The organism is Riemerella anatipestifer (assembly GCF_009663465.1).
Lineage (GTDB): Bacteria > Bacteroidota > Bacteroidia > Flavobacteriales > Weeksellaceae > Riemerella > Riemerella anatipestifer_C.
Window position 1 is genome coordinate 292830 of the sequence record NZ_QXHU01000003.1, and the last position, 54986, is coordinate 347815.

Genomic DNA, 54986 nt, shown 5'->3' on the forward strand with positions numbered 1-54986 from the left:
AGTGTATGTTTTTGAAATACGCCCTTTAAAACTTTCTCCCAAGTTCAAGTATTTCCAACATCTCAAATACATTCTACTTCCGTCTTGAAATAAAAACGATGGTTCAAAACCTATTCTAACTCCAGAAGTTATATCCGAAACTTCTATATCTATTGAAATAGTGATTGTCTGCCCTTGTATTTTAGAAAAATCGTCTTCAAACTCATAGCTAAAATTATAATCTGAATGGGTAATCGTTTTCTTAGAATCTAATACTAAATTCCGACCCCCGATAATGATACTATTGATGGCATTATTTAATTCTGCCGAAGTCGCTCCTCCGCCATTACTCACTATTGCCGAAGCGTTTAATAGCTCTGTTTTGATATAGCCACCCTGTACTATGGTATCGCCCAACATCGCTTTTTCTACCGAGTTCTGCCACGCCATTGTGCCAAGATTATCTATTTGATTAACTTTTGACTTTACCGCTATTATTTCCTGCTCCACATCTTCTGGTGCAGGTGTCCAGTCGGTAGCTTTATTACCCTTTTCTAATTTTATACCTCCTTTAAAATCAATCTTGTAATAATCTGCCGAATAAATCCAAACCTTTTGACCTTGAGAGGATTTGGCTATAAAAGTAGATTTATACTCTTGGTATTCGTTTGAAGTTACAGTAACACGAGTATTTAAAACTTCATCTCTCCAATCGTGGGGAGGTTGCACAGATACCCAACCTGTTGCTCCGACTCTTTTCGCAATAAACGATAGTGTGTATTCTTTCCCTATAACCAACGGTTCTGTGATTTCGAGTTCAGTGAATCCATCGACTACCCCTTTTATATTTGAGTTTCTAATCAAGTTTCTACCTCCTACACTCACCACATCTACCGCTTGTTGTATAGCACTCCCAACTTCCACATAACCATTACCGCTTTTAAACTTAATCGTTCCTGCTATTTCCCCACTATCCAAATCAAAATAGGTTTGTCCGTTGAGCGATTTAATTCTCCCTGCCGTTATTTGCCCTCCGTGCATAAATACATTGCCGTACATTGCTTCTGCTTCTCGCTTACCGTCTTTTGGTGTGTAGAGTAAGTAACACAAGAAATAATAATAATCTGACCGACTATCAAACCTTATCTGCTCGGTGGTGATATGCCACATCGCATTACTACTTCCTCTTGAACATTTTGCATAAACGTAATAAACCTGATTCAATAAATCATTACGGCTGTATGGCAATATGTTCCATTCTCTAATATCGTCTTCTAAGGAAAAATGAACCAATTTCCCACCACTAATAAATGTTCTTGCAGGATTGCCCTCTATGTTAGGATTCAGACTTATATTTTCTAATGCAAATTGTTGGCTTCTTGCTCCCGTTGAAAGCATATAAGCTTCAATACTTTGATGTCTAATTTTGGTTGGGTCAAAATTGCCGTCTGCATCAAAAACATTTTCTTCAAACTCCTTTTGATTACGGTAGCCGCTCAAATAGTTTCGTCGGTTAATTTGTTCCTGCGTTTTTATAACCGTTTTAGTGTCTTTAATATCGGTAAGCAGACTTGCTACAAAGCTGATTTCGTAAGTGTCCGCAATGCCTATTTTGTAATTATATTCATCTAATAAGTCCCTCGTAATATCTACTATGCGTGTCGTTTTATCTATTTTAAGCGGTTCATCTATCACACGGATATAATCCCCAATTTTAAAGAAAATAGACGTATTAGCCCCTATCTGTTGCAGATACAGAGGGTCTAACTCTAAATTATATTTAAGGTTGTTTACCGATTGTTTTTCGTATTCCTTTTGTCCCTCTTCAAGGAGTTTGTTTTCGGCATTTGTAATGTACTGTTCGGGCATTGCAATATCTAACAATGTGAACTCATCGCCGACAGCAAATGAAAACACAGAACCTGCTTCTGGAAACTTTTGTCCTCTTTCGTCTGTAAATTGCTTTACTCTAAAAGTCTTAGTAGCGTGGTTGTATCCTCCGTTTTTAAGCAACTCAAATTCATATCCTGCCAAATTTCCTTTGTTTATATGGAGCTTCGCGGGAGTATCGTTTAATAAATACTTTGTTCCGTTGCTGTCAGTTTCGTTCAGGTCAAAGTCCATATTAGAAACCTCTATCTCTTGCGAGCCGTTTTCCAAATTGGTAACGCCTGATACTATCCCCTTAAAAGTAGGTTTGATGTCGTCAAAATTTTTAACGCCCTCTTTTAAGCCGAACAATTTTACCTTAGCATCGTCCTGAATATAATCCTTTCCGTGAGAAATAGGCAACCGCAAACGCTGTGAATAATCCCGGTATCCACTTTTGATATTATTCGTTGAACCGAAAACATAAAGCCGAGTAACCACATTATCATTCGCATTTTCTCTACTTAAAGAATAAAGCCCATTTCCTTTTCCATATTCAAAGGTTTGGTTTAAAGTTTCGCCTATCTTCTTAATGTTGAGCGTGTAAGATTTTCTCTCTAAATCTTGCTTGATTTCAAACTCGGTATCGTATTCCTGACATATTTTTTGTAAAACCGCTAAACAGTTTTCATTATTAAAAGTCAGCGTTTTAGTTTCCGTGTTTTGTGGATATTCACCCAAAACCCAAGTAAAATCTGAAATGGAATTGATATTTGTGATTAGCGTCGTAAGGAAAATGTTTATTTCTCCCGTTAAAGGAAAATCCGCCGTATTTTGGAAACCTTGAGCGTCCAAGTTGAAATACACCTTATCTCTCAATAGATACTGTACGCCCTCAAAAACTAAATCATAGGTATAATACCCCTGCTCCTTTTTTACCTTTGGTGCAGAGTTGAGTGTATATCTTCGGTTCTCATATTCTATATAGTTGCCCACTTGCAAAGCAAGAGGAGTTTTACTTTCTACAGTAATATTTATTACATCTTCTGATAGCAAAGACTGTCTATGCTCAGCTTTGGTAACTGAACGCAAAGGCTTTCTATTGTTAAGGTTAAGGGTCTTATTCCCTTGTACTACTATAAACTCCATAATTCTTCTGCATTGGTTTGTAGGTTAGTAATTTCATCTGTATTCCCTGATATTGTGATGTAATGAGTGTCTTCTGGTGCAGGTGTGTAGTCAGTTGCTTTATTCCCTTTTTCTAATTTAACCTTCCTAACATCAGTTACATCATAGATATGAGGATATATTTCTTTTCCTTGATAGTCGTTCTTAATGAATGTGAATACTTTTGAAACTCTAAACCACTCGTTTGGACTAGGATTGATAGGTATATTTACTTTGATTGAGTTGTTTAAAAACAAACCACCATCATTCTGTCCCTTAATGTCAAAGGAAATAACATATTCCTGCCCCTCAATCAACGGAGTTGAAGTGCTTGCTTCCACTGCATAACCATTATATATTCGAGGTGTCAGCATTAAATTCCGACCATAAAAACCATAGCCACTTAGCTCTCTACTTGGAACCGTCTTATTGATTGTTATATTCCCCTTTCTTGTTTCGTTTATTCCGTCTATGTTTATATCCACCCAAGATTGAGCATTAAAGGATAATTGCAAATCGCTACCGACAAGTTTAAATACCCTTTTGATAGGGTTAGGGTCTTTCATTTTCAAAGTGAATACCCCCACCATTTTACCCTCTTTGAAGGATTTTTCAAGTTCTACTCCGTCAGAAAGGTAAACATCAAATACTAAAGCGTTTCCTAAGTATTCTATAACCAAACGAGCTAGCCCCTCTTTGTCAAATTCTGACAAAAGGGTATCAAAATTGGTTTTCATTTGCGACCAAGTTTCACCCTCAACCCAGCCTTTCAATTCAATTTCTCGCTCGTCGTATTTCGGTTTGGCTAAATCCACCGCCTTGCCGTGATACTCCGCCCAGTCGTAAGACCGTCTAGATTTTAGCTTGGGTTTGTCCAAAAGCCCTTTGGATTCTGAAATGAATACTCCAAAATCTTTAAAATATTTACCGTTCAAAGTATATAGCACCTCCTTTGTCATCTTCTAAATATTTTCACTTTAGCGTGGTCTTGTTCTTCTACAACAACCTCCGCATTATCCAACATCGTTACAAATATGATAGTGTTATCTTTTGCTGTGATTTTCGCCTTAGAGTTCCCCCTCAAAATGAGAGAAGAAACACTAAACTCGCTATAATTCAACTCAACATTAGAATAGCCGAAAAACGCCATTTTGGGCATTGTTTCAACTTTTCCCAAAGCATCTAAGAATAATCCGTATTGCTCTGTTTCTCCTCTGAAATAATGGAGCATTTTCTCGCTTGGAAAATTGTTTTTTAATGTCCAATCATCACCCTTGAAAAACATTCTACATAATGTCTCCAAAGTAGGAGAGGATAGCATTTCATTATACCATTCTTCGCATAGCCCTTGCTTTTTAGCTTGTTGTATGATGTCTTGTAGTTTCATATTTCGTTTTTTTAAATAAAATTTCATTTTATGAAATAATTTCGTACATTTGTCTTATGGTTATTATTTCAAAAGCCCCACTAAAGAGGTATCTAAATGACCGACCTGACCATAGCATAGAGGTTTGGCGTTGGTATCTCATTGTAAAAGATGCTGATTGGTCTAATTTCGCAGAAATGAAGCAGTCTTTTAATAGTGTAGACAGTGTAGGCAATGGTCTATTTGTCTTTAATATAAAGGGCAACCATTGTCGTATTGTTGCTAGGGTTATTTTTGGAGCAAGAACCGTATTTGTAAAATTTGTGGGTACACACGCTGAATATGACAAACTAAACTTTAAAAAGTTATGAAAATAAACACTAAAAAAGACTATCAACGCTACTTGCAAGAGGTAGACGAATTGATGAAAAAAGGAGAGGAACTTCTGACTTCTACAGAACTTAACCGTATTAGTGTTTTGTCTTCTGCTTTGGAGGAGTACGAAGATGCTTTTTATCCCATTGCACAACCTAAAACTCTTCCCGAAATGGTAGAGCTTAGATTGTTTGAGAAAAAGATGTCTCAAACCGATTTTGCAAAAGTTTCTGGAATAAGCCTTTCCAAAGTGAACCAAATTATAAAGGGAAATCGTAAGGTAGATATTCCTTTTGCTAAAGCGGTTTACCAAGTATTGGATATTCCTGCTGATTTTGTACTGTCTCATTCTTAATATCATAATCCTAGTCCTCTAGTGTCGTTAGATTTTATTTTAGAGTTCATTTCCGAAAGGTCTTTTCTCATTTGATAAAGGTTTCGGGTGTTTTCCTCTATTTTCGTTAAGTTCATTAGCGAAGACTTCGCAATGTCTAACCCAAAGCCTTGATTTTTCTGTATTTCTGCAACGTGAATACGGATTGCATTAAATTGCCCTGCGAGTATCCCTGCGGTTTCCTCACTCATTCCTTTAATACCTCCTTTCAAACTATCGGCGTTTTCTTCTGCTGCACCAAATAAATCTTGGTACTGTTTCAAAGCTTCCATATAGTTATTCATTGCTACTTTACCTTGATTTTTTATCTCCTCTCTTTCTTCTGGAGTTAAACCATCAAAACTGCCATTGGGGTTTATATTTTTGCTATCCTCATATTGTTTTTTGAGTTTTTCAATTTGAGCCTTAAGAGCCATTGCTTTAACAGCAGAAATAGTTTTTTGAACAATATTTCCGTTTTTAATTTCATTTTGGATTTCTTCTAATCTGCTTTCCTTCTTTTTGATTTCTGCTTCTATTGATGCATCGCCACCTCCAAACCCCATTTTTTTAACTAAGTTATCTATCATCTCTTGCATTGGCCCTTCTAGTAGCTTCTGCTTTAAGGCTGCTTTGGCTGCATTCCTCATTACATCATCAACCGTCTTTTCATAAGCCTTTGCACCGTCTTCCCCTCGTTGCCACGCTTCAAACAACGCATCTCCCATTTTGTCGGCTAATGACTTAGCATCAGTTTGGGCGATGTCGTTCTTCATTTTGTCAATGATGTCGGTAATTTGGCGGTCTATTTCGTTCGCTTGGTTACGATACTCCGCTATTTTACCTGAATCTGACTTCTTTTTACCAGCTTCTTCATTCGCCATTCTTTGCAACATCTGTTGTTGCTGACGAAGATTAGCTATGATTTTACCTTGTTCCTTATAAACATTCTCGCCTAGCGTTTTACTAATTTGATGTTCTAAAGCTCGGTATTGTTCTTTTACCTCCTCCAATGCTTGCGCCCATCTCTTAATGTTGCGTTCTCTCTTCTTGTCGCCATTTAAAGCCTTTATGATAGAACCTATTAGCTTAACTCCTGCCGTTATCATTCCAGCGATGTTTCCAGACGAAATACTTTTTGCTAAATCAAAAGCCGCATTACCGACCGCTGTAATATCCTCGATAGCATCTTTTGTAGCATCGTCCATTCCGCCAAAAGCATCTGCTAATTCTGTTACTCCTTGTATGGTAGCGTTGAATATATCCTGTCCTTTTTGCAACTGTGCATTAAGCAGTTGCTTAGCCTTTATTGCCTCTTGCTCGGCATCGGTCATCTTCCTGTGAGCCTCTTGGGCTTGGGGACTATTTTTACCAAACTTTTCAACGGTGGCATTATATTCATCTTGGGCGTTTTTTGCATTTTTATTGGCTTCTACATAACCTTTAACTCCAGATATAATACCTGTAAATGGATTATTACCCGCTCTTGCTCTTAGTTTATTCAGAGTGTCGTTAAGCTCCCTTAACTCCGTAGGCTCTAGGTTATGCTCTTTGGCTCTTTTAAAGTCTTCAAAGTTCTTGATAACCCTTTCAATGGTACTTTGACTCATATACTCCAAATCAGAGAAAGCCAACGCCCAATTGCCAGATTCTTTAAAAGCATCCATATCTAGCTTGGATTGCTCTTTCTTATAATGCTTGTTTATCTTTTTCTGCTCTTCTTCACTTGCATTTTTGTATCTTTCTGTGTCTTTGAGGTCTGCATATTCTTTTTGCAGCTCAAGGCTTTTTTCTTCGTATGTTTTTTGTTGCTCCAAAAGGTCTCTGTAAAACTTGTCGTAGTCCTTTTGGGCTTCCTTTAAAGCCGAAGCATAGGCTTTATTTTTCTCTAAATTTTCTTCCTCTGTTTCGCCTGTTTGTAACCTTTTAGCCTTTTTCAGTTCGTCTATAAGCTCCGCTCCTTTATATCTTTCTTTAAGCTCTGAAATTCTATCATTAACTCTCTGTATAAAGGTTTCTTCACCCTTAGCGTTTTTCAATTCATTTTCAATGAAGATTAAATCTTTAGTAGTTTGTTCTGTCGCTTTTTGAGCTTCTATTAGCCCTAGATAAGCCTTTCTTTTTTCTTCTAAGACTTGGACATAAGATTTGTCCTTTAAGTCAGGAAATAGATTATTTACCGTATCCTCATTGATGAGTTCGGGTCTATTCATTCCTAGTTGTAGATACTTATCCCTAAGATTGATTCTTCTTTTGAGTTCTGCTAGTTCTTCTTCTGTGGATTTTATTCTGAACTCTTCCTCAATTTTAGCTTTAGCTTCATTAAGGGCTTTGAGTTCCTCTAATGCTTTATCCTTAGAAACTACCTGACCTGTTTCATACTCTTTTCCATACTTGTCTTTTGCTCTTACCTTAACTTGATAATTTCCGTTTTTGTCTTTAGTGGCTCTTTCTAAGGCATTATTCCAAAGGGAAATACGCTCTTCTAAACCCTTTATTGAGTTCTTAGAATAAATCTCAGCTAAGGCTTTTTGGTGTGCTTTGGCTTTTTTCTTGGTTTCGTTTGCCGTATTGGATAAACTCGTTTGTTGTTTTTTAGCTTCTTCTTCCTCTCTTTTTTGCCTATCAGCATTGTATTTGGCAGAAATTCTTTCTTGTTCTTCCGCCATATCTGCAAATACTTGAGTTTGTTTTTCTGTTTCTTTTTGATACTCCTTTAGGCGTTTATTTACATCAACGAATTGACTAGCCAAAGCCTTTTTATTATCCTCTCCTCTGAATGTTACAATGTTACTTTTTCCAAACTCATCTCTGCCATAGTTTACAGTTTCATCTTTCCAACCTTCTTTTTTACCCTTTCTGTATTTTTTTAGAATTTCTTCTTTCTTGTTAATGAGTTCAGCTTCCCCTTCTAATCTCTCTTTTTCTATTTCTTCTATTTTAGAACGAATAGCTCTTGCTTTGGCAGATGCTATGATAGCCTCACGAAGAGAATTGTATGCATTAGCAGCTTTACCTGCCATAATGATTTCAGCAGATAAGTTTCCAAAATAAGAAGGATATTCATTTTGAAGTCTTTTTGTGGCAACTAATCTTTCCTCCCTTGATTTTTTATCATCTGTGGCAACTTTATATAATTTCCCAAGTGTAGAAATTTCTTCAGTACCCTTTTGGTCTATCTCGGATAAAGTCTTGCTTAACTCTTTATTTATCTCATCGTATTCATTAGTTATGCCGATTAGTTTTTTTATTTCATCTCCATAGGTTACATAAGTAGTAGCTAAAAGACCTATTAGAGCTATAATAGCACCTATTGGGTTAGCTGATGTAGTAAGATTAAACAAGGCTTGTGCATCTTTTGCCGTTCTGATTGATTTGGCTAACGATAGCCAATTTGATATAGCCTGTTGGGCAATTTGTGCTTTTTGTAATACAGAGGTTACAATTAACGCCGCACGATATGAGCCATAAGTCGCCACTAAAATGGTTAAAACATCTATAACATCTTCGTAATGCTCTACCAAATAGGTTGCTCCTTCAATACCGCTATTCAAAAGTCCCTCACTACCTTCCCCAATCTTATTGAGCATTTGGTCAAAAGCATTACCTAAGTTTGAAATCTTACCAGACAAGGTTTTGGATTGTTCCTCCATTAAATTAAAGAACAACCCACCTTCATTGGTAAGACTAAATAAAACCTCTTTAACATCATTAAACCCAATCCGTCCCTCTGATACCATTGTTGAGATTTCTGCCGTAGTTTTTCCAAACTTTTTAGCTAATTCTCCAACCATAGGAATACCAGCTTCGGTAAACTGACGCAAATCATCTCCCATTAGTTTACCTTTAGCCATTACCTGTCCATATACTAAATTGATACGAGACATAGGAACACCTAGACCCGCTGCGATATTCCCCATTCTCGTAAGGGTGTCCACAACCTCATTGGCAGGAACTTGAAATGCTAACAACTGTTTTGCTCCTGCGGATACCTCTTGTAAAGAAAACGGCGTTTTGGCGGCTAAATCCACCATTTGCCCCATTAACTGATTAGCCTTTTCCTTGCTTTTGAGCATTGTAGCAAAGGCAATTTCTGTCTTTTGGAACTCGCCCCTAACATTGATAAGTTCACGAGTAAAGCCCATTAACGCTTGTCCAGAAAAATAACCCGCAATACCAATAGATAGATTTTTAAACGCTGAATCCATTTTAGAGGTTTCTTGCACAGCAAGTCCTGACGCTCTACGAATATCATTTCGTATGCGTTCCATTCCTCTCTCAAAATCTTTGGTCGTGAGTAGTGCCTCAAAATGTAAAGCTCCCTGATTCATCGTTTAATTTTACTATTCAAATGTTTAATATGTTCGGCAAAGTCTTTTGCTGTTTGTTCGGTTAATGTTTGGTTTTTAGTTTTGTTTGGTTTCTCTTTTACCTGCCTTGGCATATCTGCCAATATTCGCAGGATTATCCCCCACGGAACCTCCCACATCAACTCTTGATAGGAAAATCCTACCTCCTTCATTATCATTCCTATATTTCCATATAGGGTTTGGAGACCTTTTGTTACCCATCTATCAGCGTCTCCGTCGTCAAGGACTTCTTCGGTGCTGTTATCGTCATCGTCCCGATCAATCTGATAGAGGATATAAAATTTGACAAATCATACATTTGTATAATTGCCAGGCAAATACCCATTGCGTCTTTGGGTTTCAAACTCCATTTGAGCTCCTCTGCTAAAACCTCTGTTTTCTCTTCAATATCTTTTTTGTTTCCCAACACGCATACTGCTATAAATTTCATTAGAGGGTCAATATTAGCCTCAAGCTCTCTAAGTAATGAGTTGTTATCTTCGCTAAGCAGGTTGAGCTTCAAGTCTACCGCATATTTGTTTGCGTGTAGAATGGTCCCATAGGTTACTGGCTTTATATGATGTTCTTTTTCTCCAGCATTAAACACAAAGCCTTGTTCAACTAAAAGCTCCGCTTCTTTTCTCTCTTGTAAAACTTGTTCTTTCTTCATTTTCTTAAAGAAAAAAGCCACCACATAAGCATATTAGAGGTGGCTTTTGTTTATTGAGTTTTCAATGGTTAGTTTATTTCTCCATAAATGTAATAGCATCTACTCCTGCTTTTGTAGGAAGTTGCACAGATACTGATACTTGCATAGTCATAACATTATCAGTTCCTATTTGACCTCCCAGAGGCTTAGCCGTTACTTTTCCATTAGGAATTTGAATGTTGTACCCCTCTTTGGTTTCAACCAAAAAAGAGCGTTCAATGGTAGGTTTGTTTACTGGAGGAGAATAAGTCTTTTTAGAGTTTACGGTCTTCACTGTACCTCCTAAATAATACGCTTGCGTTTCCAATGACGGATTAGCCACCTCAAATTTAAAAGTGGTTTCTGAATCATTTTTTGAAATCGGTAAGCGTTTACCTTTTTCTTCTGTTTCTATCCACTGAATAGTTTCGTCAGTAGTTTCTAAGGTAGCGGTACCTTTTAGAGTTTCATCGTGTTCAGATAATGCGGTTCCCATTCCGCCATCTGCTGCTTTTTCTCCAGAAAGGAGTCTGTTTATTCCAAATGTCCAAGCCATTTTTATTATTTTTATTGGTTAATAGTTCTTGTTTTTAGTCTTATGACTGACACCCATTCTTGGGCGTTTTGCACTTTATAATTTCGTTGATATTCTATATCAATGTAGGTTTTCTTTTCGGCTATGTAATAATCCTTAAACAAAGGCATTAGCAACTTTGTAGCCTCGTTTAGAAGTTTTAAATCTGGGAGATGACTTCGTCCGTCAAAAAGGTCTTTCGCATAGATATTGACTAACACAACCGACTCTTGAAGTATGGTATTTGGCACGGATAAAGCCCCAATAACCACATCGTTTTTGTCGCTATCAAAAGGTCTTTCCCCCAAATAAACATCGCCGTTAATTAGACTTTTAATGTTACTATTAGATACACTTTTATAGACAATACTTGCCAAATCTAACGATGTAATCATAACCCTTCTTTTTTTCTCATAGAGGCTACTATCCCCTCTACAACTTTATTTATTTCATTTTTAGCCAATGTTTCGGCTGGTTTCAAAACATCTAAATGATGAACATCTTCCACATAACTCGCATAATTCATTCCCGCCACTACAATCAAAGCATAGCCTTCTGTAAATTCTTCTGCTAATTTCTTAGCAAGAGCTTCTCCCACTTCTTCGCCTTTTGGGTCGGTAGATTTAAACTTACTTCCTCTCTTCTCTACTCCAAAGAAACTATCTGTAATTTTCCCGTTGATAACGACCACATAGCCTATGGAATTTCTAAGATTAGCGGTCTGGTCTTCGTAAGTGTTTAGCGTTCTCGCAAGAACCACACATTTCATTCCCAGATAGTTCAAATTCTTGCGAATAAGATTTTCCAACTGCCTTTTCTTCTGTTGCAGATAATCTTCTAAACTCGCCATATTGAATTTGGCTTCTATACCCATAATCTACAATGTAATTGAGTGGTTGAAAAGCGTAAAACAAACCCTACAAGCCTTGTTTTACCTTTATCTAACACCTTTATTTTTGCATTAGTTGAAATTTCAGGTGTTCCCACTGGCATAACTACTTTAGATGCATATTTTGATACTTCCCCAGATTCCGTAGCGACAATATTTCCTGCCCTTGCGGGTATATCTCTACATTTTGAATGAAATACCCACTGTTCCGTTGAGGGAATAGGGAAACCATTTTCATCTCTACCACCAGAGGTTACTTGCATCATATATAAGTCGTAAGGGTATTGTTCCATCACGCCAAAAAACTCATATCTCTAACTTCGTTTTTTCCACTCTCCAAAAGATTTGGAACACCTAACCGCTTACACTCCATAGCATACCAATTCATAATAGCACTTCTATCGTACTTTATAGAATAATCATCTTCCGATACATCGGGTTTTATCAGCAGGGTAAGGATTATTTCTAAAAAGTTTTTATCCAAGTTTTTAGAATCGTCTGGCGAAACTAAAGCCTCTCCATCCATCTCGTTTGAAAGGATAAAAACATCTAAACTTTCATCAGGAATAGTAATTCCCAATATTTTCATCTTCGCTAAGAAATAACCCTTTACCGTTACTGACATCCTAAAATTATAAAAGTGTTGCTACATCTTTCTCCGTAGTCAATAAGTGAATACTATTGATAGATTCAATTACTGGCCACGCATTACATTCCGCTTTTGTAAACTCTCTAAATGGTTCGTTTTGCTTCCATTTAGATACTAATACACGCCCTGCATTTGCATATTTAATGTTTTCCACAGGGTTCATTTCTTCAACCGCCAAAGCATTTTTAATTACCCCTAGTTTACCGTCTGGGATAAATGAAAGATTTTTAGATTCAAAAGGACTTGTGATGGTTGGAGCTCCATTTTTCTCTATTGACACTTTTTTGTCTACGATTTCAAATACTGGTAGTTCTGATTCTTCCATATATTTGTTCAATCTATTAAAAGTAAGAGGAGCGGTTTCTGCTGATGAAGCTGCTTTCGTCAAACCATAAAACGCCGCAAGAGTGTCCTTTACCTCTTTAGATTTTATCATTTCATTCATCTTGTTTTTACTAATTAGAATTTTAGCAAAATCACAATTTGCCTTATTCACCACACTTTGAATGTCCTGAATAGGTGTTGCATTAGATGCATCACTCCAAGAGGTGCTCACTGTTGTTTTATTTTCATCAGGCATTAACAAGTCAATATCGGGAACAATAATACCGTCTGGGTTGTTGTCCACATTGATATCTATTTTTCCTGTTGATATGGCTTGAAGCGCCAAAAAGTCAATTCTATTATGGATAGAATCCACTACTTTTTTTACATCGTCCCAAATCAATTTTAGGGCTTGCATCTTTTTTTGTTGGTCCTTTACACCTGGCATATTCAACAACGACATATAATGTCGGTATTGATTTTCATTTAGCGGTATCATTCGCTTAATAGCAGGAATTTCTCCTGTTAGTTTAGCCAAAGCCTCACGAGTAGCTAAAGGAGTTTCTGAATCCCTTGCTACAACTGTAGCTACCGCATTGATTACCGCACTTCCTAAAACAGAAGTATAATCTAGAGAAATTTGAGGCGTATCCCACTCAAAATATTTCGTATACCAAGGTTGATTGAACTTTTCTAATCTCGTGTCTATGAGGATTTGCATATTCTCTGCATATCCCCCAAATACTGATAATTCTGCCATTTTTTCTTACTTCTTTTTAGGTTAATATGATTGGGAGAATATGATATTTCCCTCTAACTTTTCTTTGATTTGCGGAGTAATACCCGTTACTCTGCTTTCATAAACAGTCCCTCTAATCACAACAGAAAGCGGTGCTTTATCTCCAATAACAATATCGTCGTAAAGCAAACCTTTTGCATCTGTACCGTCCGTTTTTGCCTTTTTGGCAATTCGGGTTTTCTCGTCAAACGCTATCGGCGTTCCTGCTGACAGGATTTCGCCCTCCTTAAGCCCTGTTTTATCTAAAGCAAAACCACCTTTTGCTGTTTCCAAAACTTTTGCCCATACAGGAATACTTCTGTTTTCCGATACTTTTTTAGGCTCTAAATATTTTCCCATAATTGTTCGTTAAAATTGTTTGTTAAACTCTTCAATATCATTTTTGATAGCAGTATTTTCCACACCATTACCACTTGAAGACATTGGAGAAAATCCATTTCCTGCACTATTAGAGACCCTTTCCTTTACGATTTCCTCATAAATTTCTGTTTGCTTTGTTACAAAAGCATTTAGTGATTCTTCGTTTTCAAAGTTTCTCTCAAACATAGCAGCCTCAATTTCTTTGTCTGTCATTTTTAGCTCCTTCAATCTTGCAACAGCTTTCTCGTTTAACGACTTTACCACTTGCCCTTTCTCAATATTGTCAAGTCTTTCTGAAATCTGTTTTAGATATTCGCCTATTGTTGGTTCAGCTTCTTTGTCTGCCCCAGACTTCTTATCAGGCACTTGTTCTTTCTTCACTTTTTCTACCGCAGAGTTTACTCTTGTGTCTATTTCAGACTGTAACACCTTTGCCAGCGATTCATAACTTTTACATTGTTCGATGATTTCTTCTGCTGTGGAGTTTTCTGTATAAGAACCCTCAATCAGTTTAGTAATTTCGCCCAATGTGCTTTCAGAAAGCCCAAACTTTGTGAAATGCTTTTTAATGATTTGTAAAAATTCTGCTTTTGTCATTGAAAATGATATTTTGATAGTCAAAAATATGATTTGTATCCAATAGATACAAAAATATAAATCTGATTTATAGTTATTTATGAATTTATATATTGAACTATTTAACATTTAAGGTTGAAATAACAAATATATTAACTATTTTTGCATATAAATAACTCGTAAAAGAAAAGCAATGAGTAAAGCGGAAAAGCTAATTAAAAACATTAGTCAGCGAATATCTGACTTAAAGAGTAAAGAATCAGAGTTAAAAGCCAAACTTTTATCTAATTTTTATGGTTATTTTGATGTTTATTCAGAAGACCTTTTAAAAACACAGGTCTTAATTGGTGAGTATGAAAGGACTTTAAACTATATATCTGTTGCGGATAGTTCTATCATAGAAAAATATTTACTTGAAAGAAGACAAGTTATTTTAAATTCGTTAATGGAGGACAAACTATCAGGCATATCCTCTAATCAATATTATAATCTAAAGTACATCAGTACAATAGAAGTAAACAGAAAAATAGCTTACGAATTATACAACTGGCTATCTATTTTGAAATAGTTTTGTAAATAGTTCTTACCTTTGCGGTATGAATGAAACAAAGATATACCATATCAGCTTTTTTGAATCTGTAAACGGTAAGAAAGATTATTATTTCGGTAGTATATCTGCTATATTTAGCTGTTTTACTACAGAACAAGTTGGAGTTGCAGCATCTACATTATACAACCTTAAGTTGAATATTGGAGATGAGCACAGAACCAAATTTTGCCTTATCAAAAAAGAAAGGTTGATAAGAAAAAGTAAAGAGAATTAGAAATTTCGTATATTTGCATTGACGGGGAGGTGGACATAAAGGCAGTAATGCCCTGAAAATCTCGGTCAGAATCCGATTAAGTTCGTGAAAATATACCACTACGGTTAGTATATTTATTAAGAGGGGCTATTTCATAGAACCTCTTATTTTTTTTGTTCCCATTGTTTTATAAAATTCTTTTTTGAAATTTTACTTCCTAAATGTCGTCGAGTTAAAGAAATTAAACGACTACCTTTAAACATAATTATCTCTTTCACATTATCATTATTTTCAAAGAACCACTTAATATTTCCATATATCTCATTTGTATCTTTTGTTCCTACAATATCCAATATCGCTCTATCGGACTGTGTACTTGCTTCTATCAACCTCTGTTTTATGGTGCTTTTCCCATTGATAGTTTTACCTTCAAGATAATAATATTTGTTACCTTTAACTCCTATGAAATCTGCACTTTTAACCCCAGATACATTGGGAAGTAAATATACATCGTACCCATTTTGGAGCAATTTTTTAGCAATGGTTATATTCTTAGGCATTTCGTGAGCCTTCAAAAGTTCATCAAATTGCTTGATATTGAACCCATAAATTTTATTATCAGCATTTGATAAGTGCCTAACGACTTCAAACTCTTTCATTTGAGTAATGGCTTTCAATATGGATACCTTTTCGGCATTTACTTCAAGTTTATTGTAATAATTGACGGCTTGGCTAATTCCTTTAAGACCCATTGTAGCCAATCCACCTGTAACATCTGAAAAGATAATGTTTGTACTAACTTTCTTTACAGCCAACTGATTGTGCTTGCCTATTTTGTCTCTTAGCAAATTATACTCTCCAAACAAATACCCTCTATTCTGTTGCATCCAATAAGGCTGAACCCTCACAGTATCTATCTTATGCTTATTATCTTTTACCCATTTTTGTAGTGGCTCGTGTAATTTAGTAATCTCATTGGCACTCCTCAATGGTTCTTTGCCTTCTAATATTCTTTCGTTGTCTGCCTGTATTTCTGCAAATGACTTAAGTATCGGTATAGTAGTACAACGGCATTGCGGATGCCAACCCCAAAACTTAAAATGCTTCGGATATTTCCCCGCCATACTTGCACAGAATGGACAATGATTAGGATTATTTGATAGCCTAATCTCAATGCCAATCACAAAATCAAACTCTTGATATTTTAGATAGTTAGCTTCGTGGTATGCCATATTATTCTCTGTCCTCGTCAAACGCATTGCGTTTTTATAACTTGAACGGTACACGCCTTGTCCAGGGTGGTATTCTTTGGCTCTTTGAGAAAGCACCAATTGTCCGTGCTTATCCCTTACTTTTCTGTATAAGCGGTCTGGTTCTTTTAAGTAACTTCTTAAATCCCTTGATAATTCCGATGCCGATTTACCTTCCCCCAAACCAATATCTAATCCTAACTCAATTTCGTTTTTGAATTGATTGGTATAGTTCCAAATTCTATCGGAAAGGCGTAAACCGTCCGTTTTTCTATTTTGAAAGGCTAAAAGAGCTTCCATATTAGGACGGTTGTATTTGTTTATTAGTGTTTTATTTAGATTGGTTCTTTTAGCTATTTCATCTACTAATTGCTTTTGTTTTCTCTCTGCTAATAACCATTCTTTAGAAGAATTATTTTGTATTGTGACCTCAATGTTTTTAGCAAACTTTTCAAAAAGTTGGTCTATTTGCTTTTGTAGTGCGGGATAATCTTTCAAATGAAAGGGCTTCGTCTTATCCACTTTATTCAACGATGAAAGCCTTGACACTTTTTGTATCAAGGCATAGTATATTTTGGCAATTTCTTTTACATATTGCTCCACACGATTAAAGTGCAGCCTGTCAAATAAGTCATCGTGCAGTTTACTCATTTCTATTTATGCAATCTCTAGCGCCTTTAAAATATTTGGTTCCCTCTAAAACAATATTTCTATCAATTAAATACAATTCCTGCCACGCGGTAGCTTCATCTTTTGCAAATTGCCTCGCTGGCCATACACCCGTACCAACAACCCAACCATTGGGAGTGTCATAAATTGGAGGGATATTCCTGTTTTTGAAATAATGTATTGCAGCTAAAATATGCTCGTGTTTCCATTGATAAAGTGGAGAAAATCGTGTAATCCCCTCTTGATTAGTATAAATATTGGTTCCTCTACCTACATAATTTCCATCTTGTAATCTTCTCCCTAGAATAATAATATCCAAATCATTTTCCTTGAAATATTCTTTTTGCCCTCGGTGTTGGATTTTCCTAAACCATTTCGCTGCATTAGTAGAATTAGGGAAAAGCATTTCTGGATTTTCTGCCACATAGTTCAAACCAATGTTGGCATCAAAAACAGTAAGCCCTTTGGGCTTGTTTTTACTTACCCACCCCGTAAATGCTGGATATTCAATAGGAGAAGACACAGCTAAAATACAGTTCTCAATTCCCGCTAATTCACAAACGATTTGCAAAGCGATAGAATCTTTGCCTCCAGACCAAGAATAAGCCGTTTTTTTTACCTTTCGTCTTATTCTGAATATCTAACACCGTTTCGTCTATCAAAGCTGTAATTTCAGCCTTAGAAACATAATCTTCTATGTTATTCCAAACTTTTACGAAATCTTCGTTTTTAGAATTTTGCTTTTTCCCTAATACTAACTTTGCCACATTACTACTTTTTAAGTGCACAACTTTCTAACTCTGGTCTATCTTCTGTTAGGAAAATTGTTTGAGCCATCATTTTAAATCCACTCATCTTTTCCCTAAAAGTCTCAATGCTTTCCTCTGGATGCACAGAATCTATTGCGGCATATTCTCCAATAGCATTAAACTGATGGGATACTCCTCTTGGAATTTGCATATCCACAAAAGAATTTTCAGGAACGATAAGGTTATATCTTATTTTCTCTACTCCCTCTGGGGTGTCAGGTAAGATATCCTCAAACACTTCTGGTTGAAAAGGCGTTACTCCTTTTATATTTGTGATTTCAAACGGCGCCAATGAACCTACTCTGATTTGAGTACCTGGACCAGTCATCATACGGACAAACCTTAATCCAGTATGAATGTGCATACGCGAACAAATACCTCGCTCCTCTACATTAAAAAAGTCCATAATGTACCTATCGGCGAAATACTCCTCAAAAGGCTTTTCTGCCATATATACCTCGCCCTCTTCAAAGGTTTGATAACGAACGATGCCGTCTTCATCTGGTGTATTAGCTTGTTCTGATACAGACGCATTTCTAACAATTTGTTGAAATTCTGAAACCACCACCTTTGCCACTTCTGCAGGTAACTTCATAATCGGAGTTACAACATTAAAATTAGGGTCTTGAAACCCTGCAATGTCGTGGATTTCATTCTCTGAATCTGGATTGATTTTCATTAGTTTTTCCATAGTTATAGTGTTATAGATTGAAATATATCTTTCTGTTTTTCCTCTTCGATTTCTGTCTTTATGATTTTCCATTCTTCCTGAATATCTTCTGCCAAATTGCCTAACATAACCGAGCCTTGGTGAGAAACAATAGGCTTATTTCCGTTCGCTGTCATCAACATCTCAATTTTAGATTTCAAGTCATCAATCATATAAGGGTTGAATTTAGGCTTAATACTTAGGTTATTAGACGCTTTTTCTAAACTTGGATCGAGCAATTTTCCCACATAGGTTTTGAGCAAGTTAAATCGTCTTTCATAATATTCGTCCCAAATTTCCTCTTTCTCCAATACCTTTAAATGAGCATCCATAAATAACATCTTTAGCATTACTCCACTAATTTGGTTTAGTGCCTTAACACTTTCAAAAGACACATCTGGTGTTTGAGTGAACTTGAAAATATTAGATAAACGGGTGGATATTTCTAATTTTATACTTTCTGGAGAATGGTCCCAAGATAAGATGTGCGCTTTAGTCCCAATAGAGCCTTGTATTACGCCATTTGCTTCTCCTGCTTGTGGTGTAGACATTAGCTCTCCCTCAATAAAAATTTTGGGTGCAGCGTGATAATCGTTTATCTCTGCGTGGCGAGAAAACAACAATTCCAAACGCTCAATATCCGATTGGACATCTCTCCATTCTGCATTCTCCTGACTTGCATAAATAACGGGGATTTTGCCAATAGTTTGGCTTAAATCCAAGTAAACAGGAATTTCATTATTACCATCTGTAATTTGGTCTTTTTCCCAAATACCGTTGGTCTTTTTGTATCGTTGATATTCAGATGAAGTATATACATCTAAATACTCTTGTTTTCCAACAGAAAAAGCTCTTGCAAAAGCCCTCAATTTATCGTATCTATCAAAATGCGGATAGAGATTTTCTCCATTCCAAGGCGTTAGCAATTTTACTCGGATTTTGTACTCACACGGAAAGCCATATTCCTCGTGAGTTTCTGTTTTTTCATAATACCAAACTTCGGCCACTTCTGTAGCTCTGTAACATTCTCTTGCTACTTTTCTGTTGAATGTAGCGGTTTTGTTGTCATCTAATATCTTCTTAACAGCATTAAATACCTTTTCCTCGTCCGAGTTTTCTTTAAAGTGGCTTTTAACCAATTCCACCTCATTACCAAATCCAAACACGACCGCTGTATTAACTATCTTCTTTTGAAAAGGAGCGGAGATACGATTAACTTTTTTAATCCCCGTAACTTGACCTTCTTTGTCTTTAATCTGTTTATCGGATAAGTATTCCGTCTTCATCACTTTATGTTGAGACACCTCCCACTCTTCCTTTAATTCTTTTATATCGGCTCTACCCTCTCGCTCTGTAGTGAGTGCTTTTACCTGTTCTTGCAGGTCTTCTGTTTTCGTAAATTCTGATATTTTCATTTTGTATTAGTTTTCTTTACCATAAAATATTTTGAACCTCTTGGGCATTATTGTTGTTCAAGTGGTAACTTATTTGATAACCGAGTAAATCGACATCTTCATCGTGTGAAGCGTTTGGAAAGCCACATACTTCTTCTAAAAACTCTTCGTTCCAAGCCCCCTCTACCAAAAACACTCGCCCACTCTCTACTGTAGGAGAAGCGGCGTGTAATCTGGTCTTTTTATCATCGGTCGGTGCAGGAATTTCAGCTACATTCAATTTTGTAAATGTTTTAAGCGTTTGAACCACCGACTTCCCAGATGCTTTGGGTTCTATTCTAATGGTTGAATAAGCGTCATAACCCTGTGATTTCACATAATCGGGGACAAACTTTATCAACTCAGGAAATTCTTTACGCACCTTTCGCCTGTCAGTTATGTAAATGTTATTACCAATCTTGCACGATGCGTGTATGCCCGTTGGGTCATTCTCCGATTTATCCGTATAAGCGGTATCCATAAAAAAATGAATGGTAGTCCGTTGTTTGGATTTCATTTTATAGAACTCATCTCTACTAATAATTGTAAACCATTCTTTCTTGACAATGTCGCCATCTTCCGATGTTGGTTTTTCCAAAAACTGCCCATTATATCCTCTTGTTCCTAAATCAACTTTCGCCTCATCTAACGCTTTTCTGTCTAATCGGACAGGGTCTAACAATCCATCTTTGTAGTTATCCTCTAATTCGGGAGGAATAGGCTTCGTTTTTTCCGTTATTTCCGCAGGGAGCTTGATATGTTTAATACTCTCTCCCTTTTTCCCCAACAAATAGCCTGAAACATCTTTTTCGTGAAGCCTTTGCATTACGGTAACGGTTACCGAAACCACTTTGTTGACCTTCCTTGACGATAAGGTTTTAGTGTGGTCTTCCGCTTGTTTTCTATGAGCTTCGCTTTCTGCTTGTTTTGGATTTTGTGGGTCATCGTTAATGATGATATGGGCGTGTTTACCCGTAATAGCACCACCGGTAGAAGTAGTGTATCTTGCGCCATTCTGCGTATTATCGTAAGCCTGCTTTCCGCTCTTATCTTTTCGTATTGCAACATAAGGAAATAGTTTTTGATATTTCTTTGAGTTAATAATATCTCTGCTTTTAATAGCGTGTTCTGTCGCTATATCTGCTGCATAAGAATTAGAGATAATTCTGATAGTTGGATCTACTGCCCATAACCAAGCGGGCCACATAATTGTTACAATGGTTGATTTTGTAGTTCCAGGTGGAATATTTATCAACAGGTCGTGTAGCTTCGGTTTTCTATCAAAAACATTTTGAGCAACCTTTTGCAATTCATCACACAAGTAAGGGATATGCCAATTCCAAACGGGTATCTCTGGGATAATTTCTTTCCAAAATAACTTTACAAAATAGAAAAAAGACTTTTTGCACTCGTCCGCCTGAACGAGATATGCTAATGGTGCTATCTTTTCTATTTTGTTTGTGTTATTCATCGTCTTGGTCTAACTCTTCTGCTAATTTCAATAAGGATTCCCTTTGTTTCTCCGATAAGTTTTTTAATACCTGCTCGGGGTTCTTTATTGTTGTGTTTATATCTGCCTCAAATTTATTTGGTGCGTAATCGCCCTCTATCTTGGATATTTCGGCTCTTATATCTTTTATGGTGCTTTCTATCTTGGAAACCTCTAAAGCGGTCAGACCTCGCTCTTGCGAGATGTATACACCTTGGCTAAAAGTATACGCTAATGTCTTACCTTTAGCAAGGAAATCCTCTAGTCTTTTTATTTGCTTCTCTAACCCTGCTAACCTGTCAATTTTTGTAGAAATAGCTTTCTTTCTTTCCTCTATCTCTATGCTCGCTGTTTCTTCTATTACCTTGTCGCTAATTTTCTTTTGGTATGCCTGAAACTCCTCTGTTGCTTTTTTCCAGTCTTTTATAAAGGTGTTTTCTTTTTTACCCCATTTTACCCCATATTTACCCCAGCAATCCACATAAGACAAAGTAGGCTCGCTTTTCAGCAAGTCTAATATCCATTGTTGTCTTGTCTTTGGATTGTTCATCTTCTTACCCTCTAAAATCTAATCGTAATTACTCTGTATTTGTACTCTATTCTTTTTGTTAAATTTTAAAAAACCCCAACCGACTATTACAGCCAGCCGGGGAAACCAAAACAAAGCCACCAAGCTCTGAAATATCTAAAGAGGGCTGTTAGCTCCGCCCTCACGAGCACTACTTTTTCTGTTAAGGTTGAAAATGATTTACAAAACACCTGCGTTTATAACCGTTTTATAGACTCGCTCAAAACGCCTATGCACCTGTCTTGTGAAGTGGGCAGGACTCGAACCTGCACGAGTTTATCCCTTTCTTGATACGTCTAACAATACTCGGTAGTGCCATCGCACCTCTGATTAGCGTCTACCAATTCCGCCACCACTTCTTTTGTTCTATCTTTTTCTATTAAAAAACTCTTTTATAATTCTGAATATGAAAAGATAGAAAACAACCAATATAGGGACCCCTACCAAAAGATAAAGAGTGAACTTCATTTTTTTATTTAATTAAGATTGGTACATTAGCCTCTGTCGGTATGAAGTATTTATCCCCTTTATTTCCTTTTATAGACTGAATTTGTAAATACTTTATATATTCAGGATTGCCATTTATTGCTTTACCTATTGCTTCAATAGATTGTGCCTCTGCTTCTGCCTTTTTTATAGTTGCTAACGCATCATTTTCTGCAACTTTCAATCTTGCCTGTGATGCTAAAATTGAACTCTCACTTTTAGCCTTTGCCTCTTCTATCATTGCTTTTTTAGAACTTTCAGCTTCAAGTAAAATAGCTTTACCATTACTCTCTGCATCTTTTTGTTGCTGTTCTCTATTAAAATCATAGCAACTGGTAAGGCAAAAAATACCCAACAAACCAAATAATAGAATAATTCTCTTTTTCATTGTTTCTCTTTTTTAATTAAAAAAATCTACTGCAAATATAGTAAAAATTGTATCTAATAGATACAGATTTAGGTGTTTTTTTTACCTAAAATACTTCCTACCAAATCTATAAACCGTTTGGTTTCAAGTTGGTTCGGTGTAGTTCGCAACAACTTCCAACCGAGCCTTGTAGCTTCGTTATATTTCTCCATATCTTTCAAAAAACCAGCTCCTCTTGTATGCCTTCCACCTGTCCATACCCCTCCTTCAACCTCAATCGCTAATTTTTCTTCTACAAAAGCAAAATCAAATCTCCATCTCCTACTGGGGTGGAACTTAAATTCCTCTGTTGGCTCAACACCCAATTCGGAAAAACACAGCTTTGGAAATAAAGAATATTTATTTTGCGTACTCTTATTTTTAGTTAGCTTGAGCAAAATATTGTTGTATTTCATAGATAGGTGTCTAATGATTATTAAATCATTCTCTACACTTTTTAAATAATGAGAAATTGTCGGCTGTTCCGTGTTCAAAAATTTAGATATTTCAGTTTGAGGTATCCCCAAATTCTTATATGCTATTTTAGCAAACAACATTCTTGAGAAAACTTTGTTTTGTTCTCTTGATTTTGATTTTAGCTCTTTCATTGTAATTTGCATTTCTGCATTTACAATTTTAGCAAGCTGTGTTAGTGTTAGTTTTGTTTTCATACCTCAATAATAATTATCTTATAAGTTTTCTTCTACAAAAATATGAACTGGAAAAAGACGGTTTATAAGCTGACAAGTGCCTATATATTTAAGGTTTTTGGTGTTAAATATATGCCCCGTTCCAACCATTACAAGTTTAACCTCTTCTTTTTCGGCTTCTGGGTTTGCTAAAGCCCATAAACAGGGCTTACCATGTTGTTCCTGCACAGTCAATATTTCTGCTCCTTTCTGCATTGAAATGATTTGTTCGTCCTCTACTTGTAAGCTGTATTTGAAAATTACTTTTTTCATAGTCTTTTTATCTTAATCTTATTACTAATTTTTCTGATATATAAGTTTTTCCCATTTTCAGAGTAGCGTAGTCTTCTACATCTACCTGCTTTTGGTCTATTTCCCCCGTTACCTCATCTTTTCTGATATGTAATACACAGGGGTGTCTCTTCCACCTACAACCTTATCAACCACGGTGTATTTGTATGGCTGTTGTTCTATTCTGAAAAAGAATAGAAATGCTCCTGCTAGGAGTAGGACGATTATTATTACTTTCGTTTTCATTTATTCTAAAATTTTTGGATTTTCGTATATGTTACCAACTATTCTAAATACTTCACTTTGAATAGGAAATGTCCAAATAAGCTCTTTGTCAAAAGGTTTTTGTCCTATGTGAAAAATTTTAGCCATAATTACAACTCTTTTAACTTTATTAGTTTCTTTAGAAATTTTATCTGTTTTTCAATTTCAATAATTGAACCTTCTATCATTCCAAGTAAATGACCTCCTAGATAACTGAAACGCAATTCCTCTGCACTATTGATAACATCTATCTTTTGCTTTTGTAATTTTTCAAGTCTTTTGTTGAGCCTTTTTATTTCAATTTCCATTGGTTTGTTTGCACTCATTATTTTCTAATTAAATGTTTACATTTTCCGTCTTTAAATTCAAACATTGATAGTGGGACTATTCCGTTCCCATTGTCTAGCCATCTTAGGCATTGTTCTTTTAAGGGACACTCTTTGTTAGCACATCGGCTAATATCGTTAGGGAGTTTTCTCATTTTCTATTAAATTGTATAAAAAATCTATTACCTCATTGGATTGGTCTTTGAGGTAAGGTTTGGATAAGTCCCATTTAATATTTTTATTATAACCTATTATACTACTAAGATGTTCCGAATCGTGGTAAATATTACATATTGAACCATAAAAATCAACAGTTAAAACAAGAAAAGAGTATAAATATTTTTCGGTAATTTTAACCCACTCCAACACATCGGTCAGCATTGGTTCTTTGCCGATGATTTCTATATCTTCGTCATCGGTATACCTTTTTTCATAACCTAAAAAATTAGAGTTTAAAATAACATAAAAATCATCATAATCTCCTGTATCAGCTATTTGGTTTCCTCCTGTTATTTCTATTACTTTTGCTATATAATCAGCATAGTCGTTAAATTTTATTTTAACCAAACACCCTTCCTCCAACTCCATTAGTCTTGGAAGTTTTTGTCGTATGTTGTCTGTTATTATTTTTAGTTTATCTTTAGTTGTCATTATCTGTAACTTCTAAAAGTTTAAACATTTCTTTTTCTATCTTTTCTATTAAAGCATCGCTTATTGTTACTTCTCCATAACTCCCTACTGAACAATATTGCTCATTTTTGAATGTATCTAGATTTAACTTAAAATATTCTGTCCCGTGAGAAGATGATGTGCCTAGAGCTATTGTTATAGTTCTAAATGGATAATTTTTTAAGTTTTCTTTTCCGAAACGGTCTTCTAGTAACTTTTGGTTTTTGGCAGTTACAGTATACTGTTCGATTGCTTGTTTTAATTTCTCTTGTATATTCATAATACTTGTATTATACTTCATTTATGAGTTTTATTGCAATGTTGTTGTCGTATCTTTTTGTATAATAAAAAGCCTCGCTATCGGTCATAAAGCCTTTAATGTTTAAAGGGACATCTCTTATCCAAATAGGAGTTAGCATATTGTGCAGAAACTGCTCTAGTGTTCTTAATGCTCGTCTTCTATACGAGTTCATATAATCACCATATTTTTCATAATCTTCATAAGAAACACCTACAAGGTTGTTGTTGTATTCTATTAGTTTTTCATAAAAAGCAATGCCATATTTATCCCAAATTTCTTTTTCGGAAACTTCTTTAGGAATTTTATTTTCTTGTCTAAAATCACTTAATAACTCACGATATTTATTTATTTGAAAATCACTCCAACCCTCCTCTTTGTGAAAAGGTAAATATTCGGCTATTTTTTTACTAATCTCCCTCCAAAATTTAACGTTATAGGGGGTGTGTTTTACTATTGCTGATTCTTGATATTTTCCAAATATCATAAATATTACTTTAGATGAATCTAAATTTACAGTTATTCTAAAATCCTTGACAGCAAACTCCCATATCGTTACTCTTTTATAATCATCAACCTCTATCGGGAAGCCAAATCTTTTGCTTAAATAAAAATAACTTTGGAAATATATATCCTTTGTAAACCAACCAAAATGAGTGTCCTTGTCTATCTGAAAGCCTAATGCTTTTGCAACTGTTTCAGTGATTGTTTTGTTACCTGAAAATAGGTTATATCTGCTCATAATTTTTATTTTGTTCTCATCTATTAAATTTTAGGCATATCTGGCACCGAATGCCAAAACTTGACATCTAAACCCTCTTCTAAATCTACCTCTGTCATTATCTTACCGTCTTTTGAGTATATTTCGTTATTGGAAATTCCCCACAAATAACCGTATTCAAGATAGACTAAACAGCCTAGTGCTACCCAGTCTTTTCCATTAGTTATCCAAACGGTTTCATTTTCGTTTGGTAATTCTTCTTCTGTTTTTTTCCAATTATTCGTTGTCATTTTTCAGCGTAACTTATTTTTAGTTTATTTCTAGCCAACATTCTTTTAAATCTTTTTATCTATTTCGTAATCACTTTATCTGGCTCTTCACCTCCATCATTTAATGGTTCAGCACTGCCAATCATAGCCACCGCAGCTAAATACAAGTCTACTATATCTAATAGCTCTTGTTCTGTTAGTTCTAATGTGAATTTCTTTTTTGCCATTTCTTTTTAATTTGCTGATTTGAAATCATCTGGGAGTTTAATTATAATCCCTGTACAATAGACATCTTCATCGTCTAAAACTTTAAACTCTCTAAAGTCTATTCCCTCTTTTACTGAATAACTAAATGCACCGCTTTCGTCTACACTGTAGCCCTCTTTTTTTAGACCTGCATCTAAAATTTCCCCACACCACCAAATCATAAGACCTAGTTGTGATGCTTCAAATTCCAACTCATCATCTTCTATACCTTGCAATGTATCACCGTCCCAACCATAATTATGTTCTATATATTCTGTTAGGTAACAATCCGCACCATAACAATACATAAGGTCGTCAGAGCCTCCTACAATAATGATAATATTGTTTTCTTTAGCTAACTTTTTAGCTTCTTCTGGGACATCTCTTGAGTATTCTATCCCATCGCATATTTCTTTGATTTTGTTTAATATTTCCATTTTATTTATCTTTAGTTTGTTTAATTTTCTTAGTTTTTCTCAATGCATTTTTTAGGTTGATTGCATAAATCTTATACCCATCAATATTAAACTCCTTTAATCCGTTAGGCAATATTTTGGATTTATCTTTTTTCTTGATGTTAGTTTTGCGTGTTGGTGTTCCTATATTTGCATTAAGTGGTATCAATATACTTGCAAACGCTAATAATTCTTTCGATTTCATAATCCTATTTTTTGTTATCTCTAATTGTTAAATAAAATATTATAGCACTAACTATACAAACAATTAAAGCAATTATTGTTTCTTTTAAATTTTCTCCTATTTCTATCATTGTTTATTGTTTTTTAAAAAATCGTAAAGTTCTGCTGCATTTTTAATTTTAACACCAATTGGGTATTTTTTCATGAAATGGGCTTTATGTTTACCTAAACTTGTTGCCCATACATACCACTCTATGTGAGTCATACCATACTTAACCTTAACATCATTCATTGCTTCGTTTAAAACCATTACTAATGCTTTATATAAAAATAGGTTATTGGGTTTTAAGTTAGTTTTAAAATTATCAGGGAAAGCTTTGTTCAAAGCTTCGGCTACTTCATTGTCGTATTTATCCTGATTCTCAATAGCCTCAATGGCTTCTATAAATGTTTGTTTTTGCATAACTCTTGTTTTAATTTTTCTATTTGATTATCTGTGTGTATTATTTTTTCTCTAAGCTCCTTGTATCTCTCTAATACTTTCTTTTTATGTTCTCCATAAAGTTGTTTCATATACTGTAGTTCTTCTAGCTTTTCGCGTATTGCTTCTTTTTCCCTAGCTCTTAATTCTCTTAGGGTGGGAGTTTTGATTTTTAGATAGTTCTGTATCATCTATTAAATTTTTTCTGGTAACACATTTCCTTTTGCTTTAGCATAGGCTCTATTGAGCCTCTCCCAAACATTTTTGTCTTTAAATTCAAAGTGTATCGTACCTTTTTTAAAGCCTTTGTATCTGAAAAACTCCATTTCGTGCCAAACACCTCTTTCAAAATCTTCCCAAGCGTTGAGCCTTTCTATTTTATCATAGTTTTTCCCCTCTAACGCACACAAGACTTTTAGTAAATCGTTAAGGTTGTCCATATATATTGAGCTTTCAACTTTTAAATGATTGCCCTTATGCCAAGATGTATTACACATACACGGAACTATGAATTTTTTATTTAACAAATGCCCTGCGTTGGTAGCCCACCCCTCAACTGCGAATCTATTCTCTTTCGTGTGGCGTGTGTATTTGTCAATAGCTTCAACTAACGAGCGTTTGAAATTATGGTCTTTAGTACCATAGATGACCTCTATCATTTTAAAGATGTTTCTTTTGGTAAAAGGCGTTTGGCTCTTGTATCTCACCCACGCTTCCAAATCTTTCGCAACAGAACTAGTAACATATTTTTCGATATTGAAAAGTTTAAAGACTTTATTCCAAAGTTGCACTTGAACCTCCTTTAGAAATAGCTGTCTGTTTAGTTTGTTTTCTTTGAGTTCAACGCCTATTTTGACCGAAACATAGACCTCGCAGGATTTAGCCATTTGCATAAATAGTTCGGCATCTTCAAATAGCTTTTCTGAATATTTAGCTATTCCTTTGTAAGAGTTGACAAGGCTATCAATCTCGCTGTATTTGGTAATACCCTCCTCTGTATTGTCAATATCAAATCCCCCTGCATTGTCGAAATAATCATTAAAATTTAGGCTCTCGCTTGTAATTGGCTTATAGACTTTGATTAACCCGATACTCACATCGGTTTGTCTTTCTGCATTGCTGAAAACATTGCCCAAATCAGACTTGTAGCCATAAGCCTCAATGATATCATAAATCTCTTCTTTTTCCCTTATGAAAGACCCACTACCGTCTATACTGGAGTAATTACATAGGCTAACAATCTCGCAACCATCAGGAGCAATATTCCAAGCGTGTAAAAAATGCTTTCTGAACGCACTAAACGGTGGATTCATTATGATAGCTTCTACTCCTGCAATAGCTTCTGGTTTTAATTCCAAAAAGTCTGTGCCTACTTGGTTGGCTTTAGTCTTGCATATTTCTGCTAAATCCTTGTTGATTTCACAGAAAAGAACCTCCTTAGCTCCATACTCTTTCAGATAATCTATAATATTACCTTTTCCTGCAGACGGTTCCAATATCACTTTATTATCAATATCTAACTCCATAAGGTCTAAAACCTCTCTAGGAGTAGGGTAAAAGTCTTGGTTGAATAGGTTGTCGTATTTCATTGTGTAGTTTTTTAAAATGGTAAATCGTCGTCATCATCTTCAAAAGGGTCATAACTGCCTGATGGTTCTGACGAAGCATTAGTATTTGGCGATGAGGTAACAACAGCTTTTTCTCCTCGCTGAAAATTTATCTTCTTCACTCTAAACTCTTGGTAATACTTTCCCTCTTTTTCGTTGTTAGAATACCAGTCTATATGGGCAATAACCGCCTTACCTTTCGTTAGGTGTTCGGCTATCTTATTTGACTTAGACCAGTAAGTGCAAGGGAGAAAAGTGGCATTTTCTTTGTCGCCGTACTTCTCGTTAATAGCGATAGTAAATCGTATCGCATATATCGCACCTTTTGCGGTGCTTACTTCTCTAGAGGTAGCTTCTCCAGTAAGATTTCCTGCTACTGTTGCATTAAACATTTTTAATAATTTTAGGTTAAACAAATTTACAAAATATGTATCCAATAGATACAATTTTGACTATATTTTTTCTATTGCTTTTAAAATAGCTCCAGCTTCCCTTTTTGATTTTGGGATTTCGGCATCAATATGGGTTAGAACTCCTGTTGGAGGACACGCTGTAAGTTTTCTATTACTATGAATTGTTATCGAGTTCCAATTCATTGGCTCTACTTCTTTTTGGAATGTAGTAGCATATACTCCTCCTTTTTCATTTTTTACAACATTTTTTTCATATCCCATTTGTTGTAAAAATGTTTCAAAATTAAATTTCTTCATTTTTTATAGTTTAAATTGTTAGTTTTTAGAAAAAATAGTTTCCCTCTTGACCCCTCATGGACCTGTATTTTATTTTCTTTGTATAGCTCAATTAAAGCCTTTCTCACTTCCGTCCAGCTTTTCGCTATTTTAATAGTTAAATCTACACCATACACTCCATTATGCCCTCCCGATTTCCTATGCTTTTCAACGATAATGTTATACACTTGGTCCTTAAGATTATTCTCAAAATGGGAAGTCGTCATATTCATCATCACTAAAAGCTGTTGAAGGTTTTATCATCTCATCAAAAAGCATCTTCTAAATCCATTGTTGGCAATGGTGCTTTTTGTTCAAATGTACCCTCATCAATATCTTTAAACTTTTGATACTTGGGTATCCATTTAAGCCTAGTTTCGCTAGTCCCTACGTGTCTGTGTTTTGCGGTTATTATTTCAGCTTCGCCTTCGGTTGGTAAATCACTTATTCCACTCCATTCTACATCCCAAATTTCTATTCCGTAATATTCAGGACGATAGATAAACTGAATAACATCAGCATCTTGCTCTATTGCTCCTGAATCTCTCAAGTCAGAAAGTTTAGGGCGTTTGTTTGGGCGAGTTTCTACTGACCTAGATAGTTGTGATAAAACAACTACTGGGACATTTAATTCCTTTGCTAACATTTTCAACTTTCTTGATATAAAGCTAACTTTCTCGTTACCTTCGGATTTTCCTTTAGCTTCTATGAGTTGCAAATAGTCAATGATTATAAACTTTATACCAAGCTCCTTTTTAGCCACTCTAGCTTTGCTTATAATTCCGTTTAAATCAAAAACACTATCTTCATAGTAGAGAGGCATCTGTTCAATTTCGCTACTGTCGTAAATTTTACTCCATTCACTATCACTTAAATTGTGTTTTCTTAGACTATTTGAATCTATTTCTAGCTCATTAGCTACTAGTCTTGTATGTAGCTGTATGTTAGCCATTTCTAGCGAAAATATCAGCGTAGGCACCTTGTTTTTAGATGCACACCTTGCTAATTCCATAGCGTAAGCGGACTTTCCCATTCCAGGTCTTGCTCCTATGATTATTAAATCGGTAGGTTGCCAACCGTAAAAATGATTATCCATTTTTCGGAAAGGAATAGGAACCCCTCTCGCCATTCCCTTTTTTTGATTTTCTATAAGTTCTAAATGCAAGTCTTTTGACGACTTAATCGCTTTTTGCCCAGCAATATAATCGTATATTTTTCCTATTTCAAAAGAGAAATCATTTAACAAATCAAATGTACTTCCGTCGTCCTTGTAGGCTTTCTCTGTTATTTTGGTTGAAACCTCAATCATTTTTCTAAGGAAAAACTTTTCAGAAACCAACAAGCAATAATGCTCTATATGTGCAGCAGAACTTATACCTATTGTCAAATCTATGATGTACCCATCTCCTCCCGCATTGTTTAATTTGCCTCGTTTTTTCAAGTTTTCTATTACTGTCGCTAAGTCTATTGGCTCGTTATTGGAGTTAAGTTCGCACATAGACTTGTAAATCTCTATGTGCCTAGGGTCATAAAACATTTCCCATTTGTCTTTAAAAATGCTTAGTACCCTTTCTTTTCCTGTTTCGCTTATTAGACAAGCTCCTAGTATCAATCTTTCAATATCTATGGAATTGGGTGGTATTATTCCTTTGCTAGTAATATTTTTATAGTTCATTTCTTTTTAGTTTATGTAACGGCTCCTCCTTTTTTGCATATCTGTCTTTATTTTCTATCCAATTACGAGCATACTTTCCAAGCCTTGCAAACAGCTTATTAGGCTCCCACTCTAAACCTTCTATCACAATAGTATCATTAAAGTCTTGTTTGAACTTTTCAAGATTACCAACTCGCTGTGAATAGCGAATTAAAAATTCTCTTTCATACCTAATAGCATATTTAGTTTCTAAGAATTTAAAAACATTTTCAAAAGGTGGGGGCGTTTTTTCTTTTTCTACTTTATCACTTACACTATCTTTATCACTATCACTTACACTATCTTTATAAGCGATGTTTGCGATAGAATTATCGCCTTGCGATGTTTTGCGATGTTTTGCGATAACTTCCGCCTTTTGCAAAGACATTTTTCCATTTACGACATCTTCATATAAATCTTTATTCCATCGTTTTAGGTTGCCAATTCTTCCTGCTTCTGAACGAGTAGAGCTTGTTTCTTCATACTTTTCATTATCTCTTATAAATTGAGCCTTGAATGGTGCAAAAGCAATTCTGGTAACAAAATCTTCAACCACAAAATCAAATCCTGAATCAGCATCTTGCTCGCATCTTTCAGCTACACGCATCTGATACTCCTTGATTGTCTTGAATAATTTTCCCGCTTGCTTGTCATCCAACTCATCTAATACTGATAATGCATCCAGATGTAATATGAATGATGTTTTACTCATTGCTTTGGTTTTTATTATTAAAAATACTGTTCTACATTATCTATAATATCTTGCTTATCAAAGTGGAAATACTGGACGATTACATCAACCACTCGGCTGTATAATTCGCTAAATTCCATTTCACTCATTTTGGCAAAACTGATACTCTTTGCTTCCCTTTTTATCTCTCCATTAAGGTCCACCCATTCATCATAATACCCCGCCTCAATGATTAAATCTTTTCGCAGCCGCTCAATGTTCTTATATTGCTCCTGATTATCAAATAACATATTGATAAGAGCAAAAAACTTTCTATGAAATTTTATGTTTCTCGGCTGCTTAATTTCAACTAAATACTCATTGTTTGGTTTCAGCTTTTTTGCTTTTTCCCAATCAGAGTTATGGCAGGGAACTAAAGAGCCATTCAGTTGTTTTTGTACATACAACTTCATTAGAATATAGTTTCATCAAATCCAGTAATCCAGCGTGGTTTATGGATAATGTTTTTACTCTTGAAATAATCAAAAGACTTGTAAAACCCTCTATCATCTACCATTTTATCTAGCCTTTTGAGGTAGTGTTCTACCTTTCTTCTTCCATAGGATAGATAATCTTCGCCCACCTCTGCAATTGAGTAGTTGAATTTATCGTCGAATAATATGTATTTGAATTTTGGATTTTCCGCTAAGCCTAAGATTTCTAAGCCTATGCTGTACAATCCAAATTGTACATCATATCCATACTTCTCTATACTTCTTGCAAAGTTGTCTGGATTGCAATCTGAGGTAAATTTCATATCGTGAAATAAAGTAGGAGCGTAAGTATCCAATATTCCTCTAAATTGCCACCCTCCTAATTCAAATTCAATGAATTTCTGAAACTCCTCACACTGTTCAAGTTCAAAAAGAACCTCATCAGACCTCTTTAAATTGTCGGCTATCTTTAGTGCCTTTTCGTAAACTTCTTTACTTACTACCTCTTTACCACTTTCTAAGGCTTTTAAGTAAGGAAATAGATGTTCTAAACTACTTGCAGAGCCTCGTTTGTAAGATTGTGAAAAAGCCTCTTCCACCCGTCCCTCAAATGTATCCAATGGGTTCGTTTTTTCGCAAAAATTTTTCACAAACGCCTTTTGAATGTCCGTTGTCGGTTCATCTGATACTATATCAAAACGCTTTTCAAATTTATGTTCTTCAAGTACCAAGCAGTCCACAAGACTACCAAAAGTCATTGATGCGTTTTTCTCTTTTGGTTTTAATAAATTATTGATAAAATTTACAGGGCTATCCAAATGTTTTAATTTGGAGTAAGACATTGGCAAGTCCCTATTGATAAGCCCTTGTATTATTAAATCCCTTGGCGATAGTTCCGCTTCCTCTATCACTTCTGAAATATGTTTTACCTCGTTAACTTCTTGTTCGGCGATTTCAATCGCCATTGCTTTGGTTGCTCCCATTATTCTTTGATTTTTTATATTTATTTTAGTAATGCTTCAAGGGCTGTTCTGTACTCTTTTTTCATTGCATAGACTTTTCCGTCCTTGTAAGGAGCACCGCTATACTTTTTGAGTACATTTTGAATCTGTTCTTTAGTAGCGACCAAAGCCTTGTTATAACTTTCATCACTTAGCCACTCGTCCACTTTTTTATTGTTGTTTTGGATGGTTGAAGCCTTTTTAGATGGCGTTGGTTTATCTTCATCAATCTTCTTTCTAAGGTCATTATCTATATCGTCCTCGTCCGTTGGTATGTGGAAAAACTTCAAAAGAAAGTATCTCTCTGCGTATGTGAGTGCAGAACCTAAACCCTTTTCCCAATCATTCTGACCGTTAGCACCAAAAAGATTTTCGTCTTTTTCGCCCGTTTCCGTATCTATCCAAGTGAACTTCATCATTACCTTGGATAAGATTTCGGATTTTGGTTTAGGGTATTCAATCTGTTCTTTAATACCTTTTTCATTTTCAACCATTTTTTTAGCCGTAACAGAATAGTCTTGTCTTTCATTTTCTATGCTCAAAATCTCTTGCTTAAGTATTAGACCAAGTTCATTCATCAATGGTCTTACAAACTCTAATACTTTAGCTCCAGATACATACTGATAACCATAGCTTCCACTTCCAGAGGAAGCATCTTTACCTAAACCATTTACTTTGGCTTGGATTTGCAGTAATTTTTGGTAGATATTCATTTTAATAGTCTTTTATAATTATGTTATTTGTTAAATAGTCTTCTATTTCTATTTTTTCGTTTTTGGACAATCTATATTCCCGATGCTCATCGGCTTCATCGTCCCATTTTTCACACCATAAAACCTCTACCTCTATTCTAGTATCCTTAATGTTAAGTTCTTTTTCTTCTGGCTCCTCCAGGGTGGCTTTTCTATGTATAGCGACAATATCAACCCCACATCTTATGTTTAGTCCAAAATAAAACTCGTCCCAATCCACAAAATGCCCTTCTATCTTGAAAAAATGGTTTGTGAATTTTATTGAGTTATAGCCATACATTTCGCTATCCTCAACATAATCACTAATACAAATGTTTATTTCTTTTTTTTCCTGTTTTAGAAATTCTATCGCCGTGTTGTAGGTGGTGGTTGTCATATCTTATTCTGTTTTTTAAGTAATTCTAAAGTTTTAGGACCATCAAAAACGAGCTTTCTCCCGTCCTGTACCATCGCCTCATCTATTACTCCAGAGTTCTTTATCTGTTGGGCTTTGGTTCTTCCGCAACCTAACAGTTTGGCTAATCCGTCTAATCCGTGTACTAGATGCTCTCCTGTAAAATCGTGTGTTGTAGTTTCTTGCTCAACTATTATTGAAAATAGTTCTAATACCTCAGAGCCTGTCATCGTGAGTAGTGGCTTTTCAAGAATGTATTGAGGAATTTTCATTTTTTTGAAAATTTTGAGTGATACAACTTTTCTATTTGGTCATAGTTTGGGACTTTCTTCGCATAGGCTACGAGCATAAGGTCGTCCGCCGTATGGATATTATCGCACTCTTGCAGGGTTTTATAAATCATTTTACCTAAACCCTCTTTTCCGCTTTTGGAAGTATTGATGTTTGGTTTTGCTAGAATAGCTATATTGGTCATTTTGGTTTGGTTTTTAAAAGTTATAGTGTTATAGATTGTTTGTCTTCTTCAAAGATTTCTTCTCTTGACAACCCTGTTACTTCTTCTAGAATTTTCACATTTTCAGGAAGTCTTAAATCTTTGTAATCTTCCCTTAACCAACGCTTCACGGTGGTGTCTGGCTTGTTAAGTCCTGCTATAAGATTCCCTAAATATTTAGGTTGCCTTAATAACATTTCTTTTATTTCTCTCTTTAGTTTCATATTTTATTTTTATTTTTGAACTCAAAACTGTTATGCAAATATAATACAAAATTGTATTGCACAAAAACAGTAATGATACATTTTTGTATTAAATTATTTAATTGATTGAAAATCAATATTTAAAAATTCAATATGGAATTAAAGGATTTTATAAAAGAAACACTTGTACAAATAAATAATGGAGTAAAAGAGGCTCAAGAAGAGTGCCTAAAGAGTAATGGGCTTATAAACCCAATGCTCGATATCCCTCTTTCTAATGAAGAAAAGTTTAATGTAGATGGAAAATACTACCCTGCAACAAAAGTGGAATTTGAGATAGGTCTAACAGAAATAGATAAAGAAGCAAATAAATTAGGAATAGGTGTATTTTTACCAAAGATTGGCATAGGAGGACAAACCGAAAATGCAAAAAATCTGCAATCAACTACTAATATCAGATTTAGTATTACAGCCGTTTTCCCTTATATAAACAGAGAGGGAAAACATATACCTCTTTCTTCAATATCAATCATCTAATACCTTTTTTAAGCGTTCCCAATCTAATGTAGTTTGAGTAAACGCATTACTTGGGTCAGTAAGCTTATCAAGATATTTAAGATAAATGGTAACAAAAAGTTTTTTGTGATATTTTCTTTTGAAATAATTAAGGAATTTTTTCATAAAATGAATTTTATACTACAAAGATATGAAAAAAACAATACAAAAAAGTATTAAAAACGATTTAAAGGAGAGATTAAATACTGTTTATAACTATCTAAAAAAAACGACAGAATTTACAACGCAAACACTTTTAGCTGAGAAGATAGGATATACACGCTCTAATTTTTCAGCTGCATTAAATGGAGATGAGAGGTATCTGACAGAAGGTATTGTTGATAAAATGGTAGAGACTTTTCCGCAGTTAAATAGAGAGTGGTTCATAACAGGCAAAGGCGAAATGCTAAAATCCCTGGAAGAAAGCCCGATAAAAGGCGACGAAGTGAAAGCTGTACCTTATGATAACTATATGATGGTGGAGTATGCAGACTTAGGAACTTCAGCAGGTATCCTAGGAGGTGGTGATAACCCTGCATATCTTCCAGAAACCAAGAGAAGGCTTGTCCCAAAAGAATTTGATAGTGGGAAATATTTAGTTGTTGGAGTTTACGGCGATTCTATGGACGACGGCTCTAGTATTTCGATACCACACGGAACCGAAATTCTAATTAAAGAATGTATATTATCCAATGGCGAAAAATTACCAATAAGAAACAACTTATTTGTTATTGTTTCTAGGTCAGGTACGGTATTTAAACAAATAATAGAACATAACACAGAAAAAGGATATATTATGTGTAGGTCTTATAATCCGAAGTACAAAGACTATAAAATATTATTAGAGGAGGTTATCCAAATCTTTGTATTTAGAAAGGTAGTTTCATACAGACCATTTATCCCTGAAATAAATTAGTATGGCAGCACTCATAATAATATCAATTATCATATTCTTACTTGTCATTATAGTCAGTAGTATTGGGAATACTAGCTCAAATAACAACAGTAATAAAACTCGTCATTCACTCAATAATAAAAATGATAGATTTATTACTGAAAACACCACAACAAAATTAAATGCTTTAGATAGATATGCTCAAATAATAAATGAAAGTAAACATATAATTGAAAACTCTAAAAATTTAAGAACTATAAAAAGTAGATATCAAGATGTATTGTATAATTGGGAAATGGCTAATAATACCAACCTTGTTGTCGTCCCAAACCAAAAACATTTTATAGAGGATTTTAAAATTCAATATAACTATAATATTGTAAGAGCAGTTGATGAGAATTTTGATGACTACAAACGAAAGGTAAAGGAATTGAAAACGCAAAAAGCGATAGACAACAGAACTGCAAAAATGTTTGAAATGATACAAGAAGCAAAAGATATGCTTGTTGATAGCATTAGTAAAGATTTTACAGAGAAAGAATTGGAAGAACTACACTTAAATACGGAAGAATTTTATTCAAACTTAACAATTAAAAATTAGAATTATGAATAAAATAACTTGCCCTAAATGTAAGTCCTGCAATGTAAGAGATTACAAAAAAGGATTTAGCGCTGGAAAGTCTTTTTTAGGGGTTTTGATTGCAGGACCTATTGGACTTTTTGCTGGAGCAATTGGGAGAAATAAAATCAAACTTACTTGTTTAAATTGTGGCTATTCTTGGTCACCAATAATAAAAAAAGAGTTTAATATAAAGGAAAAGGAAGTAAAGAAAAAGGAAATAAAACCTAAACTACAAACAGAAGAAGAGAGAAGAAAAGAAATTTTTCAAAAAACAGGGTATTCGGCTTCTGACCCTAGATTTACTAAAGTTAGAAAAAGTAAAAAAAATAAGCCTTAGTGCCTAAACTCGTCATCCACCATCGCATAAATGCAGGAACGGATTAAGAGACTTTTTATAAAAATTGAAAATTATTAACTAAAATAAACTTTAATTTATGAAAACAAAACTATTTTTATTGACGATGTTTGCTATCCCTTTGCTGGGATTTTCACAGAAAAAAATTGAAACATTAAAACTATCTGATGGTAATGTAGTTACATTGTACGATGATAATACTTGGAAATATGAAATAACAAGTGAGCAAGTATACGGTTTCTCCTCTTCTGCACCAAAGTCAAGTGGCAGTAGTACAAATAGAAACTATAGTAACAGTAGAAGTTCATCTGTAAAAACAAAAAATAAGAAGCAAAAAAACAGTAATCGTTCTTCATCTTATTCTTCGTCTTCGTACTCTGGATATTGTGGCGCTCCAACTAAAAAAGGTGGTCCTTGTTCAAGGAGAGTTTCTGGAGGAGGTAGATGTTGGCAACATTGATTTCTGCTTCTTTCTTTAAAAGAATATTCTGTCTTCTGGAATAAATTCAAAATTACTAATAAAAAATTAAGATTATGAAAAAAGCATTATCTATAATATTTCTATTTTCAATATGCGCATCGTTATTCGTATCTTGCTCCAAGGACCGAGAAGAATCCGAAAACACCAATCCATACACTAAAAAATCATACATTAAAAATTTAATGATTGGAAAGTGGAAATATTGGGGACACAAAAGTGGTTCTATTTGGGTTGATTCAGGGGAAACCTATATCTATTATTTAACTTTCAATGATGACGATACTTTTAGATATCAACGCATAGATCCGTATGCACCTAGTGATTATACAGGAGAATATATAATTACTCCAGCAACCAGTACAGACAATGCTTACATTACTATTATTCCTAATGATAAAAAATACAGTAGTAAAAAATTGGTTCTTCTTGATTATGATAACGGAAAAGTAACCATATATGATGACTACTCTTATTCTGGACGAGAATGGCTAGAAAAATGGGAAAAACTAAAATAATACTTCACATATATGACGAACATTGACAACCCAATTATCCGCCGTTTTTTCGTAGCAGTAGAGCATTACATTCTCATAGAAGACCTAAGAGGGTTCAGCACATTTTGCAAACTATACGACCTCCCAAGAACTAATCTTCTAAGACTGAAAAAAGAGCCACACAGACAGTTTCACCCGGAGTGGCTCACTTTATTAGTCAAACTCGGATATTCAGCTCATTGGCTACTCACAGGAGAAGGAGAAATGAAACCTAAAGTACCTGCAACTAAGAAAACAAAAAGAATAGTAGAAAAAGAAAATGCTTAAATACTCCATCAAATTTTCTATTAAAAACAACAAAGATGACGAACCTATACCGCTAAGGCTAAGGGTATCGTTCAACGCTTCACGCCTTGAATTGTACCCAAGAATAATGATTAAACCAAGTCAATTTGACAGCGTTAGACAAGTTATAAAAGGGGATACTATCGCAAAGAAAAAAATGTCAAAAATAACAGCTCATATTGATGCTATTTTTGAAAAGTATGACTACGAAAAAAATAGGTATCCAACCCCAAACGAACTTAAAGAAGAGTTTAAGTCCATTTTCAACAAGAATACCCTTGAAAAAAAAGACACACTACTTGATATTTTTGACTTATTTATAGAGCACGCTTCTACCCTAAAACAATGGTCAGAAGGAACTAGAAAAAGCTATATTTCTATCAAGAACCATTGGGCACAATATATGCCTAACAGGAAAATTAACGAACTCTCAGAAAAAGATTTAATGGGTTTCGTCCAGTATTTCCAAGAAGGACCTATCAACCATAGAACAAAGAAAAAAGGGAAACCTCATAGAAATACAACAGTAGAAAAGAATATTTCAGACTTTAAAACAATGCTCCTTTGGGCATCTGATAAGAAATATTATTCTGGAGATTTACACGACACCTTTAAACCTATATTCAAAGGAACAAGCGGAGATTTAAAGGAAATTATATACCTGGAATGGGAGGAACTAATGAAATTGTTTTACTATGATTTTGGAAACGATAGATTAAATAAAGTAAGAGATGTATTTTGTTTTTGCTGCTTTACAGGGGTTAGGTTTTCAGATGTTAAAAAAATCAGACGAGAAGACATACGAGATAACTATATGCTTGTTACCACAGAAAAGACCATTGACCCTTTAAGAATTGACCTTAATGACTATGCTCTAAATATATTGGGAAATTACAATAATGATGAAAACCCTCTCCCTATAATATCCCAAGACAAGACTAATAAATATATAAAAGAGATTGGGGAAATCTTAGAGTTTAACACCCCAATCACAGAAGTTTACTTTGTAGGAGAAAAAAGACACACCAAAACCCATATAAAGAAAGAAGTTTTATCTACCCACGCAGGGAGAAGAACTTTCGTTGTAAATGCATTAAAAATGAATATCCCGACGATTGTTATTAGAAGTTGGACAGGGCATAAAGATGAAAGAGCAATGAAACCTTACATAAAGATTGTTGATGAACTGAAATCAGCAGAAATGAATAAGTTTAACCAGTCTTTCGTCCCCAGAAATACCCCCAAAAAAAACGACACATAATGAAACTAAACAACTTTTATTGAACTATAAAGCCCTCGTACAAGGCTATTATGAAATGTAAAGAATTTTAATAAAATATAAACTGATTCCCGTCTTCGCTACTAAAAACACTCCTTTTTTTAAGGAGTGTTTTTTTATTTTCTATTCAAAAATTACTCTATCTATTGAAAGCCTAATTTTTCTTATTTTTGTGCCGTGCATATTACTAAAGACAGTTTACAAGAATTAGAGTTTCCGCAACTATTAGCGGAAATTGTTCCATACGCCTATTCCTCAAAAATAGCTCAAAAAATTTCGGATTTAAAACCTCTTAAAAAAGAGGAAGCCTTAACTTCATTAAAAAAAACTTCTGAGTTTTTAAGTAGTTTTGAAAGTGAAAATATTATTCCTTTCAATGAATATGAAGATGTGGAAACAGAGCTAAAACTAATGCTTATTGAAAATTTCCGATTAGAAAATAGGGCTTTTATAAAGATTAAAAATATTACTTCCCAAATCGGAAAACTCCAAAAGTTCTTTCCACAGTATTCGGAGATTTTTCCTGAATTATTGAAAGGCATAGAAACTCTTGATTTCAAAAAAGAAATTATTGAGAAAATAGACCATGTCTTTAACAGATTTGAAGAGGTTAAAAGTGATGCCTCCCCTACTTTAAAAGAACTCCGAGACGAAATACAAAAAGCTAAAAAAGCCATAGATGAAAATTTCAATAGGGCTTTAGGAGTCTATTCTCAAAGTGATTTTTTAGACGAAATCAGAGAAACAATTATAGAAGACCAAAGAGTATTAGCTGTAAAATCGGGCTTCAAAAAAAGGGTACAAGGTAGAGTTTTAGGCGTTTCAAAGACAGGTTCCATTACCTACATTCAACCAGAAACCGTAGTAAAACATTATTTTAAACTAAAAGAAAGTTTAGAAGAAGAAAAAAAGGAAATAGACCGTATTTTAAGAAAGCTGACCGCTGAAATAGCTATATTTCAACCTGAAATAGCTTCTTATCAAGACTATATTTTTGACCTAGACCTCACGAGAGCTAAGGCTAAGTTTGCGGAAAAAGTAAATGCGACACTTCCTAAAATTAATGACCACCAAACACTAAGGCTAAAAGATGCTTATCATCCTCTATTATGGTTACAAAACAAGGCTGAGAACAAAGAGATTTTCCCTCAAACCCTTACTCTTACCGAACATAATAGAATCATTTGTATTTCTGGTCCGAATGCTGGTGGTAAATCAATTACGTTGAAAACCGTAGGGTTGCTACAGCTTATGCTCCAATCAGGAATTTTAGTCCCTGTACATCCTAAATCCGAGATGTTTTTCTTTGATAAAGTAATGACGGACATTGGTGATAATCAATCTATTGAAAACCACCTTTCTACCTATTCGTCCAGACTTAAGAAAATGTCGCACATTATCAGAAAAGCGGATAAAAATACATTGCTCCTTATAGATGAATTTGGAACAGGCTCTGACCCCGAACTTGGTGGTGCATTGGCGGAAAGTTTTTTGGAATTTTTCTACGAAAAAAAATCTTTTGCTATTATTACCACTCATTATACCAACATTAAACTGGTAGTAGAACAACTACCTAACGCACAAAATGCAGCAATGCTTTTTGATGAAAATAGCTTAGAGCCTCTTTATAAATTAGAGATAGGACAGGCAGGAAGTTCGTTTACTTTTGAAGTGGCAGAAAAAAATAAAATTCCACCTTTCATCATTCGCTCGGCAAAAAGAAAAGTAGAGAAAGATGTCGTTAATTTAGATAAAACCATCGTAAAACTTCAGCAAGAAAAATTTGAGGTAGAAAAACTAAAAACAGATTTATCTCAGAAAAAAGAATCAGTAGAAGATAAACGAGACAATCTGCAAAAGCTTAACGAGCAACTACAGCAGAAACTTTTTAACTTCCAAAAACTTTATGAAGAAGAACATAGAAAATTACAATTTGGGAACAAGGTAGAAAACTTTATTAAAGACTACATCAATGGGCGTTCTAGAAAGGAACTAGTCAAAGATTTTGTAAAAATATTAGAACAGGAGAAATACCGAAAGCTAGGCTCTGACAAAGATGAATCTAAAAAGTTGCAAGTAATCAAACGCAAAATCACTCAACAGCTCAAAAGGAAAGAGGTCAAAGAGAAAATAGAAGAAACCAATCAAAAATTGGAAGAAAAAAAACAAAAAGAAAGAGCTGTTTGGCTAAAAATAGGACAACGAGTGAGAATTATAGGAAGCACTAGCGTAGGCACTATTGAGAATATTTCTAAAAATAAAGTAACCGTAAATTATGGTTTATTTAAAACTCAAATCAATCCTGACGAACTAGAACGCGTATAGCGCTTTATCTTTATTTTCAACCAAAATAATTGACTCGGTTGAACCTCAATCAATTCAAAAAAAAATAAAAACAATGACTCTAGTACAATATATACAGTCTCTATCGCAACTACAACCCAAATCTATAGAAAACACACTAACTCTTCTTGCCGAAGGTGGCACTATACCCTTTATTTCTCGCTACCGAAAAGATGCAACAGGCAATTTAGACGAGGTTGCCATAGAACAAATTCAGAAACTTCAAAAACAATATGAAGAAATCGTCAAGAGAAAAGAAAGTATTTTAAAATCAATAGAAGAACAGAATAGCCTTACACCTGAACTTCAACAGAAGATTGAACAATCATTTAGCCTACAAGAATTAGAAGATTTATATCTACCTTACAAAAAGAGAAGAAAAACTAAAGCGGATACCGCTAGAGAAAATGGATTAGAGCCTTTGGCTAAAATCATTATGGCTCAAAACGCTCATCACTTAGAGCACTCTGCACAAAAGTATATTTCTGATAAAATATCTACCACTCAAGAAGCCTTAGATGGTGCTTGCGATATTATCGCAGAATGGATTAACGAAAATCTATTCATAAGAAAACGCCTAAGACAACTGTTTCAACGACAGGCTAAAATCACCAGTAAAATCACAAAAAAAGCCAAAGAAAATGAAGAAGAAGCTCAAAAATATCAACAATATTTTGATTGGTGCGAAGTTTTATTCAAAGCTCCTTCTCATAGGTTGTTAGCTCTATTAAGAGCAGAAAACGAAGGCTTCATCAAACTTAAAATTGAAATAGATAATGATGAAGCAATTGATTTTATAGAAAAAAGCATCATTAAAAATAATAACGAAACTGCTCACTACATCAGCACCGCCATAAAAGATGCCTACAAACGTCTTTTAGAACCTTCTATCGCTAACGAGATTTTACAAGAAGCCAAAAGCAAAGCAGATGATAAGGCCATTAGTATATTTTCGGAAAACCTTAAGCAACTGCTACTTGCCGCTCCACTCGGTGAGAAAAGAATTTTAGCCATAGACCCTGGCTACCGTACAGGTTGTAAAGTGGTGTGTTTAGATGAAAAGGGAGATTTGCTTTACAACGAAACTATTTACCCTCACGCTCCTCAAAATGAGACAGGAGTTGCAATGAAAAAAATTCGTAGTATGGTAAATGCCTACCAAGTAGAAGCCATCGCCATAGGAAACGGAACTGCGAGTAGAGAGACAGAAGCCTTCATCAAAAAAATAGCCTTTGATAAAGATTTACAGGTATTTGTAGTATCAGAAGCGGGTGCTTCAGTCTATTCGGCAAGCAAAATCGCCAGAGATGAGTTTCCTAACTATGATGTTACCGTTCGTGGAGCTATATCTATCGGAAGACGACTTTCTGACCCATTAGCAGAACTTGTAAAAATAGACCCAAAAAGTATTGGTGTTGGGCAGTATCAGCACGATGTAGATAGCACCAAACTTAAAGAAGAGCTAGACAACACGGTAATCCACTGTGTAAATGCCGTAGGTGTTAATCTAAATACCGCCAGCCAATCTCTATTAAGCTATGTGTCTGGCATTGGAGAAAAAATGGCAGAGAATATCGTAAAATATCGTTCGGAAAACGGGGCTTTTAGGACAAGAGCAGAACTGAAAAAAGTTCCTCGTTTGGGAGAAAAAGCATTCCAACAAGCGGCGGCTTTTGTACGCATTAAAGATTCGGAAAATCCGTTAGACAATTCGGCGGTACATCCAGAATCTTATGCTACCGTGGAAAAAATGGCTAAAGATTTAGGACTAAAAACCAAAGAGCTCATTGCCAACAGAGAACAAATCCAAAAAATAGTTCCAGAGAAATACATTACTCCAGAAGTGGGAATTTTAGGGATTAAAGACATTTTAAAAGAATTAGAAAAACCAGGGTTAGACCCTCGCCAACAGGCTAAAGTATTTGAGTTTAATCCTAACATTAAAACACTTGCCGATATAAAAGTAGGTATATTTCTACCTGGGATTATAAATAATATTACAGCATTTGGCTGCTTTGTAGACATTGGTATCAAAGAAAGTGGGCTTATACATATCTCTCAACTTACCGATGGTTTTGTATCTGATGTTAATGAGGTTGTAAAACTTCATCAAACTGTAGAAGTACAAGTTTTAGAAGTAGACGAAGCACGAAAAAGAATTGGGCTAAAACTTATTAAGTAGATAATGTTTGCAAAAATTTCCTTATCAAATAAAAATAACTATTTTTGCATATCAATACTTAAAGACAATGAAAGAATATACATTTAGAGAAGTCATCGCACAAGCTATGAGCGAGGAAATGCGTAAAGATGAATCTATCTACCTTATAGGAGAAGAAGTAGCAGAATACAACGGAGCTTATAAAGCATCTAAAGGAATGCTAGATGAGTTTGGTCCTAAAAGAGTAATAGATGCACCTATTGCAGAAGGTGGTTTTGCGGGGATTTCTGTAGGTGCAGCGATGAATGGCAACCGCCCTATTGTAGAATTTATGACTTTCAATTTCTCTTTGGTAGCTATAGACCAAATCATCAACAACGCTGCTAAAATGTATCAAATGAGTGGTGGACAATGGAATGTTCCAATCGTATTTAGAGGCCCTACAGGTTCTGCGGGACAGCTAGGTGCTACACACTCACAAGCGTTTGAAAGTTGGTACGCTAACTGTCCTGGTTTAAAAGTGGTAGTACCTTCTAACCCTTACGATGCTAAAGGATTACTTAAAACCGCTATACAAGATAACGACCCTGTAATTTTTATGGAGTCTGAACAGATGTATGGCGATAAAATGGAAATTCCAGAGGAAGAATACTATATTCCAATAGGTAAAGCTGATATCAAAAAAGAAGGTAAAGATGTTACTTTAGTTTCTTTCGGTAAAATCATGAAATTGGCTTTACAAGCTGCTGAAGAACTAGAAAAAGAAGGTATTTCTGTAGAAGTGATAGATTTAAGAACTGTTCGTCCTTTAGATTATGACACTGTTTTAGCATCTGTTAAAAAGACCAATCGCTTGGTAGTATTAGAAGAGGCTTGGCCATTTGGTTCAGTAGCTTCAGAAATCACTTATATGGTTCAACAAAAAGCGTTTGATTATCTAGATGCTCCTATCAAGAGAATTACAACTCCTGATGCTCCTGCACCATATTCAGCAGCGTTATTCGCAGAGTGGTTCCCTAAATTAGAAAAAGTAAAAGAGGAAATTAAAAAGGCGCTTTATATCAAGAACTAAAAAGCCTACCTCAATATCAAATTTGATAGAATCCGTCTCACGACTGAGGCGGATTTTTTTATATAATGGGGTTCAATAATTTTGGATACATGGAATTATTTTCATGTATTTATCTGGATTCATGTGAATGTATAAATTTTAAAGCATATAATCAGTCGTAGTTGTTTTTATTTCCTCCACTTTTGAGAAATTGATTACCCCAGAGCCATCCCGTGCGTGTCGTCAGTAATATCATCGACAAGATTTCTATTGAACCTTTAACTTAAGGCGTATAAAAAAGAAGGCAATCCAAATTATCATCCTAAAATGATGCTTAAGATTATGCGCCTATATGGAGAATACCTACTCCAGCAGAAGGATAGAGAAACTCACCCGTGAAAATGTCAACTTTATGTGGCTCTCGGGCATGCAGAGAGTGGATCATAACACCATTGCCCGTTTTAGAAGCCAGTGCCTATAAAAAATCCGCCTCAATAAGTTGTGAGACGGATTCATAAAAGGGATTAGTTATCAAACTAATTAATTATTAACTTATAAGAAAATCTTTTTCTACCCTCTATCACAATTATGTAAACACCTTTTGGTAGATTTTGATTTATTAAGGAAAACTTTTGGTTGTTCACATTATTGGTTTCGTATAATAATTTTCCTGACAAATCAAACAAAGAAACTTTAGATATTGGAAATCTGGACTCTATGATAGTAGGCTCACCTTGTCTGGAGGGATTTGGATACATTCTTATTTCATCAGAAGTTTGAGTTTCTTTTGTACCGAGTGTGGTATCATTTACTTCAAAGTATACTCTATTGGATACCTCTGTATAAGAATCATTGGTAAAGATTACCGCAAAGTACTGACCGGCTTCAGAGGGCAAAGCATCATCTGATATAGTCTTTTGTCCTTCCGGCTGTCCATCAAAGTATGTATAGCTGTATCCTGATTCCTCTGTAGAGTCTGTGCTAGGATTATCCCCTTTTTTATAGATTCCTATCCAGTCTTTTGCAATTCCGGGGGCATCCGTCCAGCTTGCTACAATACTTTCGCCTAGTTCGTACTGAGGTTTATTGAGCATAAGATTCGTAACAAGATTTCCCACTTTAAAGAAAACCTTATTCCCAATAGTCATATCTGTATTCTCTACATAATATTCTGCATAGTAGTATCCAGGATTGAGGTTCGGCACACTTACAGTAGCAGAACTAGCTGTAACAGGAATCTCTGCCCCCGGAAGTCCGTTTCCGTAATTTTTGCCTACTTTAAATATTGTAATTTTATCTGTTGGGAGTTTATCTGAGTTTTCGTAAGACAGTATAACGGTTTCTCCCGCAGCGTACTCTGTTTTATCCGTACTTAAAACAGGTTTTTTTCCTACATAAAATAAATCACTCTGTGCAAGAATGGTATATCCTGAATTTTTAAATAATGCTGCGTAATACCGCCCTGGCAGAAATGAATACTTTACATTTCCTCCAGCTACTCCCACATTTTCAAAAGAAATAGTTCCCGCAATATTGCCATTAGTATATTCCCATGCCCATGAATAATTTGATGAACCCAAAGCTCCAGGGGTCTGTGACGGCTGATATATCCCAACCCAAGCAGAAGAGGATGGTGATCCATTTGAAAATGTGATCTTTATATTATCTGTCAATTTATAATAATCAGAATTTGAAGCGATGGAAGGAGCCTCAGTTGCTGTACTTCCTATTATTTGAAATTTCTTTGCCTCGCTCCATGGAGACCATTCTAAATTTTGATCTCTATGTCTCGTTTTGACATAATAATAACCATTGCTAAGCTGATTTTCTGCTAAGTGAAGTTTCATCAAATCTTCTCCCGCATTAATATCTGCAGATTCATCTTCCTGACCATTTAATTTCCCGAAAAGATTTTCATAATCTCTGTACAGTTCTAAAACTGGATTAGAAAAATCTTCTGTTTTAGAGACAAGAAACTCGGAAGTATTGATGGGTTCTGACGAAGGCGAAGAATAGGCCGACGAAAATATATCCGCTGGCTGAGTGATAGGCGTAGAAAAATCTGTAATGATGGAAGGCTTATTTGGTTTTGGCTGGTTTTTCTTATGATGAAAGCTATCTACCAGCACATTATTTTTTTCTCCGTTTCTGCTGCCTATGGAGTAAGCTTCTACTGAAAACTCCTTATTAATGACATCTATATCAATGATTTGATATATCCAATTTGGAAGTGTTTTTTGAATTTCAGGAAAATCCTTTTCTGTACTCATTCCCCAGTATTGGTCCCAAGCCGTTCCTCCAGATATGATGTTATAGACTTTATGATTTTTTATCTGTCCTCTAGAATACAGATGGTGGTGTGCCCCTATATGGAGTATAAATTTTTCAGACTCTAAAAGCTCAGGAAAAGCTCTTGTTCTTATCCATTCAGATACATCTCCTACATATTGCTCTGCTTGATAGGGACGATGTCCAAGAGAGACAATCCACTCCACCGTGGTATCATCTTTAGCTTTGCTAAGAATGGTTTTAAGCCAAGTAAGCTGTTCTTCACCATTTGTTGATGTATATTCAGTATCAAAACAAATAAAAAGTACATTTCCAGCCTGTCTAGCATAGTATTTTTCCGTACCAGAAGAAACACCTTGATAGGACATCTCATCTAATATAAAATGTTTTTCATAGGCTTGTATACCGAGCGTTCCGTAAGTCTCATGATTCCCAACCAGTGTCTGGATAGGAAGATACCCGGAAAGTGCCCTGTTTTTCTTAAAATGAACATTCCTGTAATGATCTAGTGTACCGGTATCTACCTGATCACCAACCATTACTGTCATTGCAACATTATCACAAGGATCGTTTGCCGCGCCCCATTTTTCTGCTATTTTGTTTTTTGCAGCCGCTACAAGTCTATCAAAACGATCTACATAGCGCAACTGATTGTCACCTAAAACCAAAAATCTAATGTGACCATCTGAAGTAGCCGCCTGTCCGTTTATTGGTAATGTCTTGAAACTCAGTATCTCTCCAGTATTGTTACCATACTTTACACGGTAATAGTATTTTGTATTAGGCTGAAGTCCGGTAAGCTTTACCGTATAATAATGATAAGATCCTACTCCAGAAAAGGTAGTATAGGAGCCCGTAGAAGAGACATCTAAAGAGGACGGATCTGTTCCAAACTCAACTAAAGATACTGGATCTGGAGTATCTGCTATCCAATTTACATAGACAGAATTTTGTGTCACTGCCTGTAGGTAAGGTTCTATTGTCTGAGCTCCAAAATATGAACCCAGAAAAACTAAACAAAAAAGGATACTTTTTTTCATTATTAAAATTTTTCACAAAAGTATCCTCTTAGTATTAACTACATTTTAAGCACTTGTTATAATTAGATTAATTATTAAACTCAAAATGCACTTATCTAAGTAGATTTATGATTGTAATAAACTAACTTTCAATATTTTAAAACACTTATTTAGTGGATAATTAGGATACACCATTATTAATAATTTTATATACAAGGTGGAAGACAACAGAGCTAGGGAGTAAGTCTATTTTGAAAAAGAATATAGGATTTAATAAATGCTACTTTTTCTTTATCTGTCCAGCTCATGAGTTCATTAAACAAGTTTTCAAATTCGTTTGGATTTTCAACAGGTATACCTATGAGTCTTCTGTTCTTTGTTATTCTATTCTCCATCACTAGAGAATATCCAACAAAACAATTATTTCTTTCTTTGGAGTAGACAGGTGTGTAGGTAAAGAAATATTTATTTTCTATATGATTGGTAAAAGGTTTGCCCTGTGCATATCGGTCATGAATATCTAGCCTTGGCTGATCAAAAGCCCAAGACATATACTGAAAGTCTTCAAGGCTAGTGATACATTTATTATTTTGACAAAAAAAATATGGACCAATAAGTATAGACAACGCAAAAGCCATCTTTAGTCCTGTTTGTTTTAAGTTTTTCATGTGATATTATTATCTAGTGGTTTTTCAGTTCCGTAAGTGTATATAGTTTGCTCTTTAGCGCATCTATTTCAGATTGCAAGTATTTTAGTTCAGCATTATTCGTGACAGACGAACGGGTATAGCGCCTCTTCAGCTTTATGTCTTTCTGAAGCATATCGTGCTTATTCAGCCTGAAGCAAAAAAAAGCAGTATTGCAATTTAATATACTAATTTCCAATATATTATTCATTCCATTATTCTTCTTTAAAAATACTCGGAAGGAGAATCACTACGGAAAGAATAGCTGCCTGAATGACTGCACCCCTAGTTTTTCAGGTGTTTGTTTTTTTAACAATAACTTTCGTCACCTAGCACAAGGCTAGCATCTAGATTCCCATCCCGATGAATATACAATTATACGATAAAAAAATACAACGACAAATCTGGAAGCGCAGTACTTATCATGATTAGCCCGTTTCTGAAAGAAGGGCATACTATGTACGGTCTTTGATAGATATCAGAAAAGCCAGTGCACCCATCAAAAACAGAGATGAAGCCATCGGCAGCCGAGTGAAGGTGAAAATCATTAAAAACAAAGTTGCTCCGCCCTTCAAACAAGCAGAATTTGAAATCATGTACGGAGAAGGTATTTCTAAAACTAGAGAAATTCTGGATCAAGCTGTAGAACTTGGTATTGTGAAGAAAAGCGGCTCTTGGTTCAGTTATGAAGATACCAAATTAGGCCAAGGAAGGGACACCGTAAAAGAAGTCCTGAGAGATAATCCTGAATTGGCAGACCAAATCAAAGAAATAATAGTCAATAAATAAATTCAGGAATCCGTCTCACAACTGAGGCGGATTTTTTTATATAATGGGGTTCAATAATTTTGGATACATGGAATTATTTTCATGTATTTATCTGGTATTCATGTGAATGTATAAATTTTAAAGCATACAATCAATCGTAGTTGTTTTTCTTTCCTCCACTTTTGAGGAATTGATTTCCCAGAGCCATCCCGTGTGTGTCGTCAGTAATATCATCGACAAGATTTCTATTGAACCTTTAACTTAAGGCGTATAAAAAAGAAGGCAATCCAAATTATCATCCTAAAATGATGCTTAAGATTATGCACCTATATGGAGAATACCTACTCCAGCAGAAGGATAGAGAAACTCACTCGTGAAAATGTCAACTTTATGTGGCTCTCGGGCATGCAGAGGGTGGATCATAACACCATTACCCGTTTTAGAAGCCAGCGCCTATAAAAAATCTGCCTCAATAAGTTGTGAGACGGATTCTTTTTGTTTTGATAAAAAAATAAACCGCCTCACACCGAGACGGCTTATCCTTTATTATATTTTTTCTTTAATTATAAAGAAGCAGAGTGTACTAATAAATCTGTTAATTTATTAGAATAACCTGTTTCGTTATCGTACCAAGATACTAATTTAACAAAGTTAGGAGAAAGCATAATACCTGCATCTTTATCAAAGATAGAAGTTCTCTTATCTCCAATAAAGTCTTGAGATACTACTAAATCTTCTGTATAACCAAGGATACCTTTAAGTTCTCCCTCTGATGCTGCTTTAATAGCTGCACAAATTTCATCGTAAGAAGCTCCTTTTTCTAGTCTTACTGTTAAGTCCACTACAGAAACATCAGCCGTTGGTACACGGAAAGACATACCTGTAAGTTTACCATTAAGTGAAGGGATTACCTTACCTACCGCTTTAGCAGCACCTGTAGAAGATGGGATAATGTTAAGAAGTGCTGAACGACCACCTCTCCAATCTTTCATAGAAGGACCATCTACTGTTCTTTGTGTTGCAGTAGTAGCGTGTACCGTAGTCATTAACCCCTCTACAATACCAAAGTTATCGTGAACTACCTTTGCTAAAGGTGCAAGACAGTTGGTAGTACAAGAAGCGTTAGAGAATATTTGCTGGTCAGCAGTTAAATCTTTATGGTTAACTCCCATTACAAACATTGGAGTATCATCTTTAGAAGGAGCAGATAGAACTACTTTTTTAGCACCTGCATTGATGTGAGCTTGAGCTGTTTCTTTAGTTAAGAACAATCCTGTAGATTCTACGATATAGTCAGCTCCCACTTCATTCCACTTTAGATTGTTTGGGTCTTTTTCTGCAGTTACTCTGATTCTTTTACCATTTACCACTAAATCGTTTCCTTCTACAGAAACTTCTCCATTAAATCTCCCGTGAACAGAGTCGTATTTCAACATATACGCCATATATTCCGCATTGATAAGGTCATTGATACCCACTACTTCGATGTTATCTCTTTCCATCATTGCGTTGAACACTAAACTTCCGATTCTTCCGAAACCGTTAATTCCTACTTTGATTGTTGACATTGTTTTTTATTTTTAAAATTAAATTTTCGTATTTACTTCTTTCTAAATTTATTGGGTATAAAGGTACATTTTTTTAGCTGTATCCCCAAAACTACATCGCCAAAATTTCTGATATCTTCAGTAAATCTTGATTGATTTCATTATGTTTTCTAATAGCATCTTCTATTGGAGTAAAAACGAGCTGATTGGCTCTTATCCCCGCCATCACATTGGTAAGACCTTTTCTAAGCCCTTCTACTGCACCATACCCTAATCTACTCGCCAATACTCTATCAGCACAACTAGGCACACCTCCCCTTTGGATATGCCCCAAAATGGTTACTCTAATATCGTAGTCAGGGAACTCTTTTTGAGTTTTCTCGGCTAACTCATAGGTAGAGGCCAACTGCTCCCCTTCTGCCACCACTACAATAGACGATGTTTTACCTCGTTTTTGAGCATTATGGAAATTCTCAAACATTTCCTCTAGACTATCTTTTTTTTCTGGTATCAAAATATCTATTGCTCCCGAAGCAATACCGCTATTAAGCGCTATAAAGCCTGCATCTCTCCCCATTACTTCCACAAAAAACACTCTGTTATGAGAGGTTGCCGTATCTCTTATTTTATCTATAGCTTCCACCGCGGTGTTAAGAGCTGTGTCATATCCTATCGTAAAATCAGTACCGAAGATATCATTATCAATAGTTCCAGGTACCCCCACCACCTTGATACCATACTCTTCGCTGAAAACTTTTGCTCCTGTAAAAGTACCATCTCCACCAATACAGACCAAAGCTCCTATTTCATTCTTTTGGCATTGTTCAAAGGCTTTTAATCTACCTTCCACTGTTCTAAATTCTTTAGACCTTGCTGATTTTAGAATTGTACCACCTTGGTTAATAATATTCTTAACAGACCTAGGTCCCATTTTAATCATGTTCCCTTCTATAAGCCCATTGTACCCTTCTCTAATCCCCATACATTCTATACCGTAATAATGAGCTGTTCTTACCACTGCCCTTATTGCCGCATTCATACCTGGAGAATCCCCTCCAGAAGTAAGAACTCCTATCCTTTTCAACTTTGATTCTGACATAATTAAATACTTTTTAGCCTAGCAAATATAAGAAATTTAACTACATTATTTTAACCGCACAAATTAGTTTTTAATTTACTTAAAAAAATCTCTTGAAGACAAAAAAATGAGATATTGAATTACTGTGAAAGATGTGAGCTTCGATACCATTCTTGTTGCTAAACACTGAAAGATTTTTACAAAGTTAAGTTGAGGGAAAGTTGCTCACATAATTGAGAAATATTGGTTTCTATTCTCTTTCTTATTTCCAATTTTGTTTGAAACAACTAAACAAAATGGTGCTGGTTTTTCCACATCGAAACCGAAAGATTTATCTTGGTATAATTGAATAAATCCACCTGCAATGCTTTACTAATGTATCCTTTGTCTCCGATTAGCAAACATTTTTTTTAGTTTTCTTTAATATTGCGAAGGTTATTCATATCGTGAACATTTGTAGGTAAAAAATCAAAAGGACAACTCCTAAAACTTATGCCTATAAAAATTATTTTTATGCTTATAAAAAAAAATCCGATGCCTATAAGTTTTAGATTTTATAGGCATCAGATTTTTAAAAGTGCTTAGTCGCAGGAGTACCAACCGAACGCACGGTTAATCCTTGATACAGCGGACGCTAAAGCCGTTTGCACGAGTTCTGTAGTTGTTGCCAGCACGGCTATCAATGCTAGTGAATCGTAGGTACTGCGAGACATAGCTATCGAACTGTTCGCTGCTCCACAGCCAACCGCTGCTGCCCTGACCGAATAGCCCATCAGCAGCAGGGGAGCGAAAACCATTAGCAGGCAGGCGGAGCACTCTCTCATTCCACATCGCTGGCGAATTAACACTCTCCCCTCCTGCATCATAACCTAAAATAACATTATGCAAAGCCTTCAGCTCTACATCAGTAGGTACATGATACCCTTTAGGACAAGGGTTAGTCTTACCTGCACCTGAAGATTGCCATAAATCCTTTTGAGTAGATGCTAAATTCAAGGCAGTATCAACCCAACTACTACCTAATATAAACAGATTGGTATTAGGGGTTGTCCAAGAACTAGATAAAACATTTGTATTTGCGTATTTAGACGTACCACTTGTGATATTGGACCAGTTGATAAGCTCGTGTCCA

Annotated in this window: 70 protein-coding genes, 1 tRNA gene and 4 pseudogenes (1 of these 75 only partly in view); 18 read left to right on the forward strand and 57 right to left on the reverse strand. The window is 35.2% G+C overall.

Annotated features, from left to right (window positions below; all coding sequences use genetic code 11):
• The 3 genes from D1003_RS05825 to D1003_RS05835 all read right to left on the reverse strand — a co-directional run.
• A partial coding sequence (locus tag D1003_RS05825; protein WP_260393338.1) for a phage tail protein occupies positions 1-2997 on the reverse strand: 2997 nt, incomplete at its 3' end.
• Complete coding sequence (locus tag D1003_RS05830) at positions 2985-3974, reverse strand: galactose-binding protein (RefSeq protein WP_153936098.1); 990 nt, start codon at positions 3972-3974, stop codon at positions 2985-2987. The genes D1003_RS05825 and D1003_RS05830, both read right to left, overlap by 13 nt.
• Entirely contained in the window at positions 3971-4402 is a 432-nt protein-coding gene (locus D1003_RS05835; protein ID WP_153936099.1) for a hypothetical protein, read from the reverse strand. The genes D1003_RS05830 and D1003_RS05835 overlap by 4 nt, the downstream gene beginning before the upstream one ends.
• A gap of 56 nt (positions 4403-4458) precedes the next feature.
• Here D1003_RS05835 and D1003_RS05840 point away from each other — a divergent pair, with 56 nt between their 5' ends.
• Both D1003_RS05840 and D1003_RS05845 read left to right on the forward strand, forming a co-directional pair.
• Positions 4459-4752 carry a type II toxin-antitoxin system HigB family toxin gene (locus D1003_RS05840; protein WP_014938300.1) on the forward strand — a complete coding sequence of 98 codons (294 nt, stop codon included), beginning with the start codon at positions 4459-4461 and terminating at the stop codon, positions 4750-4752.
• Entirely contained in the window at positions 4749-5111 is a 363-nt protein-coding gene (locus D1003_RS05845; protein ID WP_004917838.1) for a helix-turn-helix domain-containing protein, read from the forward strand. Before D1003_RS05840 ends, D1003_RS05845 begins: the two co-directional genes overlap by 4 nt.
• A gap of 2 nt (positions 5112-5113) precedes the next feature.
• Here D1003_RS05845 and D1003_RS05850 read toward each other — a convergent pair whose 3' ends face one another.
• The 11 genes from D1003_RS05850 to D1003_RS05900 all read right to left on the reverse strand — a co-directional run bounded on the left by D1003_RS05850 (position 5114) and on the right by D1003_RS05900 (position 14358).
• A complete protein-coding gene (locus D1003_RS05850; RefSeq protein WP_409347764.1) occupies positions 5114-9400 on the reverse strand; it encodes a tape measure protein in 4287 nt (1428 codons plus the stop codon).
• 135 nt (positions 9401-9535) lie between these two features.
• On the reverse strand, positions 9536-9700 hold the full coding sequence (locus D1003_RS05855) for a hypothetical protein (RefSeq protein ID WP_153936100.1): 165 nt from the start codon (positions 9698-9700) through the stop codon (positions 9536-9538).
• Entirely contained in the window at positions 9693-10148 is a 456-nt protein-coding gene (locus tag D1003_RS05860; RefSeq protein WP_153936101.1) for a hypothetical protein, read from the reverse strand. Before D1003_RS05860 ends, D1003_RS05855 begins: the two co-directional genes overlap by 8 nt.
• Before the next feature lie 73 nt (positions 10149-10221).
• Positions 10222-10722, reverse strand: a complete 501-nt coding sequence (locus D1003_RS05865) for a hypothetical protein (RefSeq protein WP_153936102.1) — start codon at positions 10720-10722, stop codon at positions 10222-10224.
• Between the two features lie 11 nt (positions 10723-10733).
• On the reverse strand, positions 10734-11135 hold the full coding sequence (locus D1003_RS05870) for a hypothetical protein (RefSeq protein ID WP_153936103.1): 402 nt from the start codon (positions 11133-11135) through the stop codon (positions 10734-10736).
• Positions 11132-11614: a hypothetical protein gene (locus tag D1003_RS05875; RefSeq protein WP_079206554.1), complete on the reverse strand. Its 483-nt coding sequence runs from the start codon at positions 11612-11614 to the stop codon at positions 11132-11134. The genes D1003_RS05870 and D1003_RS05875 overlap by 4 nt, the downstream gene beginning before the upstream one ends.
• Entirely contained in the window at positions 11605-11895 is a 291-nt protein-coding gene (locus tag D1003_RS05880) for a hypothetical protein (RefSeq protein ID WP_153936104.1), read from the reverse strand. Before D1003_RS05880 ends, D1003_RS05875 begins: the two co-directional genes overlap by 10 nt.
• A 26-nt stretch (positions 11896-11921) precedes the next feature.
• Positions 11922-12254, reverse strand: coding sequence for a DUF6706 family protein (locus D1003_RS05885; protein WP_153936105.1), 333 nt, complete (start codon positions 12252-12254; stop codon positions 11922-11924).
• Positions 12255-12261: 7 nt separating this feature from the next.
• A complete protein-coding gene (locus tag D1003_RS05890) occupies positions 12262-13362 on the reverse strand; it encodes a major capsid protein (protein WP_153936106.1) in 1101 nt (366 codons plus the stop codon).
• Between the two features lie 21 nt (positions 13363-13383).
• Complete coding sequence (locus tag D1003_RS05895; protein WP_153936107.1) at positions 13384-13740, reverse strand: hypothetical protein; 357 nt, start codon at positions 13738-13740, stop codon at positions 13384-13386.
• A 9-nt stretch (positions 13741-13749) separates the two neighbouring features.
• Positions 13750-14358: a hypothetical protein gene (locus D1003_RS05900; RefSeq protein WP_153936108.1), complete on the reverse strand. Its 609-nt coding sequence runs from the start codon at positions 14356-14358 to the stop codon at positions 13750-13752.
• Between the two features lie 172 nt (positions 14359-14530).
• Between D1003_RS05900 and D1003_RS05905 the strand changes: the two genes are divergently transcribed.
• Entirely contained in the window at positions 14531-14905 is a 375-nt protein-coding gene (locus tag D1003_RS05905) for a hypothetical protein (protein WP_079206566.1), read from the forward strand.
• Positions 14906-14933: 28 nt separating this feature from the next.
• The gene (locus D1003_RS05910) at positions 14934-15161 is read left to right on the forward strand and encodes a hypothetical protein (RefSeq protein ID WP_079206568.1); all 228 of its coding nucleotides are present in this window, start codon (positions 14934-14936) and stop codon (positions 15159-15161) included.
• 143 nt (positions 15162-15304) lie between these two features.
• Here the strand turns inward: D1003_RS05910 and D1003_RS05915 are convergent, their stop codons facing one another.
• The 37 genes and pseudogenes from D1003_RS05915 to D1003_RS06080 form a co-directional block, all read right to left on the reverse strand.
• On the reverse strand, positions 15305-17041 hold the full coding sequence (locus tag D1003_RS05915) for a hypothetical protein (protein WP_153936109.1): 1737 nt from the start codon (positions 17039-17041) through the stop codon (positions 15305-15307).
• Positions 17034-17630 carry a hypothetical protein gene (locus D1003_RS05920; protein WP_221410919.1) on the reverse strand — a complete coding sequence of 199 codons (597 nt, stop codon included), beginning with the start codon at positions 17628-17630 and terminating at the stop codon, positions 17034-17036. The genes D1003_RS05915 and D1003_RS05920 overlap by 8 nt, the downstream gene beginning before the upstream one ends.
• Positions 17614-17826 carry a hypothetical protein gene (locus tag D1003_RS11080; RefSeq protein WP_221410920.1) on the reverse strand — a complete coding sequence of 71 codons (213 nt, stop codon included), beginning with the start codon at positions 17824-17826 and terminating at the stop codon, positions 17614-17616. Before D1003_RS11080 ends, D1003_RS05920 begins: the two co-directional genes overlap by 17 nt.
• A 4-nt stretch (positions 17827-17830) precedes the next feature.
• Positions 17831-18559, reverse strand: a complete 729-nt coding sequence (locus D1003_RS05925) for a hypothetical protein (RefSeq protein WP_260393341.1) — start codon at positions 18557-18559, stop codon at positions 17831-17833.
• A 2-nt stretch (positions 18560-18561) separates the two neighbouring features.
• On the reverse strand, positions 18562-19992 hold the full coding sequence (locus D1003_RS05930; protein WP_153936111.1) for a phage portal protein: 1431 nt from the start codon (positions 19990-19992) through the stop codon (positions 18562-18564).
• A 16-nt stretch (positions 19993-20008) separates the two neighbouring features.
• Entirely contained in the window at positions 20009-21481 is a 1473-nt protein-coding gene (terL, locus tag D1003_RS05935) for a phage terminase large subunit (RefSeq protein ID WP_153936112.1), read from the reverse strand.
• Positions 21474-22049: a hypothetical protein gene (locus D1003_RS05940; protein WP_153936113.1), complete on the reverse strand. Its 576-nt coding sequence runs from the start codon at positions 22047-22049 to the stop codon at positions 21474-21476. The genes terL and D1003_RS05940 overlap by 8 nt, the downstream gene beginning before the upstream one ends.
• Before the next feature lie 263 nt (positions 22050-22312).
• Positions 22313-22426: transfer RNA gene (locus D1003_RS05945), tRNA-OTHER, on the reverse strand.
• A 113-nt stretch (positions 22427-22539) separates the two neighbouring features.
• Positions 22540-22941, reverse strand: coding sequence for a hypothetical protein (locus tag D1003_RS05950; RefSeq protein WP_153936114.1), 402 nt, complete (start codon positions 22939-22941; stop codon positions 22540-22542).
• Positions 22942-23009: 68 nt separating this feature from the next.
• The gene (locus D1003_RS11085) at positions 23010-23630 is read right to left on the reverse strand and encodes a hypothetical protein (RefSeq protein ID WP_153936115.1); all 621 of its coding nucleotides are present in this window, start codon (positions 23628-23630) and stop codon (positions 23010-23012) included.
• An 18-nt stretch (positions 23631-23648) separates the two neighbouring features.
• Entirely contained in the window at positions 23649-23921 is a 273-nt protein-coding gene (locus D1003_RS05960) for a hypothetical protein (RefSeq protein ID WP_153936116.1), read from the reverse strand.
• 7 nt (positions 23922-23928) lie between these two features.
• A pseudogene (locus tag D1003_RS05965) lies at positions 23929-24185 on the reverse strand (hypothetical protein).
• Positions 24186-24311 carry a hypothetical protein gene (locus tag D1003_RS11220; RefSeq protein ID WP_260393342.1) on the reverse strand — a complete coding sequence of 42 codons (126 nt, stop codon included), beginning with the start codon at positions 24309-24311 and terminating at the stop codon, positions 24186-24188. It abuts the pseudogene before it with no gap.
• A 2-nt stretch (positions 24312-24313) separates the two neighbouring features.
• Positions 24314-24529, reverse strand: a complete 216-nt coding sequence (locus tag D1003_RS05970; RefSeq protein ID WP_153936117.1) for a hypothetical protein — start codon at positions 24527-24529, stop codon at positions 24314-24316.
• A 138-nt stretch (positions 24530-24667) separates the two neighbouring features.
• Complete coding sequence (locus D1003_RS05975) at positions 24668-25180, reverse strand: hypothetical protein (protein WP_153936118.1); 513 nt, start codon at positions 25178-25180, stop codon at positions 24668-24670.
• Positions 25170-25499, reverse strand: a complete 330-nt coding sequence (locus tag D1003_RS05980; RefSeq protein ID WP_079206589.1) for a hypothetical protein — start codon at positions 25497-25499, stop codon at positions 25170-25172. The genes D1003_RS05975 and D1003_RS05980 overlap by 11 nt, the downstream gene beginning before the upstream one ends.
• On the reverse strand, positions 25489-26238 hold the full coding sequence (locus D1003_RS05985; protein ID WP_153936119.1) for a hypothetical protein: 750 nt from the start codon (positions 26236-26238) through the stop codon (positions 25489-25491). The genes D1003_RS05980 and D1003_RS05985 overlap by 11 nt, the downstream gene beginning before the upstream one ends.
• 23 nt (positions 26239-26261) lie before the next feature.
• Positions 26262-26507, reverse strand: a complete 246-nt coding sequence (locus D1003_RS05990; RefSeq protein WP_153936120.1) for a hypothetical protein — start codon at positions 26505-26507, stop codon at positions 26262-26264.
• 59 nt (positions 26508-26566) lie between these two features.
• Positions 26567-26713 (reverse strand): hypothetical protein, encoded by a 147-nt coding sequence (locus D1003_RS05995; RefSeq protein WP_153936121.1) that lies wholly within the window; start codon positions 26711-26713, stop codon positions 26567-26569.
• A gap of 6 nt (positions 26714-26719) precedes the next feature.
• Positions 26720-27169, reverse strand: a complete 450-nt coding sequence (locus D1003_RS06000) for a hypothetical protein (protein WP_153936122.1) — start codon at positions 27167-27169, stop codon at positions 26720-26722.
• A gap of 1 nt (position 27170) precedes the next feature.
• Complete coding sequence (locus D1003_RS06005; protein ID WP_153936123.1) at positions 27171-27392, reverse strand: hypothetical protein; 222 nt, start codon at positions 27390-27392, stop codon at positions 27171-27173.
• 105 nt (positions 27393-27497) lie between these two features.
• Complete coding sequence (locus tag D1003_RS06010; protein WP_153936124.1) at positions 27498-27833, reverse strand: hypothetical protein; 336 nt, start codon at positions 27831-27833, stop codon at positions 27498-27500.
• Positions 27812-28042: a hypothetical protein gene (locus D1003_RS06015; protein ID WP_153936125.1), complete on the reverse strand. Its 231-nt coding sequence runs from the start codon at positions 28040-28042 to the stop codon at positions 27812-27814. The genes D1003_RS06010 and D1003_RS06015 overlap by 22 nt, the downstream gene beginning before the upstream one ends.
• Before the next feature lie 3 nt (positions 28043-28045).
• Positions 28046-29164: a DUF4942 domain-containing protein gene (locus D1003_RS11385; RefSeq protein ID WP_311709872.1), complete on the reverse strand. Its 1119-nt coding sequence runs from the start codon at positions 29162-29164 to the stop codon at positions 28046-28048.
• Positions 29159-29440, reverse strand: a pseudogene (locus tag D1003_RS11230) (class I SAM-dependent methyltransferase); the annotation flags it as partial. The gene D1003_RS11385 and the pseudogene D1003_RS11230, both read right to left, overlap by 6 nt.
• Positions 29441-29451: 11 nt before the next feature.
• Entirely contained in the window at positions 29452-29850 is a 399-nt protein-coding gene (locus tag D1003_RS06025) for a single-stranded DNA-binding protein (protein ID WP_153936127.1), read from the reverse strand.
• 60 nt (positions 29851-29910) lie between these two features.
• Positions 29911-30168: a hypothetical protein gene (locus D1003_RS06030; RefSeq protein ID WP_153936128.1), complete on the reverse strand. Its 258-nt coding sequence runs from the start codon at positions 30166-30168 to the stop codon at positions 29911-29913.
• Complete coding sequence (locus D1003_RS06035) at positions 30165-30422, reverse strand: hypothetical protein (protein ID WP_153936129.1); 258 nt, start codon at positions 30420-30422, stop codon at positions 30165-30167. Before D1003_RS06035 ends, D1003_RS06030 begins: the two co-directional genes overlap by 4 nt.
• Positions 30423-30454: 32 nt before the next feature.
• Positions 30455-31861 (reverse strand): replicative DNA helicase, encoded by a 1407-nt coding sequence (dnaB, locus tag D1003_RS06040; RefSeq protein WP_153936130.1) that lies wholly within the window; start codon positions 31859-31861, stop codon positions 30455-30457.
• Positions 31851-32591, reverse strand: coding sequence for a DUF6291 domain-containing protein (locus tag D1003_RS06045; protein WP_153936131.1), 741 nt, complete (start codon positions 32589-32591; stop codon positions 31851-31853). The genes dnaB and D1003_RS06045 overlap by 11 nt, the downstream gene beginning before the upstream one ends.
• Before the next feature lie 17 nt (positions 32592-32608).
• Positions 32609-33022 carry a DUF1367 family protein gene (locus D1003_RS06050; RefSeq protein WP_153936132.1) on the reverse strand — a complete coding sequence of 138 codons (414 nt, stop codon included), beginning with the start codon at positions 33020-33022 and terminating at the stop codon, positions 32609-32611.
• Positions 33022-34026 (reverse strand): PD-(D/E)XK nuclease-like domain-containing protein, encoded by a 1005-nt coding sequence (locus tag D1003_RS06055; RefSeq protein ID WP_153936133.1) that lies wholly within the window; start codon positions 34024-34026, stop codon positions 33022-33024. Before D1003_RS06055 ends, D1003_RS06050 begins: the two co-directional genes overlap by 1 nt.
• A 20-nt stretch (positions 34027-34046) precedes the next feature.
• Positions 34047-34757 (reverse strand): ERF family protein, encoded by a 711-nt coding sequence (locus D1003_RS06060; protein ID WP_153936134.1) that lies wholly within the window; start codon positions 34755-34757, stop codon positions 34047-34049.
• Position 34758: 1 nt separating this feature from the next.
• Positions 34759-35172, reverse strand: coding sequence for a hypothetical protein (locus D1003_RS06065; protein ID WP_153936135.1), 414 nt, complete (start codon positions 35170-35172; stop codon positions 34759-34761).
• Entirely contained in the window at positions 35169-35462 is a 294-nt protein-coding gene (locus tag D1003_RS06070) for a DUF3853 family protein (RefSeq protein WP_153936136.1), read from the reverse strand. The genes D1003_RS06065 and D1003_RS06070 overlap by 4 nt, the downstream gene beginning before the upstream one ends.
• A complete protein-coding gene (locus D1003_RS06075) occupies positions 35459-35665 on the reverse strand; it encodes a hypothetical protein (RefSeq protein WP_153936137.1) in 207 nt (68 codons plus the stop codon). Before D1003_RS06075 ends, D1003_RS06070 begins: the two co-directional genes overlap by 4 nt.
• Before the next feature lie 20 nt (positions 35666-35685).
• Positions 35686-35907 (reverse strand): hypothetical protein, encoded by a 222-nt coding sequence (locus D1003_RS06080; protein WP_153936138.1) that lies wholly within the window; start codon positions 35905-35907, stop codon positions 35686-35688.
• A 132-nt stretch (positions 35908-36039) separates the two neighbouring features.
• Here D1003_RS06080 and D1003_RS06085 point away from each other — a divergent pair, with 132 nt between their 5' ends.
• On the forward strand, positions 36040-36423 hold the full coding sequence (locus D1003_RS06085) for a hypothetical protein (protein ID WP_064969691.1): 384 nt from the start codon (positions 36040-36042) through the stop codon (positions 36421-36423).
• Here D1003_RS06085 and D1003_RS06090 read toward each other — a convergent pair.
• Positions 36412-36567: a hypothetical protein gene (locus D1003_RS06090; protein WP_153936139.1), complete on the reverse strand. Its 156-nt coding sequence runs from the start codon at positions 36565-36567 to the stop codon at positions 36412-36414. The genes D1003_RS06085 and D1003_RS06090 overlap by 12 nt on opposite strands.
• Before the next feature lie 25 nt (positions 36568-36592).
• On the opposite strand from D1003_RS06090, the gene D1003_RS11390 reads away from it, so the two are divergent.
• The 11 genes from D1003_RS11390 (at position 36593) to D1003_RS06145 (ending at position 46948) form a co-directional block, all read left to right on the forward strand.
• On the forward strand, positions 36593-37357 hold the full coding sequence (locus D1003_RS11390; protein WP_221410921.1) for a S24 family peptidase: 765 nt from the start codon (positions 36593-36595) through the stop codon (positions 37355-37357).
• Position 37358: 1 nt separating this feature from the next.
• Entirely contained in the window at positions 37359-37937 is a 579-nt protein-coding gene (locus tag D1003_RS06100; protein ID WP_153936140.1) for a hypothetical protein, read from the forward strand.
• Positions 37938-37941: 4 nt separating this feature from the next.
• Positions 37942-38295, forward strand: a complete 354-nt coding sequence (locus D1003_RS06105; RefSeq protein ID WP_153936141.1) for a hypothetical protein — start codon at positions 37942-37944, stop codon at positions 38293-38295.
• Between the two features lie 97 nt (positions 38296-38392).
• Complete coding sequence (locus tag D1003_RS06110) at positions 38393-38773, forward strand: DUF3157 family protein (protein WP_153936142.1); 381 nt, start codon at positions 38393-38395, stop codon at positions 38771-38773.
• 74 nt (positions 38774-38847) lie between these two features.
• Positions 38848-39309: a hypothetical protein gene (locus D1003_RS06115; RefSeq protein WP_153936143.1), complete on the forward strand. Its 462-nt coding sequence runs from the start codon at positions 38848-38850 to the stop codon at positions 39307-39309.
• Between the two features lie 12 nt (positions 39310-39321).
• The gene (locus D1003_RS06120) at positions 39322-39615 is read left to right on the forward strand and encodes a hypothetical protein (RefSeq protein WP_153936144.1); all 294 of its coding nucleotides are present in this window, start codon (positions 39322-39324) and stop codon (positions 39613-39615) included.
• 175 nt (positions 39616-39790) lie between these two features.
• Entirely contained in the window at positions 39791-40894 is a 1104-nt protein-coding gene (locus D1003_RS06125; protein ID WP_185148331.1) for a site-specific integrase, read from the forward strand.
• Between the two features lie 195 nt (positions 40895-41089).
• On the forward strand, positions 41090-43237 hold the full coding sequence (locus D1003_RS06130; protein WP_311709867.1) for an endonuclease MutS2: 2148 nt from the start codon (positions 41090-41092) through the stop codon (positions 43235-43237).
• 73 nt (positions 43238-43310) lie between these two features.
• Positions 43311-45437: a Tex family protein gene (locus D1003_RS06135; RefSeq protein ID WP_153936145.1), complete on the forward strand. Its 2127-nt coding sequence runs from the start codon at positions 43311-43313 to the stop codon at positions 45435-45437.
• A gap of 67 nt (positions 45438-45504) precedes the next feature.
• Positions 45505-46488, forward strand: coding sequence for a pyruvate dehydrogenase complex E1 component subunit beta (locus D1003_RS06140; RefSeq protein WP_014938277.1), 984 nt, complete (start codon positions 45505-45507; stop codon positions 46486-46488).
• A 331-nt stretch (positions 46489-46819) separates the two neighbouring features.
• Positions 46820-46948 (forward strand): transposase, encoded by a 129-nt coding sequence (locus D1003_RS06145; protein WP_079206649.1) that lies wholly within the window; start codon positions 46820-46822, stop codon positions 46946-46948.
• Positions 46949-47003: 55 nt separating this feature from the next.
• Here D1003_RS06145 and D1003_RS06150 read toward each other — a convergent pair whose 3' ends face one another.
• Positions 47004-49796 carry a fibronectin type III domain-containing protein gene (locus D1003_RS06150; RefSeq protein ID WP_153936146.1) on the reverse strand — a complete coding sequence of 931 codons (2793 nt, stop codon included), beginning with the start codon at positions 49794-49796 and terminating at the stop codon, positions 47004-47006.
• 212 nt (positions 49797-50008) lie between these two features.
• The gene (locus D1003_RS06155) at positions 50009-50443 is read right to left on the reverse strand and encodes a hypothetical protein (RefSeq protein WP_014938274.1); all 435 of its coding nucleotides are present in this window, start codon (positions 50441-50443) and stop codon (positions 50009-50011) included.
• A 483-nt stretch (positions 50444-50926) separates the two neighbouring features.
• On the opposite strand from D1003_RS06155, the pseudogene D1003_RS06160 reads away from it, so the two are divergent.
• Both D1003_RS06160 and D1003_RS11435 read left to right on the forward strand, forming a co-directional pair.
• Positions 50927-51250 (forward strand): annotated as a pseudogene (locus D1003_RS06160) (DNA recombination/repair protein RecA); the annotation flags it as partial.
• A gap of 309 nt (positions 51251-51559) precedes the next feature.
• Complete coding sequence (locus D1003_RS11435; protein ID WP_079206653.1) at positions 51560-51688, forward strand: transposase; 129 nt, start codon at positions 51560-51562, stop codon at positions 51686-51688.
• Positions 51689-51792: 104 nt separating this feature from the next.
• Here the strand turns inward: D1003_RS11435 and gap are convergent, their stop codons facing one another.
• The 3 genes and pseudogenes from gap to D1003_RS06180 all read right to left on the reverse strand — a co-directional run.
• Complete coding sequence (gene gap / locus D1003_RS06170) at positions 51793-52797, reverse strand: type I glyceraldehyde-3-phosphate dehydrogenase (protein WP_052910133.1); 1005 nt, start codon at positions 52795-52797, stop codon at positions 51793-51795.
• Positions 52798-52888: 91 nt separating this feature from the next.
• Positions 52889-53875, reverse strand: a complete 987-nt coding sequence (gene pfkA / locus D1003_RS06175) for a 6-phosphofructokinase (RefSeq protein WP_052910132.1) — start codon at positions 53873-53875, stop codon at positions 52889-52891.
• A gap of 591 nt (positions 53876-54466) precedes the next feature.
• Positions 54467-54986: pseudogene (locus D1003_RS06180) on the reverse strand (fibrobacter succinogenes major paralogous domain-containing protein); its annotated part runs 399 nt beyond the window's last position; the annotation flags it as partial.

What these genes read in the sequence shown, in the direction of transcription:
- D1003_RS06105 (WP_153936141.1), top strand. Translation starts at nt 37,942, where the DNA reads ATGAATAAAATAACTTGCCCTAAATGTAAGTCCTGCAATGTAAGAGAT.
- D1003_RS06145 (WP_079206649.1), top strand. Translation starts at nt 46,820, where the DNA reads ATGGAGAATACCTACTCCAGCAGAAGGATAGAGAAACTCACCCGTGAA.
- D1003_RS06120 (WP_153936144.1), top strand. Translation starts at nt 39,322, where the DNA reads ATGACGAACATTGACAACCCAATTATCCGCCGTTTTTTCGTAGCAGTA.
- D1003_RS06060 (WP_153936134.1), bottom strand. Translation starts at nt 34,757, where the DNA reads ATGAATATCTACCAAAAATTACTGCAAATCCAAGCCAAAGTAAATGGT.
- D1003_RS06135 (WP_153936145.1), top strand. Translation starts at nt 43,311, where the DNA reads ATGACTCTAGTACAATATATACAGTCTCTATCGCAACTACAACCCAAA.
- D1003_RS05835 (WP_153936099.1), bottom strand. Translation starts at nt 4,402, where the DNA reads ATGAAACTACAAGACATCATACAACAAGCTAAAAAGCAAGGGCTATGC.
- D1003_RS05860 (WP_153936101.1), bottom strand. Translation starts at nt 10,148, where the DNA reads ATGAAGAAAGAACAAGTTTTACAAGAGAGAAAAGAAGCGGAGCTTTTA.
- D1003_RS05885 (WP_153936105.1), bottom strand. Translation starts at nt 12,254, where the DNA reads ATGTCAGTAACGGTAAAGGGTTATTTCTTAGCGAAGATGAAAATATTG.
- D1003_RS06045 (WP_153936131.1), bottom strand. Translation starts at nt 32,591, where the DNA reads ATGAGTAAAACATCATTCATATTACATCTGGATGCATTATCAGTATTA.
- D1003_RS06075 (WP_153936137.1), bottom strand. Translation starts at nt 35,665, where the DNA reads ATGACCAATATAGCTATTCTAGCAAAACCAAACATCAATACTTCCAAA.
- D1003_RS06055 (WP_153936133.1), bottom strand. Translation starts at nt 34,026, where the DNA reads ATGGGAGCAACCAAAGCAATGGCGATTGAAATCGCCGAACAAGAAGTT.
- D1003_RS11220 (WP_260393342.1), bottom strand. Translation starts at nt 24,311, where the DNA reads ATGGCTAAAATTTTTCACATAGGACAAAAACCTTTTGACAAAGAGCTT.
- D1003_RS06025 (WP_153936127.1), bottom strand. Translation starts at nt 29,850, where the DNA reads ATGTTTAATGCAACAGTAGCAGGAAATCTTACTGGAGAAGCTACCTCT.
- D1003_RS06015 (WP_153936125.1), bottom strand. Translation starts at nt 28,042, where the DNA reads ATGATACAGAACTATCTAAAAATCAAAACTCCCACCCTAAGAGAATTA.
- D1003_RS05855 (WP_153936100.1), bottom strand. Translation starts at nt 9,700, where the DNA reads ATGGGTAACAAAAGGTCTCCAAACCCTATATGGAAATATAGGAATGAT.
- D1003_RS06085 (WP_064969691.1), top strand. Translation starts at nt 36,040, where the DNA reads ATGGAATTAAAGGATTTTATAAAAGAAACACTTGTACAAATAAATAAT.
- D1003_RS05930 (WP_153936111.1), bottom strand. Translation starts at nt 19,992, where the DNA reads ATGAAAATATCAGAATTTACGAAAACAGAAGACCTGCAAGAACAGGTA.
- dnaB (WP_153936130.1), bottom strand. Translation starts at nt 31,861, where the DNA reads ATGAACTATAAAAATATTACTAGCAAAGGAATAATACCACCCAATTCC.
- D1003_RS06005 (WP_153936123.1), bottom strand. Translation starts at nt 27,392, where the DNA reads ATGAAATCGAAAGAATTATTAGCGTTTGCAAGTATATTGATACCACTT.
- D1003_RS06065 (WP_153936135.1), bottom strand. Translation starts at nt 35,172, where the DNA reads ATGACAACCACCACCTACAACACGGCGATAGAATTTCTAAAACAGGAA.
- D1003_RS05905 (WP_079206566.1), top strand. Translation starts at nt 14,531, where the DNA reads ATGAGTAAAGCGGAAAAGCTAATTAAAAACATTAGTCAGCGAATATCT.
- D1003_RS05980 (WP_079206589.1), bottom strand. Translation starts at nt 25,499, where the DNA reads ATGAAGTATAATACAAGTATTATGAATATACAAGAGAAATTAAAACAA.
- D1003_RS06090 (WP_153936139.1), bottom strand. Translation starts at nt 36,567, where the DNA reads ATGAAAAAATTCCTTAATTATTTCAAAAGAAAATATCACAAAAAACTT.
- D1003_RS05940 (WP_153936113.1), bottom strand. Translation starts at nt 22,049, where the DNA reads ATGAACAATCCAAAGACAAGACAACAATGGATATTAGACTTGCTGAAA.
- D1003_RS06140 (WP_014938277.1), top strand. Translation starts at nt 45,505, where the DNA reads ATGAAAGAATATACATTTAGAGAAGTCATCGCACAAGCTATGAGCGAG.
- D1003_RS05900 (WP_153936108.1), bottom strand. Translation starts at nt 14,358, where the DNA reads ATGACAAAAGCAGAATTTTTACAAATCATTAAAAAGCATTTCACAAAG.
- D1003_RS06000 (WP_153936122.1), bottom strand. Translation starts at nt 27,169, where the DNA reads ATGGAAATATTAAACAAAATCAAAGAAATATGCGATGGGATAGAATAC.
- D1003_RS05960 (WP_153936116.1), bottom strand. Translation starts at nt 23,921, where the DNA reads ATGAAAAAAGTAATTTTCAAATACAGCTTACAAGTAGAGGACGAACAA.
- D1003_RS06010 (WP_153936124.1), bottom strand. Translation starts at nt 27,833, where the DNA reads ATGCAAAAACAAACATTTATAGAAGCCATTGAGGCTATTGAGAATCAG.
- pfkA (WP_052910132.1), bottom strand. Translation starts at nt 53,875, where the DNA reads ATGTCAGAATCAAAGTTGAAAAGGATAGGAGTTCTTACTTCTGGAGGG.
- D1003_RS05880 (WP_153936104.1), bottom strand. Translation starts at nt 11,895, where the DNA reads ATGATGCAAGTAACCTCTGGTGGTAGAGATGAAAATGGTTTCCCTATT.
- D1003_RS05990 (WP_153936120.1), bottom strand. Translation starts at nt 26,507, where the DNA reads ATGACAACGAATAATTGGAAAAAAACAGAAGAAGAATTACCAAACGAA.
- D1003_RS06070 (WP_153936136.1), bottom strand. Translation starts at nt 35,462, where the DNA reads ATGAAAATTCCTCAATACATTCTTGAAAAGCCACTACTCACGATGACA.
- D1003_RS05950 (WP_153936114.1), bottom strand. Translation starts at nt 22,941, where the DNA reads ATGAAAAAGAGAATTATTCTATTATTTGGTTTGTTGGGTATTTTTTGC.
- terL (WP_153936112.1), bottom strand. Translation starts at nt 21,481, where the DNA reads ATGAATAACACAAACAAAATAGAAAAGATAGCACCATTAGCATATCTC.
- D1003_RS05995 (WP_153936121.1), bottom strand. Translation starts at nt 26,713, where the DNA reads ATGGCAAAAAAGAAATTCACATTAGAACTAACAGAACAAGAGCTATTA.
- D1003_RS06030 (WP_153936128.1), bottom strand. Translation starts at nt 30,168, where the DNA reads ATGAAGAAATTTAATTTTGAAACATTTTTACAACAAATGGGATATGAA.
- D1003_RS06155 (WP_014938274.1), bottom strand. Translation starts at nt 50,443, where the DNA reads ATGAAAAACTTAAAACAAACAGGACTAAAGATGGCTTTTGCGTTGTCT.
- D1003_RS05840 (WP_014938300.1), top strand. Translation starts at nt 4,459, where the DNA reads ATGGTTATTATTTCAAAAGCCCCACTAAAGAGGTATCTAAATGACCGA.
- gap (WP_052910133.1), bottom strand. Translation starts at nt 52,797, where the DNA reads ATGTCAACAATCAAAGTAGGAATTAACGGTTTCGGAAGAATCGGAAGT.
- D1003_RS06115 (WP_153936143.1), top strand. Translation starts at nt 38,848, where the DNA reads ATGAAAAAAGCATTATCTATAATATTTCTATTTTCAATATGCGCATCG.
- D1003_RS11390 (WP_221410921.1), top strand. Translation starts at nt 36,593, where the DNA reads ATGAAAAAAACAATACAAAAAAGTATTAAAAACGATTTAAAGGAGAGA.
- D1003_RS05910 (WP_079206568.1), top strand. Translation starts at nt 14,934, where the DNA reads ATGAATGAAACAAAGATATACCATATCAGCTTTTTTGAATCTGTAAAC.
- D1003_RS05870 (WP_153936103.1), bottom strand. Translation starts at nt 11,135, where the DNA reads ATGATTACATCGTTAGATTTGGCAAGTATTGTCTATAAAAGTGTATCT.
- D1003_RS05970 (WP_153936117.1), bottom strand. Translation starts at nt 24,529, where the DNA reads ATGAGTGCAAACAAACCAATGGAAATTGAAATAAAAAGGCTCAACAAA.
- D1003_RS05865 (WP_153936102.1), bottom strand. Translation starts at nt 10,722, where the DNA reads ATGGCTTGGACATTTGGAATAAACAGACTCCTTTCTGGAGAAAAAGCA.
- D1003_RS11435 (WP_079206653.1), top strand. Translation starts at nt 51,560, where the DNA reads ATGGAGAATACCTACTCCAGCAGAAGGATAGAGAAACTCACTCGTGAA.
- D1003_RS05890 (WP_153936106.1), bottom strand. Translation starts at nt 13,362, where the DNA reads ATGGCAGAATTATCAGTATTTGGGGGATATGCAGAGAATATGCAAATC.
- D1003_RS05975 (WP_153936118.1), bottom strand. Translation starts at nt 25,180, where the DNA reads ATGACAACTAAAGATAAACTAAAAATAATAACAGACAACATACGACAA.
- D1003_RS06150 (WP_153936146.1), bottom strand. Translation starts at nt 49,796, where the DNA reads ATGAAAAAAAGTATCCTTTTTTGTTTAGTTTTTCTGGGTTCATATTTT.
- D1003_RS06080 (WP_153936138.1), bottom strand. Translation starts at nt 35,907, where the DNA reads ATGAAACTAAAGAGAGAAATAAAAGAAATGTTATTAAGGCAACCTAAA.
- D1003_RS06100 (WP_153936140.1), top strand. Translation starts at nt 37,359, where the DNA reads ATGGCAGCACTCATAATAATATCAATTATCATATTCTTACTTGTCATT.
- D1003_RS05925 (WP_260393341.1), bottom strand. Translation starts at nt 18,559, where the DNA reads ATGGAAAAACTAATGAAAATCAATCCAGATTCAGAGAATGAAATCCAC.
- D1003_RS06050 (WP_153936132.1), bottom strand. Translation starts at nt 33,022, where the DNA reads ATGAAGTTGTATGTACAAAAACAACTGAATGGCTCTTTAGTTCCCTGC.
- D1003_RS11085 (WP_153936115.1), bottom strand. Translation starts at nt 23,630, where the DNA reads ATGAAAACAAAACTAACACTAACACAGCTTGCTAAAATTGTAAATGCA.
- D1003_RS06125 (WP_185148331.1), top strand. Translation starts at nt 39,791, where the DNA reads ATGTCAAAAATAACAGCTCATATTGATGCTATTTTTGAAAAGTATGAC.
- D1003_RS05830 (WP_153936098.1), bottom strand. Translation starts at nt 3,974, where the DNA reads ATGACAAAGGAGGTGCTATATACTTTGAACGGTAAATATTTTAAAGAT.
- D1003_RS05895 (WP_153936107.1), bottom strand. Translation starts at nt 13,740, where the DNA reads ATGGGAAAATATTTAGAGCCTAAAAAAGTATCGGAAAACAGAAGTATT.
- D1003_RS05875 (WP_079206554.1), bottom strand. Translation starts at nt 11,614, where the DNA reads ATGGGTATAGAAGCCAAATTCAATATGGCGAGTTTAGAAGATTATCTG.
- D1003_RS06110 (WP_153936142.1), top strand. Translation starts at nt 38,393, where the DNA reads ATGAAAACAAAACTATTTTTATTGACGATGTTTGCTATCCCTTTGCTG.
- D1003_RS05850 (WP_409347764.1), bottom strand. Translation starts at nt 9,400, where the DNA reads ATGGAACGCATACGAAATGATATTCGTAGAGCGTCAGGACTTGCTGTG.
- D1003_RS11385 (WP_311709872.1), bottom strand. Translation starts at nt 29,164, where the DNA reads ATGAATCCACCGTTTAGTGCGTTCAGAAAGCATTTTTTACACGCTTGG.
- D1003_RS05985 (WP_153936119.1), bottom strand. Translation starts at nt 26,238, where the DNA reads ATGAGCAGATATAACCTATTTTCAGGTAACAAAACAATCACTGAAACA.
- D1003_RS06035 (WP_153936129.1), bottom strand. Translation starts at nt 30,422, where the DNA reads ATGATGAATATGACGACTTCCCATTTTGAGAATAATCTTAAGGACCAA.
- D1003_RS05915 (WP_153936109.1), bottom strand. Translation starts at nt 17,041, where the DNA reads ATGAGTAAACTGCACGATGACTTATTTGACAGGCTGCACTTTAATCGT.
- D1003_RS05845 (WP_004917838.1), top strand. Translation starts at nt 4,749, where the DNA reads ATGAAAATAAACACTAAAAAAGACTATCAACGCTACTTGCAAGAGGTA.